Consider the following 57671-nt stretch of genomic DNA (forward strand, 5'->3'; position numbering starts at 1 on the left):
CCTTAAAGCGCTTGAGCCATTTGTAGGCCGTTCGGACGCTGACACCGGCCGCATGCGCTGCTTCTTCCACGCGCAACCCATGAACAAGGATGCGATCCACAAGCAGGGCTCGACCGCGAGGGCTCAAACGGGCATGTTTATGCAGGTTCATCCGGGGCTCCTGGGGGCTGGGTTGGCTTGATAACCCCCATCTTCCAGAGATGCCCCGGATGAACAACCTACTGAGAGATCACAGCTAGCGCGCCATTGCGCTGCCAGCTTCCCCAATCGCCGCATTGCGCGCTCCAGTGTCTCGCTCCAGGCCTGGCCGCAGCTCAGGCGGAGATGATCAGCGTAGTCGCCGCGGCTGGAATACAGATGGCCCGGCGAGGTGCCGATGCCTTCGGCCAACGCGGCTTCGAACAAGGCCTGGCCACTGCCACTCTCGGGCAATTGCAGCCACAGGGAAAGTCCGCCAGCCGGGTCGCCCACCCGCGTGCCCTCAGGCCAGTGCCGCATGACTGCATCGCGCAGGCGTTGGCCATTGTCGGCCAGGGTGCGGCGTAGCTTGCGCAGATGCCGTTCCAGATCGTGTTGCGCCAGATAATCGGCCAGTGCCAATTGCGGCAGGCTGGCGCTGCCGACGGTGGAGAAGTATTTGGCGCGCACCAGTGCGTCGGTCCAGTCGCCGCCGACCAACCAGCCCACACGCAGGCCGGGCGAGAGTGCCTTGGAGAACGAGCCGCAGGTGATCACGTTGGCATGCGTATCGAAGTGCCGTAGCGGGCGCGGTCGATGGCCCGACCAATCCAGTTCGCCGTAGATATCGTCTTCGATCACCACGGTGCCGTGACGTGCGCAGCTGTCCAGTAGCGCGCGTTTGGCAGTGTCGGGCGTGAGGCTGCCATTGGGATTGTTGAAGTTGGGCACCAGCACTGCGGCACGCACCGGCGTGCGTTGCAGCAGCGCATCCAGGCGCGCCACATCGATGCCGTGGCCGGCACGGTTGGGAACTTCCAGCACCTTGAGCCGTAACGCCGCCACCGCCTGCAGGATGCCGTGGTAGGTGGGCGTTTCCACCAGCACCACGTCGCCCGGTGCGGTGAGCGTGCGCAGTGCCAGGCTGATGGCTTCCATCGCGCCGGCGGTGATCACGACTTCTTCTGCAGGCACAGTGGTTGCGCAGTGTGCGTAACGCTGTGCGATCTGCCGGCGCAGTGCGGCGTGGCCTTGTGGCGGTGCGTAGTCCAGTGCGGCGGTGCGTTTGCGGCGCAACTGACGCGAGAGGGCGGCCGCCAACTGTGCAGTCGGCAACAGCGCGGGCGCGGGAGTGGCGGTGTGCAACGGCACCAGGTCGGTACGCGCAACCGTGTCGAGCACGCGCTGCAAGGCCGGATTGTCGACCATGCCGGGTTTGCGTCGGCGCGGTGCGGGTGTTGCGACAGGCAATGCAGCGGCGGTGGTGCGCACGAAGTAACCGGAGCGCGGCCGCGCCTGCACACGTCCTTCGCGTTCCAGCTGCAGGCAGGCCTGCACTGCCGTCGCGGTGCTGATGCCGTGATTGGCGGCCAATTGCCGGATCGAGGGCAGGCGCTCGCCGGCGCGCAAGGTGCCGCCGTCGATCTGCTGTCGCAGCTGCGTGGCCAGTGATTCGTACAGAAGCATGTGCCGGTGCCTTTCATCTGTATTGGTCGTTTTGCAGCGTATCTGAATCTGTCTTGGTCGTGTGGCGCATTGCAGACTGGCCGTGCCCGGTGCATGCGCCGGGTATGTGTCCCCTTCCGTGAGGTTGGTTGTGCTGCTTTCAGTGTTTATCGTCGATGCGTTCACCACGGTGCGCTTCAAGGGCAATCCTGCAGCCGTGGTGCCGTTGCGGGAATGGCTGCCGGAGTCGCTGATGCAGGCGATTGCCAGCGAACACAATCTGTCGGAGACCGCATTTTTCGTGCGCGACGAGCGCGGGGTATTCGACATTCGCTGGTTTTCGCCGCTCAAGGAAGTCGGCTTCTGCGGGCATGCGACCCTGGCCAGCGCGTTGGTGATTGCGATGCATCAGGACGCTGTATTTCCGTTGCGACTGCGTGCGCCGGCCGTCGGTGAGATTGCGGTCGCCCAGGTGGGCGAGCAGACCTTCGAGCTGCGCTTTCCCAACCAGATGCCGGTGTTGCTGCCGGTGGCGCCGCAAACGGTGCTGGCGTCGTTGTCGATCGCGCCACAGGCTGTCTATGCAAACGCGCAGGCGTATATCGCCGTCTACGCCGATGAACGCCAGGTGCGTGAGGTGGTACCCAATCTGAGCCGGATGCTGGCGCTGGCGCCGCGCGATGTAGCAGTCACCGCGCCAGGGACTGGCCACGACTTTGTCTCGCGCTACTTCTGGCCGGCCAATGGCGGTCGCGAAGATCCGGTGACCGGCTCGATCCATGCTGCGCTGGCGCCATTATGGGCGGGCAGGCTGGGAAAGACGCAGCTGACCGCACTGCAGGCATCTGCGCGCAGCGGCGAACTTGCCTGCCGGGTCGAGCCGCAGCATGTGTCTGTGCGCGGCAGCGCCGTGCAGTATCTGCAGGGAACGATTGTGCTATGAGCATCGCCGTGTCTGTTCAAGCGGCATCGGCCGGCACTGCGCGACGTGCGGTCTGGCAATTGCTGGTGGCCGAGGTGTTGATCGGGTCGGTGGGCGTGTTCGTGCACGAGAGCGGGCAGGATCCGGTGACAGCGGTGTTCTATCGCTGCCTGTTCGGTGCGCTGTTTCTCACCGTCTGCGGCCTGATCGGCGGGCAGCTGCGTGGGCTGTGGCGTGAGCGCGTGCTGCTGCGCGACGCGGTCGTCAGCGGCATCTTGCTGGTGCTTAACTGGGTGGCCTTGTTCGCCGGCATGGCGCGCTCGTCGATCGGCGTGGCGACCATGGTCTATCACGTGTTTCCGTTCGTGATGCTGCTGCTGGCGGCGCTGCTGCAGGGCGAGCGCACGCGCCGCGCCGACCTGGGCTGGACGTTGCTGGCGTTCATCGGTGTGGCGTGTTCGGCCAATCCGGCGCGGCTCTGGCAGGCGGCCGATCGCGGCTACCTGCTGGGCATCGCCTTGACCCTGCTGGCGGCGTTGCTCTGCGGTGCATCGCTGTTGATGTCGCGCCGCATCAGCCGTGAGCGGCCGTTGGCGGTGGTGACGGTGCAATGCTGGGTCGGTGCGCTGTTACTGGCCGGGTTTTCCAGCCGCGCCGTGCTGCACCCTGGCCTCCATTGGATCTGGCTGGTGGGGCTGGGCGTGATCCACAGCGGGATCGTGTATGTGCTGTTCTATTCGGCGTACCGGCATCTGCAGGTGGCCACGATCGCCGTGCTGGCGTTCGTCTATCCGCTGGTCACGCTGCTGCTGGACTATCTGCTGTACGGCCGCGCCCTGGTGCCGGTGCAGTGGCTGGGTCTTGCGCTGATCGTGGTGGGCACGCTGGCGGTCCACCTGAAATGGCGCTGGCCGCGCCGTGCGCTGGCGCAAGGGTGAACGCGCCGCCACGCAGGCAGCGTGGCGGCATTGCCTTGATGTCAGTGCGTCAGCGCACGTCGCGCATTTCCCAGTGACCGCCGGCCAGCGCCTGCATGCGCTGCTTGAACAAGTCACCAGGGATGCTGGTGGTGGCCACCAGGTCGACGCGCAGATCCTGCTGTTTGCCGGTGACCGTCGCCGCCGGGTCGGTGATGCCCAGTGCCGGGTCCACCTCGTCCGGGTCGGCCTGCAGCTGGCGCCAGCGATCGAACCAGGCCGGGTCGCGCAAGGCCGCCTGCAGCTGTTCGGCAAATGCGTCGGCGCCATTGGCGGTGAAGCTCACCGACGGTGCACTGCCGCGGGCGAGCTTTGGATCGGGCAGGCTGATCGAGTAGCTGACAGGCATGGGAAGACTCCGTTGAATGACGGCGGCACGTTAGCCAAGACGGGGTGACAACACCGTCGAGGACGTGGATGCCTGCGCGTGTTGCTTCAAGCGGAGAAGGTGTGCGGTTCGGCCGCGAATGCCACTGCCAACGCGCCCTTGCCCACGTTGACCATGCCGGTCAGGCTCATCACGCTTTCGAACAATTCCACGCCATGGGTCTGGCAGGCAGCCTGCAGCGCGGTGTAGCCGGGCAGGGCGTGCAGCTCGGACAGCTCGCCGCCGTACCCCACGCATACCGTGGGCGTCATCAGGCCTTCGCGGATCTTGCGCACGGTAAAGCCGAACAGCTTTTCGGCCGACGGTTCGAAGCCCTTGAGTTTGGCCACCGGCTCGGTGACGCCACGGTAGGCGCGCAGCACCGGCTTGATGTCCAGCGCACTGCCCAGCGCCGCACCGATCAGGCCCACGCTGCGATCGCCCTTGGTGCGGGCACGTGCGCGCAGGTAGTACAGATCGCGTGGAATCATGTAGCCATAGGTGTGTTCGGCCAGCTGTTCCAGGCGGCTGCGGATCGCCGCCACGCCCTGGCCCTGGTCACGCAGGCGTACCGCTTCCACCGCGGTGATGCCTTGCCCGGCGAACAGGTTGAGCGTGTCGATCACGCGCAGCGCGAACGGCGAGCTGTGGCCGGCCGCCTGGCGGATCGGCTTGTAGTCGTTGAGGATCGCGAAGCTCGCCTGCATGGCGTTGTCGAAGATCTGGCTGCGCAGCTTGGAGATGGTCAGGCAGAACACATGGTCGTAGTCGATCACCAGCTGCTGCAGGAACAGGTCGCGGATCTGGTTGACCGAAAACGGCGTGGTCTCGGCCTCGTGCCCGCGCTCGGCGACATGCGCCTGCAGGAAGCTCAGCGTGGCCTCTTCGTCGCGGTGATCGGCCAGCACGGCTTCGCCGATCCTGACGCTGATCGGCAGCACGATGACGTTGTTGCGTTGGATGAAGTCCTGCGGCAGGTCGCACGCACTGTCCACCACGATTCCGATGCGCATCGTCGCCCCCTCCGGCTATTGCGTCGTCTCCAAGTGCGAACGCTATCGCAAAACCGGTCCCGGGCGTAGACCCACGCACTGAATGCCCCGGGCAGGCTGGCCTGCAGCCGCGGACATGGCCCGCCGCCGCTGCCCTGCCGGCGCGGCAGCGCCAGCTTCCGCGCCCGCTGCATCGCAATCCCCCGACCGTCCCGGCCTCCCTCACCGGACAGCACGTTGCATGTGGCTGTGCAGCATTGGTGCACGCGGAAGGGCTGGGCACCTGAGCGGGACATGACGCCCTGCCTGCGCAAGCGGCAGGAACTGAGGACCAGGGCACGCTTCGGGTGACAGGTGGCGCCCGTTATCGCGCTTGGCGCGCTTGCCCTGCCGGAATCGCTATAGCTCCTCTCGCGCAGCCGCTGCTAGGGTCGGTCGCGACCGCTACAGGGCAGGTCTCGGTGGCGCCGTACCGGTGTCGCTGCGCCGAACACAATGGAGAGTCCAATGCACACCACCCCATCCAACTCCCTCGCTCAGACCGGCGCGCAGACGCCCCGCTCCCGGCGGCGCGCATCGCGCTGGTGGAAGGCGGCGCTGGCCATCGGCCTGGTGGCGCTGGCACCGGCGGCCCTGGCGGGGCCGTACAAGATCTTTGGCAACCACTATGCATGGGTCAATAACTTCAACGACCCCAACAACATCATCCAGGGCACCTTCGGAACCGGCAGTACGCCCGAGCTGACGGTCACCTTCAATTTCGCCGACTACAACCTCTACGGCTACCCGGCGATCGTGCGCGGCTGGCACTACGACTGGAATCCGACCAGCGACAAGCTGTTTCCCAAGCAGATTTCCTCGATCAGCTCGCTGCCGTTCAAGTTCAACTACAGCGCTGGTGGCAGCAACCTGGCGGGCGATTTCGCCTACGACATCTTCTTCCGCTGGGATACCACCAAGGGCAATCCGCAGCTGGAAGTGATGATCTGGGGTGACCACAACTCCTGGCCGATCGGCACCGTGACCGCGACCAAGGTGATCACCGCCGGCGGGCGCACCTTCGATCTGTGGGAAGGCTTCAACTCCGGCGCCGGCTACTACGTCTACACCTTCATCCCGACCGGTACCGCAGGCCAGCCCACGCTCAAGACCAGCGGCAGTCTCAATATCGATGCCAAGCCGTTCCTGACCTGGCTGCAGAACAACCGCTCCAAGGACGGCCGCTACAACAACAGCATGTACCTGCACGCGGCTGAGGCAGGTTTCGAAGTGGTGCGCGGCAACGGCTGGGCCAAGGTCAGCGCCACGATGGACGCCAAGTAACACCCAACATGGACGACAGTGCCTGGACCGCCGCGGAGGCGGTCCAGGTCCGCTGGACGCGATGAACAGCAGACTGCGCGTCGATGGTTGGCGCAGGCTGCCGCTGCCGCGGACGTCAGCTGCGTGGAAGCAATGACATGGTCGTGTGTGCGAGGCCTGTAGCACAGGAGCCGCACCTCGGACGAGACCATGGTGACCGGTCTGCATGGATGCGCTATCCGCGCTCCGTGAGTGCGTGGCGTTCGGTGTACGACACGTCGTCGTCGCGCCGGATGAAGCACCCCTCGTTCGCCCACTGCGCGGCGTGTTGCCGGGGACGTGGGCGCATTCCTCTCATGCATGATCGGAGTTCACCCCATGTACCTGCACCACAGCGTTCGTTTGCCTGCCTGTCGCGGCCTGCTGCCGCGCGCCGCTGCCCTGGCCCTGCTGCTGCTCGCAGGCGGCGCCAGCGCCTATACCGGCGAGACCAAGGTCTACGGCACGCACTACGCGTACAACAATAATTTCAACGACGGCAACAACAACATCAAAGCCACTTTCGGCTCCGGCAGTACGCCCAGCCTGACCGTGTCCTACAACCTGCCCAGCGGCCAGTTGTATGGCTACCCGGCCATCTGCCGTGGCTGGCACTACACGATGAATCCGGCCACCGACAGCTACTTCCCGCACCAGGTGTCCAGGATCGGCAGCCTGAGTGGCGCGCTGACCTTTACCACCAAGGGCAGCGGACAGACCGGCGACTTCGCCTACGATCTGTTCTTCCGCAAGGACGCCAGCAAAGGCAACCCGCAACTGGAGGTCATGATCTGGGGCGCCAACAACTCGTATCCGCTGGGCAGCCTGACTGCGTCCAATGCGATCACCTCCGGCGGTGTCACCTACGACCTGTGGGAGGGCAACAACTCAGCCGCGGGCTACTACGTGTATACCTTCATTCCGCATGGCACGGCCGGCAACAGCAATCCGCTTCCGGCCAAGGGCGCCCTCAATGCGGACGTCAAGGCGTTCCTGACCAAGCTGCAGGCCTTGCGTGGCAGCGATGGCCGCTACAGCAGCGACCTGTACCTGCAGGTGGTGGAAGGTGGCTTCGAGGTCACCGGCGGGATGGGCACGGTGTCGTTGAGCGGGTCCATTGCCGCCAAGTGATCCAGCGCGCGCTGCATCGTGCGTCACCGCGGCACATTGCCAGCGAGGTGGTCGAACGACAGGCAAGGCATCGCCGTACGCCGCAGCTGGCCGGCATGATGGCCGAATGCCTGCCTGATTGCGTGCCGCAGTGTTGCTGAATCCATGTCCTCCACCGCCGCGGCTGCGTGCGGTGGAGGACATGCCGGCCGCGCTACAACGCCACCAGCTGAATGCTGTCGAAGACCAGGGCCGGGCTCAGGTAGCCGTTGTCCGGCGATCCCGAGGCAATGCCGATCTCGATGCGGTTGGTGCCCGTCTGCAGTGCGGCGGCCGGAATGTCCACCTCGTACAGCGTGTTGTTGCCGCGCGTGGTGCCACGGGTGATGCCACGCGTCTTCGGCTGCGTGGGCGCGGCAGGCACCGGCCCGTTCCAGCGTGCATTCACGCTGACCTGCGGGCGCGCACCGGCCTGTGCCAGCGGCACGAAGATGCGCAGGCGATAAGCGCGCACCGCGTTGGCTGCCAGGGTGAAGTCGATCCGGGTGGGCGTGTTGATGCCGCGCCACTGCACTGCCGGGAAACTGCCCACATTGCTGGAGCCCACGGTGTAAGTGAGCGGGGTCCAGCGCATGCGCGTGTCGGAAGGATGCGCGCGTGGCAGCAGGTCGGCATGCCGGAATCCGCCCGGCGTGCCGTCGGCAACGCCGATCTGCCATGTCGGCGTGCCCGGCAGTGCCGTCGCCTGCAAGGCAGCTTGTGCGGTGGCATTGGCGAACACTTCGACATCGCGCTGCGCCACCTCCAGCTCGTGTTGATACAGCGTCATGCGATAGCGGCCCGGGCGCACACCGGCAATCTGGTAATTGCCGCTGCCATTGGCGGTGGCCCAGTACTGCGCCTGCGCGTTACGCAGGCCGATCACCGCCGGTTGCCCGGCCAGCACGCCGCTCACCCGCCCGCTGACGCCGCCGCGCCCACTGCTGGCCAGGTAGCCGCTGAGCCCAAGCGTGGCATCGATAAAATCGGTGCTGCGTTGTGCGCTGGACGGCGCACCGCCATCGGTGAACAGCAGGCCATAGACGCCATGCAGGCCGCCGCGGAAGGCCTCGGTCTGGGTATGGTCGGAGTACATGTAGTTGTAGAGCTCATGCGTCACGCGGGTTTTCTGCGTGGCGATGTCCTTGAAGAACGGCCCGCCCGAGCTGTGTTCGCGATTGCCCATCAGCATGAACACCGCAACGTCGGAGCCGCTGACGCCGTGCTCCTGGTCATCCAGCATGCGTCGTGCCGAATAGAACTTGGAGCTGGTGCGTCCATCCGGCAACAGGAACACATCTTCGCCTTCGATCACCGTCCCGACGTTGGAATCGGGTTCCTGCTGCGCAGTGGGCAGCTTGCCGACGCTCAGGCGCGCAATGAAGCGCAGTTCACCCACCGGTAGCAGGGTCGGCGCATAGGTCGCCATGTAGATCGCGCTACGGCCCTTGCGTGCGATGTAGTACTGGATCAGGTCGCCCGCTTTGGCCGACACCACGATCGCTCCACCCACCACGCGTGCCTCCACGCTGGCGCTGCCCAGCCCGGAGGCGATATGCGAGCCCTTGGATTCGGTGGTCTGCAGCTCGTTGTTGCGATAGCGCATCGAGACGATGTCGCCATTGTTGACGTTGACCGAAAACACCAGCTCTGCACCGGTGTCCACCACGATGCGGTCGCTGCTGCGGGTGAACCCGAACGCAGCCATGGCCGGCGTGTTGACGCCGCCGTACAGACATAACGCGCACGCCAGCATGCGCAGGGTGGAGCGGAGCATGTTCTTGTTCCCGTCGAAGGAGAGGCGTGGCGGTGAGGCCGCTGCGCGATGCTAGGCGGGCTGGGCCGGTGCTGCGACTGCCGCAGATGCAGAGCGTGCACCCGGTTCAAACTTCAGTAATGAACCGGCGTGCAGGTCACGCTTGCACTGCGACCCAGGATGGATGCGTTGCCGCACGACGGCGACGGCGACGTCGACACCCCCCGGCTACGCGGGTGCTCAGGACTGACTGGAGGAATACAGCGCATCGCATGCGCTGGCGATGGCGGCCATCCATTGGTCGCGTTTGCCGATCACAAACCGGTAGTCGCCGCCCTTGTGTACCTGCACGGCCAACGATGTCGGCGCGACCGGCAACAGCCCGAACAGCCGTGTCCAGCGTGGTTGCAGCGACACGATCTCGCTGAGCGGGATGGTCAGCGATTGCGTCTGCACATTGAACGCGTGCGGCTGGAACAGCAGCGCGTTGGCGGTCAGGATCAGGCGCCCGCCCACCGCCTCGATCCCGCGCTGCAGATTGGCCGGGGCCTGGCGCAGGACCACGCGTGGGATCGAGCGCAACCCGCTGCCTTCAAACATCATGTCAACGGGCCGCGTCGGTTGCGTCGCAGGAGTGGCGCGGCTGCCAATTCCATGCGCCTTGTGCATTGGCCAGGCGGACTTGCCAGTGCCGGGTTTCGTCGTTCAGGCAGGTTGCGGTGGCCCGCAGCTGCGTGCCGAACCACCGCGGCGCGGTCAGCTCGGCGAGACCGGCGGTGCCGTCCCGGCCGAGCAGCAGGCTGGTGGTGGCGATCAGCGTCTGCTTGTTGAAGTCCAGAACACGCCATTGTTCGCCATCCATGCCGTCGATTTGCGCAACGGCCAGATAGCGGCTGCGGTCCGGCGAGATCACTACCTGGATGCCGCCAGGGAGCCGTCCGCCGGTGCGCGTATCGATCAGCACGCCGGCAAAGCTGTCGCCATCGCGGTGATGGAGCAACACGTACGCATCGCGACGATCGCAATAGCGGTAGTCGGCGCCATCCAGTGGCTCATCGTAGGGTGGGCTGTCTTCGAACACCTGCGTGCCCGCATCGGTTGCCACTTCCAGCCGATGTGGGCCCACGCGCCGCACGCGATCGCCCGCGCCTGCGGCAAGGCCCGCGGCCTCCTGCGCGAGATCTCCCGGCTGAGGGCAGTGCAGCGTCAATGCGGTGCGGGCAGGCGCCGTTGCGGCGGCGATCGGCCCGGCATGCGAGTGTGGCGCCGGCGCGGTCTCGCCACCGCAGGCGCCCAGCGCAAGTATGGTGGCAAAGGCAGAGCAGCGAACGATGGTTGAAGACAGGCGGGGATTCATGGCATTCCAGGAAGCAGGATCAGTCGACCAGCGGCGCTGCAGGTGCTGCATGTCGTCGCTGTCGCAACAGCGTGTCGCAGCCGAAGGCCACAACGCCGCCGATGGCATACATCAGCACATCGTGCAGCGTTGCAGTGTTACCGAGTGCGATATAGGCCGCACTGCCGGGGCGCAGCCCAAGCCGGTCGGCCAGATGGATGGCCTGCAACCCTTCGATCGCGCAGCCGATGCCGACTGCCAGCAGGCAGGCCCACCCTGGCGCAGTGCCACACACGCCGCGCAGACCGCAGTAGACCAGTGCCACGGCGAGCACATCGCCCAGGCTACCGCGCACCCACGTACCGCCGATCCACCCTGCGGCAATCGCCACCTCGATCAGGAACAGCACAACGGCCAGCAGCAGATAGCCCGCACGCGCGCGCAGCGACAGGGCATTCACGGCGTGTTTGCCGGCTGCCGCTGGCGGCCCATGGTGAAGCTGCTGACAAGTGGAATGCGGATGCCGCGCCGCCGGTCGTTGACGGTGACCTGCACCTGCCAGCGGCCGGGCGGGTCGCTCGCCTCCGCACGCACCGCCAGGCTGACCTGGGCCAGATAGACGTGGCGCGGGTCGCCCCCGATGTCCGTCTGCAGGCAGGGCGCATCGACGGTGTCTTGCGCGGCATGGCCGGTAGGGTCGATGACGCGGATGCTGCACACCACATCGGCGCGTCGTTGTGCATCCAGGCCCGGGTTGGAGAGAAAGATCAGCACGAACAAGGTGTCGCCGGTGGCCACATGATCGGCCTGGTTGAAATGCGCAGTGGTGTCGCTGGGCGTGTTCCACTTCTGTTGCCAATCCGCATCCGGGGTTAGTAACAGGCTGGCGCCCATGTCCTGCACGGTCTTGCGGCTGGGCGAGGCTGCAATCGACTCGCCCTGCGCGTTGATCCATCCTGCTTGCGCCACGCTCGACAGCGGCAGCAAGCCCAGGGATGCGGCGATGAGGGATGACACCAGGCGGCGCGGCAAGCGCATCGGCAGTCCTTGCAAGTCATGCCGGCATGGTGTCGGCGATGTTGGATGCGCAGGCCGATGCATGCACGGGACTGCGCTGGCGAAACCACTGCAACACCGCGCAGACCGTAACAGTGAGCGGTGGTCAGTTCGGCGTGGCCGGTGCCAAGCAAGCGCAGTCTATGAGGTGGACATGTCGCTTGAGCGTACCGGCCACCTTGCCAGGCAGCCGCGCAGGCGTCGTTTTGCGCGCGACGTTACTTCAGATACGCACGCGGCAACGGGCCGGCCTGCGGCATGTAGCGGTCGCGCAGCTCGGTCTGGCGCGAGCGCATCGGCATCTCACGCCCGCCCAGCCACACCTGCTCGGCGTAGTGCGCAACGTCCAGCGGGTCGCCTTCCCACAACACCAGGTCGGCCTGCTTACCCACCGCGATGCTGCCGATGCGATCGGCCACGCCGAAGATCTCTGCGGGCACGCGGGTCAGCCCGGCCAGGCCGGATTCCCACGGCAGGCCGTTGGCCACCGCATTGCCGGCCAGCTGGCGCAGCTTGCGTGCGTTGTGCGAGGCATCGCCGCTCTGGCTGAAGCTGACCTCCACTCCGGCCGCGCGCAGGCGCGCGGCGTTCTCCAGCGTGGCACCGATCTGGTCGAAGGTCGCCGGCAGATCCGCCAGGGCATTCACCAGCACCGGCACCCTGGCCCGGGCCAGTTGCGGGGCCAGCTTCCAGGCTTCGGCCCCCCCGGCGATGGCAATGCGCACCTTCTCGCGCTGTGCCCAGCGCAGCAGTTGGCGGATGTCGGCGGCGCGTTCCACCTGCACCACGATGCGGCCTTGGCCGGCCAGGTACCTGGCCAGCACGCTGCGGCCCATCGGGGTCAGCAAGGCATGCGGCGAATCGGCCGGCACGCGTCCGCGTGCTTCGGCCACCAGTTGATCGAGCAGCATCCACTGCGCGGCACGCGAGCTGCCGGTCAGGTCGGAGGCTGCCGCGCCGATGCGGATGAACAAGGCATGCGGCCCGACCGGATCCGGGCTGCCGTCCAGCCGCACGATGCCGCCCTGGCCGGCGATGAAGGCCCCACTGGTGGTCGCCCCCAGTGCCGTGAATCCGATGCCTTCCACGCGCGCCACCGGCACCAGCACCGACTCCGGGTTGTAGGCCAGGGTCACGTCGAATTCCGGGCGCATCGGTTGATCGGCCAGCTTGACGCCGCTGTCCACGGTGCTGTCTTCGCCGGAAACTTCCTCGATGCCGATCTCGGTGATGCCGCCGAACAATGCCGGGGTCAGCGGCCGGCCCCTGGCATCGATCACGCGGCCATCGGCCGGTGCCGCCAGGTTGCTGCCGATGGCGCGGATCACGCCGCCCTGCACCAGCACGTCGGTGTTCTGCAGCGTGCCCTGCGCGGTGGCAGTGTGCACGGTGGCGCCGCGGATCAGCACCTGCTGGGCGGCGGCGGGCAAGGCCAGCGCCGCGAGCAGCAGGGCTGACAGTGCGCGCAGACGCGGGCGATCAATGCGTGTGCGGCTCATCGTGCCACCTCCTGGCCGAGCATGAAGTCCGAGACCGGCTGCAATGCGCGGTTGTGGCGGTCGTAGACCTGCGCACCGTCGATGTACACCTGTTCGGCCAGCGCGTAGGAGCTGAAGGGGTTGCCGTTCCACACCACCACATCGCCCATCTTGCCCGGCTCCAATGCGCCGGTCTGCTGCTCGATGCCGAGTGCCTTGGCGGCATTGCTGGTGAGCCAGCGGATCGCGCGTTCGGGCGGAATCTCCATGCCGCTGCGGCGCGCGTTGGCAATCACCTTGGCCGCTTCCTGGTTGAGCCGCTGGATGCCTTCTTCCGAATCCGAATGCACGATGGCGCAGCTGTTGGCCGGGCGGTCGACCAGCGCGATGTTCTCCTGGATGCCATCGAAGGCTTCCATCTTGAAGCCCCACCAATCGGCCCACAGTGCGCCGCAGACGTTTTCCTGCGCGAGGCGGTCGGCCAGCTTGTAGGCCTCCACGCCATGATGGAACGCGGCGATGTGGAAGCCGAATTCTTTCGAGAGATCCAGCATGGTGGCCATTTCGTCGGCGCGGTAGCAGTGGATGTGCACGCGGATGTCGCCATTGATGGCGCCGGCCAATGTGTCGAGTTTGAGGTCGCGCTTGCCGCCGGCATCGCCGCTGCTGTCGTTGTCGCCGCCGCGACTCCACCAGTGGCGCTTCTTTTCGGTTTTCTTCTTCGGTGCGTTCTTCTGCAGGTATTCGGCCGCATCGATGAAGGCGGCGCGGTAGCCGGCCACATTGCCCATGCGGGTGTCGGGGCCGCCCTTCTCGCCGTAGACGCGCTTGGGATTCTCGCCACAGGCCATCTTCAGGCCCCATGGCGCGCCCGGGAATTTCATGCCCTGGTAGGTGGTGGAGGCGACGTTCTTGAGCGTGACGCCGCGCCCACCGATCAGGTTGGCCGAGCCGGGGAGGATCTGCAGCGAAGTGATGCCGCCAGCCAGCGCGGTGCCGAAGCCGGGGTCCTGCGGCCAGATCGAATGCTCGGCCCAGACGTTGGGGGTGACTGGCGCGGTCATCTCGTTGCCATCGCTGTGCGCGCTGACGCCGGGGCTGGGATACACGCCCAGATGCGAGTGCACGTCGATGATGCCCGGGGTGACCCACTTGCCGGTGCCGTCGATGCGGCGTGCATCGGCCGGCGCCTGGAGTGCGCGGCCCACTGCAGCCACCTTGCCGTCGCGCAGCAGTACGTCGGCATCGTCCAGCCGCTCGCCGGTGCCGGTCAGCACCGTGGCGTGCTGGATCAGCACCGGACCGGACGCAAGCGCGTGGTAGGTGCTGGGGTAGGGGTCTTGCACGAAACGCGATGCCGCAGACGCAGGCCCGCACAGCAGCGCCGCGCCAAGGGCGGCGAACAGGATGGAACGCATGGATTTCCCCGGTGCAACGAAAGCGTAGGCCGCAAACCTAGCCGCCAGCGCGCTACTTGCCAAGTGCTGAAGGTTGCGGTCGCGGCTGCCTCATCACATGCAAGAGCGCATGCTGTGCCGTATTCCTCAGGGGGAGCGTCGATGATTGCCAAAACGGAGCGCAACAAACAGGCCGATGTGGTGCTGGCTTTCTGGGAGCTGGCCGGCTCGGCGCGCTGGTTCACGCATAACGACGCGTTCGATGCCAACTTCCGCCAGCACTTCAGCGAGCAGCATTTCGCTGCCGCACGCGGCGAGTATGCGCACTGGCTGGAACGTGCCGAAGATGCACTGGCGCTGCTGATCCTGCTGGACCAGTTTCCGCGCAATGCATTTCGCGGCAGTGCGCATGCCTACGCGACCGATGGACTGGCGCTGCAATGCGCCCGGCACGCGCTGGCGCGCGGCTTCGACCAACAGATAGCGGCGCAATTGCGGCTGTTCTTCTATCTGCCCTTCGGGCACGCCGAAGATCTACAGGAGCAGGCACGTGCAGTGCAGCTGATCGTCGCCTTGAACGATGCCGACGCCACCGGCGCAGTGCTGGAACACCAGCAGATCATCCAGCGCTTCGGCCGCTTCCCGCATCGCAATGCAGTACTGGGGCGTGTCACCACGGCCGAGGAACAGCAGTTCCTGGACGATGGCGGGTTTGCCGGCTGACGGCCAGCACAGCCGGTTCCGTCAAGAACGCCGACCCCGCACCAGTCAAGACGATGCGCAATGCCGCAACCGGCATCGCGCAGGCCATCGCCGCCGCTCAGCAGCCGCCCGGCAATCCCTCGGAGCGCCAGCGTGCGCCTTCGCCGAGCAGCAGGTAGAACCCGTAACTCTCGTAGCCGCTTTCCGACAGCACGAAGTCCAGCGTGGCATTGCCGTCGATATCGCCGAACTGCAGCAGGTGGGTGCGCTGCGGCAGGTCTTCGCAATCATCGCAGCCGCTGGCCGCGTGGCCGTTGCGGAACTGCCAGCGGCTGCCGTCGTGTTCGAAGATCGCAAACACGACGAGCACGCCGGTGGGATTGTCCGGATTGCCGGTCTTGATCGGATGGTTTGAGGTCAGCACGGCCACGCGCCGCTGCGGTTGCTGCGCATCGGTGACGATCTGCAAGGCCGCCAGATCCTGTGCGCGATCGGCATTGAACGCGGCCATCGCCTGGGCCAGCGCTGCCGGCGTCACGCGCTTGCGCAGCTGCGCAGTCTCGCTTACCTGGCGCAACAGCTCGGCCTGCTCACCGGCGGTGGCCGCACGGCCGGCAAAGCGGCCGCCCGGGTTGAGATCCACCGTGGACAGCAGCGGCGAATCGGACAGCGTGCTGCGGCCCTTGATACGCAGCTTGGCGGTGCCGCCGCACATGCTGTTGTCGTCCACCGTCAGCGCTGCAAGCCGCAGCCTGGCGGTGGCAACGCCGGCGTTGAAGACCTGTAGCGGCTGGCCCAGCAGCGTGGCAGGCAGGGTCGACTCCTTCGCCACGCCGTTGCCGAGCCATACCGGAATGTATTCCAGCGGATCGTCGGATGCCTGGTTGTCATAGGTCTGCACCAGCAACACCGCACGCGTCGGTTCGGCGGCGGGGGCGGCCAGCGGCAAGAGCGCGGCCAGTGAGAGGGCGAGCAGGCGGGTGTGCATTGCAGCGATGTCCTTGTGCTGGTTGATTCATGAAAAAAACGGACGCTCCGAAGAGCGCCCGTTTCGATGTGCCGTGTGCCAGCGGCGAGGTTGGCTGGCTGTTGCCGTGGTCGACGCGCGTGCAGGCCGCGCAGTCACGCTTAGCGGGTGAGGCCCGGGCGACGGCTGCGCCCGCATGGCGGACGCGCTGCCGCGCTCAGTATTTCGCTACGCCGTTGTCCACCGCGTCCGACCACGCGTCGATGCCGCCGGTGACGTTGTAGACGTTGCTGAAGCCCAGCCCGCGGAAGTGCTCGGCCGCCTGCAGGCTGCGCCCGCCGCGGTGGCACAGGAACGCCAGCGGGGTGTCCTTGGGCAGTTGCTCGATCGCCTGGCGCTCGTGCGCATCCAGGGTGCGGAACGGCGCGGTCACCGTGGCCAGTGCACGTTCGTCGGCCGGGCGCACGTCCACCAGGGTCAGGCTGCCGGCCTTGAGGCGGTCGTCGGCATCGCGCACCGACAGCTCCTGCACCGGCTTGGGCGCATTCGGATTGTCGATGGCCAGGCCGCGACCGCGGATGTCGTCGACCCAGTCGATGGTGATGCCGTCGGCGCGGCGGGCGCTGGCCAGGTCGAACTGCACGCGCAGGCCATTGGATTCGGCCGCGATCGCGTTCGGGTTGGTCGGCGCCAGCTGGAAGTTGGGCTGGAAGTTGGCGTCGATGGCCAGCGTCAGCGAGGCATCCGGCGCATCGGCCAACGCACCCTTGAGCATTTCCACCGCCGCCGGGGTGATGGTGATCTTGGGCGGGCTGCGGTCCGGTGCCTGCAGGCCGAGCATGCTGCTCAGCTCGCCGCTGTCGGCCATCTGCACGATGATGTCGCTGCCGCCGACCAGCTCGCCGTCCACGTACAGCTGCGGAATGGTCGGCCAGTCGCCATAGGCCTTGATGCCTTCGCGGATGTCCTGGTCGGCCAGCACGTTGACGTGGGCATAGTCGATGCCCAGACCGTCCAGCACGCCGACCGCCTTGGCCGAAAAACCGCACTGCGGCATGCCGGGCTGGCCTTTCATGAAGAGCACCACGCGGCTGGATTGCAGCAGCGTATCGATACGGGAACGCAGGGCGGGATCGAGGGACATGGCAGCACTTCGGTCGGGTCGTGGAGACCGTCCATTCTACGCCGCATGGCATCATGCGGCATGACCACGCCGGAAACGCTGTATCGCATCCCTTCCCACCCCTACCGCTGGGTGGGCTTGTTCGCCCTCTCGCAGGTCGCGGTGGCGGTGCTGTGGTGGCATCTGGGCTGGGCCTGGGGCCTGCCGGCGCTGCTGGTGTCGCATGCGTTGTTCGTGGTGCCGGTGTTCCTGCCGCGTGCGCGGCTGTATGCGCCGGTCCTGGCGCGGCTGCCGGGACCGGCGCCGCAGGTGTGGCTGACCATCGACGATGGCCCCTCCGACGACACCCCGGCGATCCTGGACCTGCTCGACGCCTACGATGCCCAGGCGACATTCTTCGTGGTCGGTGCACGCGCCGAGCAGCGGCCGGAGCTGGTGCGCGAGATCGTGCGCCGCGGGCACGGCATCGGCAATCACAGCCATACCCATCCGCAGGCCTGGTTCTGGGCACTGGGCCCGCACCGCATGGCGCAGGAGATCGGCCTGGCACAGCGCACCCTGGCTGCCATCACCGGGCAGGCGCCGCGGCTGTACCGCTCGGTGGTCGGCATGACCAACCCCTTCGTCGCCTCGCCGCTGCGCGCGCACGGGCTGACCCGGGTGGCCTGGAGCGCGCGCGGCTTCGACGGCGTGCGTTGCGAGCCGGACGCCACCGTCGCGCGCATCGTGCGCGACCTGCACCCCGGCGCCATCGTGTTGCTGCACGAGGGCGCCGCGCACGGCCACAACCTCACCATCCTGCGCGGCGTGCTGGACGCGATGCAGGCGCGCGGGCTGGCGGGGCGGCGGCCGGATTGAGCTTGGCGCGGGCGGTGTGCGCTGCCAGCGCACGCGGCGCCGTAGCTTGGCGTGCCGGTGCCGGTGCCGGTGCCGGCGGCTGACGCAGTGGGTGCGCCGCGTTGCATCGAGACTGCAGCGATACGCCAGTGCGCACGATCAGGCCGCTGCTGCCGGTAGCGCCCGTGGTCGTCAAGCCGATCATTACGCGCGCTGCGCGCTGCGTGTTGCCCTGGCTGGGCTGGCGCAGCAGCCAGGTGCTGGATCAGGGAGCCAGACGCGGCGATACAACGAACGCAGTGGCGGCAGTGCGTATGGAGGTGTAACGCGGAAGTTTCCATTGCGTCGCATGCGAGTGGTGTTCCGTCAGGTCACACCAGTGCGTGCCGCAGGGTCAGCCGCGCGCGCCTGCGTTCTATTGACAGCAGTTTCAAGCAGATCGAACATGCGCGCCCCAGCCAGCTTCCGGATCGCGCTGTTTCGCGCCGCGCTCCGCGCCAGCCTCCATGGCCGTCGTCGACGGCAGTTCCGATCATGAGGCTGACCCCATGTTTCATCGCAATGTCTCCGCGCGTGCCGCCGTGCGTGCGGATTTCCGTTCGTCGCGCGTCGGTTTGACGCCGTGCGTGCTGGCTGTGGCCTGTGCATGGCCGTGGATGGTTGCCGCGCAGTCGGCCGCGCGCGATCCGGTGGATCTGGATGGCCTGCAGGTACAGGCACATCGCGGTGCCGCCAGCGAAGGGCGCGATTCCTACACTGCCGATATTGCGCGCAGTTCGACCAAGCTGGAGTTGTCGCTGCGCGATACCCCGCAGTCGGTGGTGGTGGTGACGCGCCAGCAGATCGTTGATCGCAACCTGCAATCGCTGCAGGACGTCACCGACACCGTGGCCGGCTTCAATTCGCCGACCTGGGATACCGAGCGCACCTACATCACCGCACGCGGCTTCGAGGTGGACTACTACCGTATCGATGGCATCCCCACCGACTACAGCGGCGATGTGCAGCAAAACATGGCGATCTACGACCGCGTGGAAATCGTCCGCGGCGCCAATGGCCTGACCTCCGGTGCGGGCAGCCCGGCCGCCTCCATCGACCTGTTGCGCAAGCATGCCGACAGCGGGGTGGCCACCGGCCGCGTGGATCTGTCGGCCGGTCGCTGGGATCGCTACCGCGGCACGGCCGATCTGCAGTCGCCATTGAATGCCGCCGGCAACGTGCGCGGCCGCGTGGTGGCCAGCTACGAAGACAAACAGTCCTTCCGCGATTACTACAGCAAGCAATCCACGCTGTTCTACGGCATTGTCGATGCCGATTTCAGCGCGTCCACCAGCGGCTATATCGGCGTCAACAAGCAGCGCAACGATGGGCGCGGCACGACATGGGGCGGAGTGCCGGCATATTTCAGCGATGGCAGTCGCACCGACTTCGCGCGCTCGGATGCGTTCACGCCGCGCTGGGCACGTGGCGTGGCCGATACCACCAACGCGTTCGCCGGGCTGACCCACCGCTTCGACAATGGCGCGCAGCTGCACGTGGAATATTCACACCAGCGTTTTGAAACCGACTGGAAGTCGGTGCTGTTCGGCTATCTGGATTATCCGGACAAGGACACCGGCCTGGGCCTGTCCAGCACCTTCGGCGGCAGCTACCCCACGCTCAGCGCGCAACACAGTCTGGATGCCTATGTCAGCCTGCCGTTGGGGCTGTGGGGCCGCGAGCACGAGATTGTGGCCGGCGCGACCTGGATGAATCGCAACGTGCGCAGCTGGTCCAACGCACCTCTGCAAGCATTGACCGCCGAAAGCGTCTACGCCTGGACCGGCACCATGGCGCAGCCAGCATGGTCGCCGCTGAGCAAGGGCGAAGAGCGGCAGGTGCGCCAGGTGGCCGCCTACGCGGCCGGGCGCTTCCAGCTGAGCGATGCGTTGAAGGCGATCGTCGGCGCGCGCGTCACCGACTGGAAGAGCACCGATGAGTTGCTGCCGGCCAATTCCTATGCGCGCCGAGGCCGCACCACGCCGTATGCCGGCCTGATCTTCGATGTGGACGACCATCATTCGCTGTATGCCAGTTACACCGGCATCTTCAAGCCGCAGAACAATCGCGACCGCGGCGGGCGCTATCTGGATCCGCTGGAAGGCACTAGCTACGAGATCGGCGCCAAGGGTGCGTACTTCGGTGGCCAGCTCAACGCCGCACTGGCGCTGTTCCGTATCGAACAGGACAACCTGGCCGTCAACGACCCGGGGCAGCTGGTGCCGGGCACCACCACCCAGGCCTATCTGGCTGCCAAGGGCACGGTCAGCCAGGGCGTGGAGTTTCAGCTCGATGGACAGCTGTCCGAGCAATGGCGCATCGCGCTCGGGTTTGCCCAGTTCGATGCCAACGACGCCAGCGGCGTGGACGTCAATCCGACCAGCCCACGCCGCGAAGCCACGTTGTTCACCAGCTGGCAGACCGGACCGTGGCGACTGGGCGGCGGGCTGAGCTGGCAGTCGGCCATCCACGAGCTGATGGCGGGGCCGCAAGGCACGACGCAGCGGCTGACCCAGGGCAGCGTGGTGCTGGCCAATGCGATGGCGCGCTACGACATCACCCAGGCATGGTCGGCGCAGCTCAATGTGCGCAATCTGTTCGATCGGCGTTACTACGCCAACATCGTCTACCAGAGCCAGCTGATCTACGGAGACCCGCGCGATGTGGAGCTGACGCTATCCTGGAAGTTCTAAGAGCGCTCACAAACCGCAGCGAGCGATCGTCAGGCAGGTGCGCACGGCGCGGAGGAACCGGCGTGTCCGAGCGGTACATGCCGATTCCTCCGCGCCGGCCGTGCCCGCCTGGCGGCCACGCAGTAGGAGTGTGAGCTGCTTTAGGGGGAGCACGGCGCGCGTCCGGTGCGCAGGTCAGCAATGGGGACGGTGCATGCAGCCACCGGGTCTGCTTGCACTGGTTGTGCCAAGACCGCCGTGCTCAGCGCGGTTCGGCCACGATCAGCCAGTTGTTGAACGGCGTATTGCCGTACAGCGGCGCAAACGTGGCGCGCAGGCCTGCGGCATCCATCTGGGCCTGCAGGCTGTCGCGGGTGGGGTAGCTGCGCGGCATGCGTTGCATCCAGCCGCTCAGGTGCGCCAGCACGTCGGTGACGCGGCTGGTGCGGCCGCGCCGGCTGTCGTCGCCCAGGGCGCTGCGGATCACCAGCTTGGCACCGGGGGTCAGCATCTGCGCCACGCTGCGCAGCAGGCCGGCCTGCATGTCCGACTGCAGGTACTGCAGCACATCCAGGATGGTCACGCTGCCCTGGTGCTGCGGCCATGCCAGGCTCAGGTCGACCACCTCGAATCTGGTATTGCCCAGCGCCGAACGCTGCGCGATGTGGTGCGCGCGGCGGATCTTGGAGGCGTCCACATCCACGCCGTAGTACGCCAGCGCCTGGCCATCGGCGCGCAGGGCATGGGCCAGCAGGCCCAGCCCGCAGCCCAGGTCCAGCACTGGCGCGGTAGTGCTGCGCAGCTGTGCCAGCACGCCCGGATACAGCGGGTCGGTGCGCAGCTTGGCCTGGGTGTAGTAGTAGTCGTACCGGTTGCCCAGCGGATGCGGGGGCAGGAAGGCGCGTGCAATGGCCAGCGCCTGTGCGCGGCTCATCGGTTGGGTAGCGGGGCTGTGCAATGTCGTTCCTTGGCAATCAGGCGTGTTGCGCGGGTAGCTTAGGGCCTGGCGGCGCGATTGGGGTAGGCCGGGTGTGGCGTTTCTGCGACCTGCCTGGACAGGCCAGAACGTGCTGGCGGCTGTGCTGGAGGTCATCGGCAACGCAGGTCCCCGCGACGTACGAGAGCGGAAGATCTGCCGCCAGATGATCCTGCTGCCTCTCTTATGCGAGCGCCGATAGCGGCTGCCGGCGCCGGGCCACTGGCTAGAGCGGCAGAGGGCCGATCGGGTCCACCGAGCCGATCGCGCCCAGTGCATCGCGCGCTGCGGGCAAGGCCACGGCGGCCCAGCGCGCATACATCGCGGCCGAGGGGTGCAGGCCATCCTCGACCAGCATCTCCACCGCATCGCCGCCGTCGCGGCTGGTGGGTGTGATATCGATGAAGCGGATTGCGCGCTCGGCACAGCGCTCCGCCGCCACAGCGTTGAATGCGTCGATCTGCGCCGCAATCAGGCCGGCGTCGCGGCCTTGCGCGCGTGCGAACGGCGTCAGCCCCCAATCGGGAATGGACAGCACCAGCACGCGTGCGGCATGGCCGCCGGCAAGCTCGATCGCGCGCTGCAGCAGCGCATCGAACTCGTTGCGGTAGTCGTCCAGTGAGCGCTCGCGGTACTGGTTGTTGACACCGATCAGCAGGCTCACCAGATCGAACGGACCCTGCGGCGCGGCCGCGTCGATCCCGGCCTGCAATTCGTCGGTGGTCCAACCGGTGGTGGCGATGATCTGTGGTGCTTGCACCGCCCAACCATGCGCACGCAGGCCATCGGCCAGCTGCGCCGGCCAACCCTGCGCAGCGGCGACGCCTTCGCCAATCGTGTACGAATCGCCCAGCGCCAGATAGCGCCGCGGCATGCCCAGCGCGGCCATCAGGCCACGCTGCGCGGTTTCAGCGGCACCACCTTGGTCACCGCCTCGGCGCGGCGTGCCAAGGCGCGGTCGATACGTGCGAACACATCGCGCATGACGCTGGCTTCCGGCATCAGGGTCACGCGGAAGTGATGGCGGTACGGCACGTTGAAGCTGGAGCCGGGCACCACCAGCACGCCTTCTTCGTTCATCAGGTCCAGCGCGAACGCGTGATCGTCGAAATTGCGTGCGGCCGCACCGACCACCGCCGGGAAGGCGTACAGCGCCCCGGCCGGTGCCACCAGCTGCAGATGCGCGCTGGCCGCACAGGCCTCGATCACCGCACGGCGGGTTTCGTACAGGCGGCCACCGGGCGCGCACAGCGCCGAAATGGTGTCCGGCCCGTTGACCGCCGCATCGATGGCGTACTGGCCCGGTACGTTGGCGCACAGGCGCAAGGCGCCGAGCAGGTCCATCGCGTTGCGCAGGTCGTTGATGCGCGATTGCTCGCCGGACAGCAGCGCCCAGCCCACCCGCCAGCCGCAGGCGCGGTGCACCTTGCTCAGGCCGCTGAAGGTGATGCACGGATGCGCACCGGCCAGCGGCGCTACCGGCACGAATTCCGCGCCGTCGTAGAGCACCTGGTCGTAGATCTCGTCGACCATCAGCAGCAGGTTGTGCTTGGTGGCAATCGCCACGATGCGCTCCAGCAGCTCGCGCGAATAGCTGGCGCCGCTGGGGTTGTTCGGGTTGATCAGCACGATGGCACGGGTGCGCGAGGACACCAGCGTCTCGATCTCCACCGGATCCGGCTGGAAGCCGTTCTCCGGGGCGCAGCGGTAATACACCGGGCGGCCGTCGTTGAGGATGGTGGCCGCCGACCACAGCGGGTAGTCGGGCGAGGGCACCAGCACTTCGTCGCCGGGATTGAGCAGGGCGCGCAGCGACAGGTCGATCAACTCGCTGACGCCGTTACCCAGGAAGATCCGATCCGGGTGCGCATCCGGGTGCTGGCGGCGCGAATACGCGGTGGCGATGGCTTCGCGCGCTTCCGGCAGGCCCTGTTGATGGGTGTAGGGATCGGTGCGGCCCATGTCATCGGCGATCGCGCGCTGCAGATGCTCCGGCGCACGGAACCCGAATGCACCCGGGTTACCGATATTGAGCTTGATCAGCTTGCGGCCCTGCGCCTCCAGCTCCCGCGCTCGTCGCGCCAGCTCGCCCCGGATCTCGTAGCGGACTTCGGACAGACGCTCGCGGATGGCGAGCGGCTTTTGCGGGGCAGTGGACATACGGCGGGCCGGTGGTAGGCGTGAGGCTTGGCATGGTAGCGGAAATATGACAGGCGGACATGCTTGCATCGGCAACGATGTCAAGAGGCGCCGCTGCGGCTCCCTATTAGTAGGTATGGCCATTGGGGAATGGCATGAGCGGACATCAATGCGTGCATCTCAGCCTGGGAGACGCCTGATCGAAAAAATAGATCGTCAGCGAGGGGTTGGCTGATTGACAGCTTCTTAACATCTCCAGATTCTATTCCATCACTTGAGCCCGGCTTGGGCTCTACAGCAAGGAACGCGTATGTCAGGGGGAAGTGCGTCGCTCTCGTTAGTCGAGGGCGGCTCGTCGGTGCAAGACCGACCGGATCTGGGGCTGCAGGGGTTGGTCCTGCTGGCGCAATTTCATGGCGTTGCCGCAGACGCGGTGCAACTAGCGCATGGGTTCGGACGAGGCGGCGAGCCGTTCGACGAAACCACGCTGCTGCTGGCAGCCAAGCAATTGGGGCTGAAAGCCAAGGTCGTCGCCCAACCGGCAGCGCGGATCGGCATGGCGGCGTTACCGGCCCTGGCCCTGGTGCCGGATGGCGACGCGTTTATCGTCGCAAAGGTGGGGGCGGACCAGATCCTGATCCACGATCTGGTCGAAAAGCGGCCACGCTCCATCTCTCCCGCCGAGTTCGAAGCACGTTACCAGGGGCGGTTGCTACAGGTGGCCTCGCGAGCTTCGGTGCTGGGCGACCTGGCCAAGTTCGACTTCAGCTGGTTCATTCCTGCGGTGGTGAAGTACCGCAAGTTGATGCTCGAGGTCTTTATCGTCTCGTTCTTCATCCAGCTGTTCGCGCTGATCACGCCACTGTTCTATCAAGTGGTGATGGACAAGGTGCTGGTGCACAACGGCCTGACCACCCTGGACGTCATCGCGATTGGTCTGGTCTCGATGGCGGTGTTCGACGTGCTGCTGTCCGGACTGCGTACCTACGTCTTTGCCCACACCACCAGCAAGATCGACGTGGAGCTGGGTGCGCGGCTTTTCCGGCATGTGTTGTCGCTGCCGCTGGCGTATTTCGAATCGCGGCGGGTGGGCGACACCATCGCGCGCGTCCGCGAGCTGGAGAACATCCGCAACTTCCTGACCGGACAGGCGCTGACCTCGGTGCTGGACCTGTTCTTTACGGTGGTCTTTCTGTCGGTGATGTTCTGGTACAGCGGCTGGCTGACCTTGATCGTAGTGCTGTCGTTGCCGCTGTACGCCACCATCTCTGGCCTGATCACCCCGGTGCTGCGTCAGCGTTTGAACGACAAGTTCGCGCGTGGCGCAGACAACCAATCCTTCCTGGTGGAGACGGTCAGCGGTATCGGCACGGTCAAGGCGATGGCGGTGGATCCGCGCGTGACCCGTACCTGGGACAACCAACTGGCCGGCTATGTCAGCGCCGGTTTCAACGTCACCCGTATCGCCACGCTTGGCCAGCAGAGCGTGCAACTGGTGCAGAAGCTCACCGCCGTGGCGGTGCTGTTCTGGGGCGCAAAGCTGGTGATGGAAGGCAAGCTGTCGATTGGCCAGTTGATCGCCTTCAACATGTTGTCCGGCCAGGTCACCGCGCCGATCATTCGCTTGGCTCAATTGTGGCAGGACTTCCAGCAGGTCGGCATTTCGGTCGAGCGGCTGGGCGACATCCTCAATACCCGTACCGAGGTGCCGGGCAGCCGCCTGGCACTGCCGCCGATCCGTGGGCAGGTGACGTTCGAGCGAGTCACGTTCCGCTACCGGCCGGATGCGCCCGAGGTGCTCAACGGGATCGAGCTGGACATTCGCCCAGGCGAAATCATCGGCATCGTCGGCCGTTCCGGCTCCGGCAAGAGCACGCTGACCAAGCTGGTGCAGCGGCTCTACACGCCCGAGCGCGGGCGTGTGCTGATCGACGGCCAGGACCTGGCGCTGGCCGATCCGGCCTGGTTGCGTCGTCAGCTGGGTGTGGTGCTGCAGGAGAATTTCCTGTTCAACCGCAGCGTGCGCGAAAACATCGCGTTGACCGATCCCGGCATGCCGCTGGAGCGGGTGATCCATGCGGCCAAGCTGGCAGGTGCCCACGACTTCATTCTGGAACTGCCGGAAGGCTACGACACCAAGGTTGGCGAGCACGGCACCGGTTTGTCCGGTGGGCAGCGCCAGCGCATTGCGATCGCGCGCGCACTGATCGGCGATCCGCGCATTCTGATTCTCGACGAAGCCACCAGCGCCCTGGATTACGAATCGGAACACGCAGTGATGCGCAATATGCGCGCGATCTGCAAGGGACGCACCGTGCTGATCATCGCCCATCGCCTGTCCACCGTGCGGCAGGCCAATCGCATCGTCGTGGTGGAGAAGGGACGCATCGTCGAGAGCGGCTCGCATGCCGAGCTGGTCGACCGGCCGGAAGGCCAGTACGCGCATCTATACAGACTGCAACAGGGGACACCATGAAGCACCTGCTCCAGGGATGGCGCGATTTCTTTCTCCGCTATTTCAAGATCTTCAAATCGGCCTGGGCGGTGCGCCGCCAGCTCGATCCGCCCGCGCGCAGCGCCGACGAGCGCGCGTTCCTGCCCGCGCATCTCGAACTGACCGAAACGCCTGTCTCGCCCACCGCGCGCTGGACGATGCGCATCATCATCGGCTTCTTCTGTGTCGCGCTGCTGTGGGCGTGCCTGGGCAAGCTCGATATCGTCGCCGTGGCACCAGGCAAGACCGTGGTCGACTCGCGGACCAAGGTGGTGCAGACCGCAGAAACCGCGGTGGTGCGCAGGATCCTGGTGCGCGACGGACAGGCGGTGAAGAAAGGCCAGTTGCTGGTCGAACTCGATGCCACCGCCACCGGCGCCGAGTTCGCCCAGGCCGGCGACGCGCTGGTCAATGCTCGTCTGGCCGCGCTACGGCAGGCAGCGTTGGCAACCGCCATTGCCACCGGACTGCCGCCGCAGCTGGATCCCGCTCCGGATCTCCCCGCCGAGCGCGTGGCCAACGAGCAGCAATTGGTCAGCAGCCAGTTCGACGCATTCCAGGCGCGCCGGCATAACCTGCAAGCCAGCATCGCCCAACGCCAGGCCGAGTTGCAGACCACCCAGGACGCAATCGAACCGCTGGCCGAATCCGCACGCATTTCGAAAGTGCGCGCAGAAGACTACGGCCGCCTGGTCGAAGGCAAGTACGTCGGCCGCCATGACTACCTGTTGCGCGAACAGGAACGCATTGCCGCAGAAAGCCAGCTCGCCACCCAGCGCAACCGCCTGCAGGAAATCCGCTCGGCGATCAGCGCGGCGCAGGAAGAGCTGCGCGTGCTGGTCACCGACACACGCCAGCAGGCACTGGATGCCTTGCGCCAGGCAAGCGAGCAGGCCGGCCAGCTGACCCAGGACGTCGCCAAGACCGGCCAGCGCGACAAGCTGATGGCCCTGCACGCCCCTGTAGACGGCACCATCCAGCAGCTGGCCGTCCACACCGTAGGCGGTGTGGTCACGCCTGCACAGCCGTTACTCGTCGTAGTGCCGGCCGAAGAAGCACTGGAGGTCGAAGTCACTGTTCTGAACAAGGACATCGGCTTCATGCGCCCGGGCCAGCCGGTCACCGTCAAGGTCGACAGCTTCCCCTACACCCGCTACGGCTATCTGACCGGCACGGTCGCCAGCGTCTCCCATGATGCCGCGCAGGACGAAAAGCTGGGTTTGGTGTTCCCGGCACGTATCAAATTGAACGGCAGCACGCTGGAGATCGATGGGGTCAAGGTGCGGATGAGCGCCGGGATGAGCCTGAGTGCGGAAGTGAAAACGGGCAAGCGGCGGGTGATTGATTATTTGTTGAGTCCCTTACGTATGCATGGCTCGGAATCCTTTAGAGAGAGATGAAATTATGAAATTGCTGATGCTCGTCGGTTTGGCCTTAGTCATGACGTGTATGTCTGGCTGCAAGCAAAAGATGAAATGGGAGGAGCAGGTCTGGTTGGAGGAGGGCCGCTTTGTGGAGGTGGAGCGTCAGGCAGAAGGGACGATTGATTTCCCAAATTCTTCGTCAATTGTCACCCGGCATCAAGAATTTAGATATGACCCGTTGCAGGTGCTCTGGAAGGCAGAAGGTGTGACGCAGGTGGAATCTTTTTACATCGTTGGTCGCGATGCCTATCTGATTACAATGGCTAGCAAAAGCCAAGATGAATTTTGCATGGGGCGCCGTAAAGGCGATCTTTTGCTGAATGTCTTGCGTTGGCGTAACGGTAGAGTGCAGGAGATCGACCAGCGCGAAGCCCCCCTTGAACGGATGCGGATGAATCTTTCCGGAAATGCGCACTGGATCCTTCGTAAGGATGGCTGGGCGGGGGGGGGGCGCAACACTTGTCATGGAAAGAAGTTGCGAGAGTTACCGGGCAATGGGACGACCAGCCGCCAAGTTCAGTATTGGATTTTTATGCCGGAACACCAAATTTATCTTGTAGTTAAGGAGGGCGGAGTGATTTGGCCAGGCTGCTGTAACCAATGAAGTGCATTCACGCAATGCAGCGGGCATTGCGTGAATGCACTTCGCTGGACCGGTCTGAGTGCTGGTTAATTTCAAAAAGAAGTAATCAACGAGGTGCGACGCGATGAAGATGTGTAGGTGGGCGATGGTTGCTGGGCTGATGTCTGCCGCCTTGTTGAGCGGTTGCAGCAACAAAGACACGATGCGCTGGAAGGAGCAGGTGTGGCTCAGCGATGGGCGGCGCATCGATGTAGATCGATATTCAGTAGCTCTGAAGAGTGGCTTTCCCAACTCGACCGATGGGCCACCTATTTATCAGGAAATTAACTATGCGCCTTTAGGAGTTCACTGGTCTGCCAAAAGCGGGGTGAAGGGAGTTCCGGAAATGCTTTCCTTCGATATCGTGGATGGTGACGCCTACTTGGTCGTTGTTGATGAAGACCTCGAAGAATTCTGTGTTGGCAAGCCGAAAGGAACTTATTTGATGAGTGTCTATCGTTGGCGCAATCGGGAAATGCAGGAGGTAAATCAGCATGAAGCACCTATCGCTCGCATGGGTATCAATCTGTCGGGAACCGGGAATTGGGGCTTTCGTCATGCCGATAGACCTGTGACCTATCTGTCCTGGGATGATATCTCCTATGTAACGGGACAAAGAAGTGCCGGGCCGCCGATGCGAATTTCTGAGTTCTACAGTGATCGTAAATACGCGATCTGCAAATAAAATACAAATTTAATTAAAAGGAGTAAATGGCCATGGATTTTAGCAAACTTCAGTTTGATTACTCGCAGCTGGCCGCGAATGTTTATGGAGCAAAGTCCAGTGTGAGGTCGGGACTGAATACTGTTCAGCTCCCCGAAGGATGGAACCAGATCGACGAGAAAATCTCGCAGAGCGGATTCATGGCTAGGGCCTATCGCAATGCGGCCACGGGCGAGGTGGTGGTCGCTTATGCAGGGACAACGCTAGAAGAAGGTCAAGCGCTCGATGACTGGATCACGGGAAATGTACCAGCAGGCGTAGGCGGGTTCTCGCAACAGGTCTTCGAGGCCATAGAGTTCTACTTGAATGTACTGCGCTTGCCAGGCGTGGACCAAGCGAAGACTAGTTTCACCGGTCATTCGCTAGGCGGCGGGCTCGCTTCGTTGATGGCGGTCTATTTCGATAAAAAAGCGACTGTCTTCGATCAAGCGCCTTTCGAGAAGTCGGCGGCAACCTCTGCATACGACCTGTATCTGGAACCATTGAAGTACGCAGGCTATACCCTTCCTCAGGAATTTGAAGACTACGATTTGCTCCATTACAACGAGCGTAAATCGAACGTGCAGCAGATTGTGGTGGCGGGCGAGGTACTCAGCTATGGCACTGAAAATTTGTTCAAGATCAATGATGGAAATCCGCTTGTGCTCGATCCGGAAGCGGAAGATATCTTTGGCTGGGGCGGAAGCGTAGGGGCTGACTTCGCCAAGGCGGTCGACCTGCACTCGATGACATTACTTGCGGGGTTCATGAATTCGGAAATATTCTTTGAAATCTCGAAGAATTTCAAAGAGTTGCTGCCAAGAATATTTCGAGGTGCATATCAAGATGTTGTTCCGACAAATCGTATTACTAGTACTTTGCTTGAATTGCTGGTCCAGCGCCAGATCGTAGGAGAGGGTTCGCTCGACACGCTCGCGGCTGACGTGGCGAAAATCGTGGGCACCGACCTGCGCGGTGCGGATGGTTCGTTCGTCCTGCATGGAGACGGCTACGGAAAAGAAATTAATCTAGCCGCGAGCCTAGTAGATGTGGTGCTAGCCGGAATTTATCAGCAAGCAAACGGAAGATCGCCCCAGGACGGATTCTCTGGTCGCATGAGCGAAGTCCTGACTCGAGCCGATGGCCATATCACATTCGACGCTGACGCGCTTGGCAGGCAGGCACAGCGAGGCGTCGACTCACTCAGCCAATATGTCTCTGCAAGAACACAAAACCTTGCCCTCGATACGAATCTTCTGGAACGTGCACGCTGGGGCGTTCAGGATGGCGCCGCCATGCGCTACGTCGGTTCCGATTTCGACGTTCGCTCGGACGTTGTGGTGGCACTGCACGGCAACAACACCATCACCGTTGGCGGCGGCGACGATCTGGTCCTGGGCGGCAACGGCGACGACGATATCAGTGGTGGATCGGGCGATGATCTCCTGTACGGTGGCGCTGGATTCGACACATACCGCTTTCTTACCAATGAATCCCTTCTAGTCAGTGCAGACCGCATCTACGACAGCGGCGGCGATGGCGCTGTGTATGTCGACAACGTAGCAGTGACGGCAGGTGTCCGCCTGACGGAGACGACGTGGGCCGATTCCACCGGTAACTTGCGATTGACCATGATTGCGGATCCGGTCCATAGATTAATTGTCACCAATCTGCTTAGCGGCGACACGATCCATGTCGAGCGGTGGCAGAACGGCCAATTAGGAATTTCTCTCGGCGGAGAGATAAGTGTTCTGCCACCAGTGGGCATGAAGTGGGATGGCGATTTGACGCCAGAAGGTGCCAACATCAATGGCGTCTTTCAAGGGAATGAAGAGGCAGAGGCGTTCTATACGGGTTTCGGCGAAGATGTCATCGACGCTGCCGGCGGTATCGACGTCATCAACGGCGGATCTGGCAGCGACGTCATCAATGGTGGCGATGGCAACGATTTCATCGTAGAAGTGGCCAGGACGGCGCGTAATCTGGACCGGTGGATCGGTGCTCCGCCCACCGACAGGGTGCTGGCCAGTGGCGTGGGTTTCATGGTCGGTCTGCGCAGCGGTAATGCGGAAGATGCGCGCACCTACTACGAAGACGTCTTTTTGGGGTTGGTTGGCACCATCCGGAACGGTGGGCCGTCGTTCTATCCCGATCCGGAACTATTCGCCGATGGTGGCGACGTAATCGACGGCGGTGGCGGTTCGGATCTGATCATGAGCGGCGAGGGCAACGATATTGTCGATGGCGGCATCGGCAACGACGTGATCTCCGGCGGACATGACAGCGATATTCTGATGGGCAACGACGGCGACGACCTGATCTTCGGGGACCGGATCAACGGAGTCCTTGCAGGCGAAGAGGTTGCCAATCTGTCGTCTGCAGCGCGTGCCGACGGCGACGACATCATCGATGGTGGTGCCGGCAACGACGAGTTGCGGGGCGATGGCGGTAACGACCAGATCTGGGGTGGCCAGGGCGATGATGTCATTCTCGGAGACACTGTCGGAATGGAGGCGTCGCGCCAGGGTAACGACAGCTTGCATGGCGGTGAGGGCCAGGATCAAATCTGGGGCGGCGGCGGCAATGACACGATCTCTGGCGATGCGGGCAACGACACCATCTTCGGTGACTTCGTGGTCGGCCAGTTGGATCCCCAATTCCATGGCGCCGATCGCATTAGCGGCGGTGTCGGCATGGACTGGATCAATGGACAAGGCGGCGACGATGTTATCGACGGTGGCGATGATGCCGACACGTTGCTGGGGGGCGCTGGTGCAGACGTCATCAACGGCGGCACAGGCTACGACCTGATTGTCGGCGACGATTTCGATGCCCCGGAAAACGAGCAGGGCAACGATACGATCAATGGCGGTCTTGGGGACGACACGATTCTCGGCATGGGCGGCAACGATCAGTTGGTCGGCGGCGAAGGCAATGACAGCCTCTACGGTGACGATCAGGTTGGCAATTTCGCCGGCAACGACAAGCTCTCCGGCAACACAGGCGACGACTACCTCGACGGTGGCCGGGGCGACGATCAACTCGACGGTGGCACCGGCAACGATACCCTCATCGGTGCAGAAGGAAACGACACCTACCTCATCAAGGCCGGTGACGGTCACGATGTAGTGAGCGGCTTGGGCGATCAGTCGGCGGGTAGCGACACCATCGCGCTAAGCGGCTTGTCGAGGAATGAGGCGACGTTCCGGCGCAGCGGGAGTGCGCTGGTGATGACATTCGGCACAGACCAATCGGTTCGCCTGGACGGTTTTCTTGCGCGCGACAGTGGCGGGCATCGGATCGTCTTTGGTGACGGCTCCGCGATGGATCGGGCTGAGGCTTTGAGCCTACTTGGTGGCGGTACTGCGGGCGATGATGATTTGCAAGGTAGCGATCAGGACGATGAACTTTACGGCCAGGGTGGTAACGACAAGTTGTACGGCCAAGAAGGTAATGATTCGCTCAATGGCGGAATCGGCAACGATCTTGTATTCGGTGGGGGCGGAAACGATCTGCTCGAAGGCGGCGACGGCGATGATCTTCTCGACGGCGGAACCGGCGACGACCGCCTGTCCGGCGGGGCAGGCTCCGATGTTTTTCGCTACGGCATCGGCTACGGGAACGACAGCATAGCCTTTGATCCTGCTGCTGATATTCGACAAGTACAGCTTCTCGATATCGTAAATCCAGCTGATATGTACTACGCGCTCAAAAATGGCGCGCTGGTAATGACTATTATCGAGACTGGTCAGAGCATCACCATTGAGGGTTATGCCGGTGTCAATGGACCAACCGCGCGGATCGTCCTAGCCGATGGGGCTGAGCTTTTGCCTGAGCTGTTGTGGAGCGGTGCTAACGAAATCGAAGGAAGTTCGGGAGACGATCAGCTTTACGGCTACGACGGCGAGGACTATATCTATGGCTTCGGCGGCGACGACCGTATCTGGGGTGGAAATGACAGAGATTATCTGGTCGGTGGCTGGGGTAAGGACACAATCTACGGTGGCAGCGGTAACGATATGTTGCAGGGAGATTCCCACTACCCCTATTGGTGGATGAATGGTGGGGAAGACGATTATCTGGATGGTGGTGAGGGTGACGACAACATCTACGGTAATGACGGGAATGACACTCTGCTGGGTGGTGCAGGCAATGACTCTATTAGCGGGCAAGATGGTGCTGATGTCCTGAATGGTGGCGCCGGTAACGATGCGCTTTACGGAAACGCGGGTTCAGATCTCTATGAGTTTGGCCGCGGTGGCGGTCGTGACATCATCCGGGAGTTCGGTTGGATGGGAGAGAGTGGGCCGCAGTTTGGCGATATCGACACGCTTAGGTTCGATGCCAGTGTGCTGAAGGAAGAAATCGTTGTGTATCGAGACGATCGCTTCAGCAGCACGTTGCAGTTTGTGATCGAAGGCACCGACGATTCGATCGCCGTGCTGGATTTCTTTGATTACTTGACTTACAACACGCGCGATTCGATCGAGCAGGTCGTGTTCACCGACGGCACCACCTGGGATCTGGAGGAGATTTTATATCAGGCCATGCGCGGCTCTCATCGCAACGACAACCTGATGGGTTTGTACGCCAAGGATGATTTCATCAATGCCGGAGCAGGCAATGACCGGGTGATGGCGCTCGAGCATGACGACACTATCCAGGGTGGGAAAGGCAACGACAGCATAGAAGCGGGTGAGGGTGACGATGTCCTGCTAGGTGGCAGTGGTTCAGACATTCTCTCTGGCGATGCTGGCAACGACATTTACCGTTTCGGCCTGGGCTCTGACTTGGATGTCATCACCAATGGCTCAATCGTACTCACCGATCATGATGTGATTGAGCTTGGTGAAGGCATTACTACCGAGAACATCCGCCTCGCACGCTCCGGCGATGCATTGGTGATTGACATCGACGGCCATGCCGACCGGCTGATCGTCCTGGGGCACTTCATCACCGACGAACACTGGAGCCGTGGTGGCCCTATTGATGCTTTACATTTCGCCGATGGCACCATTTGGGTTCAAGAGGACATCCTGGCAAAGCTTGTTGCACCTCTCGAAGCTATCGCGGTCAACATCGATGGTGTGCCCTATGCCGATCTTCAGGATGCTGGCGGCTACGTCATCGGCATCCAGAATACGTTGGGCGAGGTCCACCGTGAAACGGCGGGAGCCACTTGGTTCGATATCGGGCCAGGGGAGGCGCGCCTGTTTGGCGGTGCTTCCGGGGATACCTACGTGTTCGGCAAGGGCTATGGGAGCCAGGCGATACACGATGCCGGTGGAACGGACCGGGTCCTGTTCAATGCTGACTTGTCACCAAGCGACGTGACCCTTTACAAGCTCGGCAACGATATGGAAGTGCATGTGGAGGGTCAGTCGCCGCTCACCATCGTTGGATTCTTTAGCGAAGGCGGCATGGCGGCGATCGAATCGATGGTCTTCGCCAACGGAACTGTCTGGGATTCCGCATGGCTGCATACCAATGCCGTGAACCCGGACGTAACCTTGAACGGAACTGCGGGCAGCGACATCCTGCTTGGAAGCGTCGGCAATGATCAGCTATTTGGGCTGGAGGCTAATGATCAATTAGAAGGCGACAGCGGTGACGACCTGCTCGACGGCGGCACCGGTGCGGATGTGATGCGTGGCGGCAAGGGTAGCGACACCTACGTGGTGGATGATGCGAGCGATTCGATTTTCGATAATGGGTATGCCAGTGATTCCTGGACGAGAGAAATCAATACGGTACGTAGCAGTATCGATTACACGCTGGGCGTAAACTTGCAGCGGTTGATTCTTGATGGAACTGCCGATCTCAACGGGACTGGCAACGGAGAATCCAACACCCTGCAGGGCAATGCTGGCGCCAATGTTCTGACCGCCGCGGCTGTGGATGATTACTCCTCCTGGGCCGATTGGATCGATGGCGGTGCGGGAAATGACATTCTGATCGGTGCCTGGGGTAACGACACCCTTATTGGTGGGGCCGGTAACGACCGCATGGAAGGCGGTGGTGGCGATGATCTCTACTATGTCGACAGTCTTGGTGATGTCATCGTCGAAGCCGAGGACGAGGCTCCTTCATTCCCCATGGCAATGGCGATGCAGTTGTCGAGCGACGCGACGAATTCATCTGTCGGGGATTCAGGAGCCCCTGGCATTCCCGCAATGGGCGAACATCCTTATCGCAATGGTGACACGGTGGCCGCCAGCATCGACTTTACTTTGACTGAGGAGCTGGAGTCGCTGATTTTGGTCGGTACAGCCGTAAACGGTACCGGGAATGAGTTCAGCAATTGGCTAAGCGGGAACGCGCAAGACAACGTGCTGAGCGGCCTAGGTGAGTATGACACCATCTATGGCGGTGCCGGGCGCGATGTCTTGTACGGTGGCGATGGTGGGGATGAGCTGGATGGCGAAGATGGCAACGACACGTTGGTTGGTGGCGATGGCGATGACTTCTACATCTATACCGCTGGGCAAGGTCACGACACCATCGTGAATGTCGATGTCTACGGCGAAGATATGTTGCGTGTGAGCGGAGCCGCATTCGATCAATTCAGGTTCGATCGTATTGGCGATGACATGGTCGCAACGTTGAGTGATCAATCCGGTAGTTTGACGTTCAAGGATTGGTACACGGAGAGTGCCAACCGTGTCGACCGGCTGTACGACCGGAATTGGATGGAACTCACCTCCGATCAAGTAGACAGCTTGGTCGGTGGGGCGGAGTTGAGTCAACTGATTGGTGCGATGGCACAGGGCGAAGCGGGACAGGAGGTCTATGCGCAATCCTGGAGCGAACGCAGCAATCAGCCACATCTCATGATCGCTGCGGTCTGACGGTCTTTATTGCTGAATCCTTTCCCCGCAAAGGCCGTCATCGGTTTTGCGGGGTTTGGGCTGCAAACTACGTGGTGTTGCGCGCTGGTGGATGCCGCAAATAGCAGTGGGCGTAGAATCGCCCCATGAGCAACGCACTCCCCGATTACCCCACCCTCCAGTCCATTGGCTGGCCCTGGCCTGGCCCTGCCGAGGATCCTGCCTGGCAGGCGCTCTTTGCCGCGCATCCGCAGGCGTTGCCGGCGCGGGTGGTGGAGCAGCACCGCACCGGCTATGTGGTGGCCGATACGCCGGAGGCCGGTCTCAAGGCCGAGTCGCTGCCGGAGTGGCAGCGGCCGCGGTTTCCCAGCCATGAGCGGGCGTCGGTGGGCGATTGGGTGCTGATGGAGGGCAAGCGCATCGTGGCCTTGCTGCCACGGCGCACCTCGATCAAGCGCGGTGCGGCTGGCGAGCATTACCACCAGCAGGTGATCGCGGCCAACATCGATACGGTGTTCATCGTGTGCGGGCTGGATGCGGACTTCAATCCGCGCCGCATCGAACGCTATCTGCTGCTGGTCGGCGGCGGCGGTGCCGAGCCGGTGGTGGTGCTGACCAAGGCCGACCAGACCGAATACGCCGAGGACGCATTGGCGGTGCTGGAGGAACTGGAAGCGCAGAACATCCCGCTGCGCGCGGTCAACGCCAAGGATCCGGACAGCGTGGCGGCGCTGCGGCCATGGCTGGGCGATGGCCGTACCGCAGTGCTGGTGGGCTCGTCCGGTGCCGGCAAGTCGACGCTGACCAATACCCTGCTCGGGTCGCAGAAGATGAAGACCAATGCGGTGCGCGAGAACGATTCGCGCGGCCGGCATACCACCACCCACCGCGCCTTGATTCCGTTGCCGTCCGGTGCCTGCCTGATCGACACGCCCGGCATGCGCGAGCTCAAACCGACTGGCGAAGAGGATCTGGCTGAAGGCGGCTTCTCGGATGTGGAGGCGTTGGCGGCGCAGTGCCGCTTCAACGATTGCGCACATATCGCCGAGCCCGGCTGTGCGGTGCAGGCGGCGATCGAGGCCGGCGAGCTGGATCCGGAGCGGGTGGCCAATTACATGAAGCTGCGCGTGGAAGTGACCGCTGCGGCCGAAAAGCTCGCGACCCGCGTCGCCCAGAACGCCCGTGGCAAGGGCTCGGGCAAGCGGCCGGCCAGCGTCGATCGTCCCGGACGGCGCTGATGCCAGCGCGCAAGGGGCCGCCGGACATCGTCCACCACGCGGCGCTGGATGCGCGCCTGGTCAAGGCCGTGCGCGGTGTGCGCCTGCTCGCCCTGGCGAGCTGGCCGCGTGCATTGCAGGAGCCGTTTCTGCAGGGTGTGGCGCGCGGGCAGCCTGAGCTGCCGCAGGTGGAGTATCCGGTTCTGGATTTCGGCGATACCCGGCGCGAGCTGGCGGCGATCGCCAAGGATGCCGATCCGCATCACCCGTTGGGCGCCTACCTGATCGACTCGACACATAGTTGGGGCCTGGCTGCCGGCCTGCTGGAATCGCTGGGCACCCCGGCAGTGAGCGATTACTCGGCGCAATTGTTCGGCGTGCCCGACGACCCGATGCCGGGCAACGGTCCGACCACGCGCGAGGCGGCGCGGCATTTCATCCAGATCGCGCAGGAACTGGACCGCGAACTGCTGGCGCCGGAAGAGCAGGTGCCAGTGTCGGCAACCGCCCTGCGCATGCAGCTGCAAAACGATCTGGATGCCTTCTTCGAAGGACGCGTCATCACTGTCACGCTGGATCCGGATCTGCTCGCCAAGGCGGCGGCCGGCGCGCACCGCATCCGCTTGCGCAGCGGCGCGACTTTCAGCGATTACGACCGTGCGCAGCTGTTCCATCACGAAGCCCTGGTGCATTCGCTCACCGCACTCAACGGGCGCGCGCAGGTGCATCTGCCCAGCCTGGGTATTTCCTCGCCGCGCACCACGGCGACACAGGAAGGGCTGGCCACGTTCGCCGAGCAGATCACCGGCAGCATCGATATCGAACGCATGAAGCGAATCAGCCTGCGCATCGAGGCGATTGCGATGGCGCGCGCGGGCGCCGACTTCATCGAGGTGTTCCGCTATTTCACCGGCAGCGGGCAGAGCGCCACCGAAAGCTTTTCGTCGGCGCAACGCGTGTTCCGCGGCGTGCCCACTGCAGGCGGCGGCGCGTTCACCAAGGACACCGTGTATCTGCGCGGCCTGGTCGCCGTGCATACCTTTTTCCGGCATGCCTTGCAGCGCGACCAACTGCAGCTGTGCCGTTATCTGTTCGCCGGCAAGATGGCGTTGGGCGATGTGGCGCGGTTTGCGCCCTTGTTCGACAGCGGGGTGTTGGTTGCGCCGCGCTGGCTGCCGCCGTGGGTGAGCCGGGTCAGCGGGCTGGCCGGCATGCTGGCGTTTTCGTTGTTCGCCAATCGCATCCGTATGGATCAATTGCAGCCACCGGCAATAAATGTCTGAGATGACACACTGCGTTTGATGAGTGCATGTACGCGATCACATGGTGATCGCGTCGGTGAACCTGCGCAGGCACGCCCGTGCGGTTTACACGAGGCTGCAACGAGCCGGACTGCACACTGCACGCCTCGCCCGATTCGGGGCATAACACGAGGCAATGCGATGAAAATCTTGATGGTGCTCACGTCTCACGACCAGCTGGGCGATACCGGCAAGAAGACCGGCTTCTGGCTGGAAGAATTCGCCGCGCCGTACTACGTCTTCAAGGATGCCGGCGCCGACATCACCGTGGTCTCGCCCAAGGGCGGCCAGCCGCCGCTGGACCCCAAGAGCGACGAGCCCGATGCGCAGACCGAGGCCACCAAGCGCTTCAAGCAGGATGCCGAAGCGCAGAAGGTGCTGGCCACCACGCATCGCCTTGCCGATGTCAAAGCAGCGGATTTCGATGCGCTGTTCTACCCGGGCGGTCATGGCCCGCTGTGGGACCTGGCCGAAGACAAGCAGTCGATCGCGCTGATCGAAGCCTTCGCCGCAGCCGACAAGCCGCACGGCCTGGTCTGCCATGCGCCAGGCGCACTGCGTCATGTCAAGGGAAGCGATGGCAAGCCGCTGGTCAACGGCCGGCGCGTGACCGGCTTCACCAATGGCGAGGAAGAGGCGGTCGGTCTGACCAAGATCGTGCCGTTCCTGGTCGAAAACGTGCTTACCGAACTCGGTGGGAAGTACGAGAAGAAGGCCGACTGGGCGGTGCATGTGATCGCCGACGGCACCCTGGTGACCGGCCAGAACCCGGCCTCGTCGGAAAAGACCGCTGAGACCTTGCTCGAGCTCGCGAAGCGCTGATCCCGGTTGTCGTCCGATTTTTCTGCTGAAGTCTTGCGACAGCGACAGCGACAGCGACAGCAGCAGAAACATTGGAAGCAGCGACGATCCATCGATCGTTGCTGCTTAGAGTCGCTTACGAAACGTAGCGAGCAGTCGTCAGGTGGGCGTCGGCGGCACGGAGGAACCGCTGTGTACGCGTGGTATGTGTACGCGTGGTACATGCCGCACCGGGCACCGGCCGCGCCCGCCTGGCGGCGAGCGCAGTCGTCTTGTTAGTTGCTCTTAGGTTGTCGCTTTGCATCTCAATAACCGTAAGGTGCCTGCCCCTCATCGCGTACCGAAAGCGGTGACGCCAGGTCGATGGGAAGGCCCAGTACCCCGGGCGAAAGCGATAAAAATCCAGGTGCAAGAGGTGCAAGCCCCTCTCCCGTCGGAGAGGGGTTGGGGGTAAGGGCGCGGCTTACTCAAGGCGCTGCAGATCACCGCGCAGCGCATCCCCGCGGGCATGCTCAAACACCGCGCTTCAACCAACGAACGCCGTAAGCCGGGAGCACAAGCACTGCGCGATCGCTCGGCGCTGCGGCATCCACACCATCGTCAGTCGCCAACACCGTCCATCCATCACCGCCAATCGCTGCAAGCGTCAACTCACGTGGCTGCTCGCCGAAGTTATGCACGGCCAGGAAGCTGTCGCCACGCGTCAACGCAAAGAGCTGCGGGTCGCCCAGCGCAATGCTGCCAAGCGCCTGATCGGCGGCCAGTGCGGGAATTGCCGCACGCTGCTGGATCAATGCGCGTAGTCGGCGATACACCTTCCCGGCCAGGCAATTTGCATCGTTGCGCTGCGTGGCGATCTGCCAGTCCATCGCCGGGCGATGCAGCCAGCGGCCTTCATGCTGACGGTGCGCATCCATCCGGTAACCGATGTCGTTGGGCAATGCGAGTTCGTCGCCCATGTAGATCAGCGGCACGCCCGGCATCGCCAGCGCGATGGCATAGAGCAGCACCAGTCGATCCACTGCAATGCGCAACGCCGCTGCATCGCCGGTCTCCTGTGCGGCCTGGATGCCGGTCAGCGCCGCGGCCATGCCGTTGGTGCCGTGCACGCCGTCGCCGCTGCTCTGGAAGCTGTCGCCGCGCGCGTAGCTGCCAGGCACCTCATTGGCATAGAAGCGCGCGACGTCACGCAGTGCGAAGGGTGGCTGCGCGGCATTGCCTGCCGCTTCGTGCTGCAACACGTTCCAGCCGATGTCGTCGTGACAACGCACATAACTCAGCCATGCGCAGTTGGCCGGCAACGGCGGGCTGTGTGCAATCACCTGATGCAGAATATCGCCGCGTTGCAGCGCCAAGGCCGACCAGCCGGCCGCCATCAGCGTGCTGTGGTAAGCCAGATGGCATTCGTGGCCCTGGTCTGCGCCGCTGCCGAAGTAGGGAGGCAGTTCGGCCATCGGCACGATGGCTTCGGCCTTCATCGCCACCGAAGGCGCCACGATATCGGCCACCGCACGCAGCGCCACCAGGATGGTGTGGGCCTCGGGCTGGTTCATGCAGTTGGTGCCGGGTCGCTTCCACAGGTAGGCAGTGGAATCCAGTCGGAAGGCTTCCACGCCCAGGTTGGCCAGCTGCAGGAGGGCCAGCGCCATCTCGCCGAACACCGCCGGGTTGCTCCAGTTCAGATCCCACTGATAGGGGTAGAACGTGGTCCACATCCACTGCGCGGTGTCCTCCACCCAGGTGAAATTGCCCGGTGCGGTATGCGGAAAGACCTGCACCAGCGTGGCGTCGTACTGGTCGGGAAGCTGGCGGTCGGCAAAGTGATGGTAGTAGTCGAGGTAACGCGTGTCGCCGGCGCGTGCGGCGCGGGCCCAGGCATGGTCGTCGGCAGTGTGGTTGAGGACGAAGTCCGCACACAGGCTGATGCCGGCCTCGCGCAGCCGTGTGGTGAGCGCGACCAGATCGTCGTTGCTGCCGAGGCTGGGTTCGACCTGGCCGTAGTCGCTGACCGCGAAGCCACCATCGTTGTCGCCGGCGCGTGCGCGCAGGAACGGCAGCAGGTGCAGGTAGCGCACGCCCAGCTCCTGCAGGTAAGGCACGCGTTCGGCCACACCCTGCAGTGTGCCGGCAAAGCGGTCCACGTAGGCGCTGTAGCCCAGCATGTGCTGCTCGCCGAACCAGCCAGGTTTGCGCGTTGCATCCAGCTGCTGCAGCGCCTGCGGACGCTGCTGGGCACTGCTGCCAAGCGCAGCCAGCCAGTGTGTGAGCCATTGCGCGTAGTCGCCGCGCTCGCCATACAGCGTGTGCAGCGCCGCCAGCAGGCGCGGTGCGTGGCGATCGAAGCGCGCCAGCAGCGCGCCTGCCTGCGATGCATCCAGCGGCGCGGCAAATGCCGCGCGCCATGGGGTGAGATCGTTGGGGGAGGTACTCATTGGCAGCGGCCGGGCAGCGCCCGGCACGGGGTCCTTAGAAGTCGTAACGCAGGCTGATGCTGGTGGTGCGGCCGGCAATCGAGCGCGCGCGGATGATGCCGTTGGCCGGAATCGTGGCTTCTTCGGCTTCGGTCAGACCAAAGGTGTTGAACAGGTTGTTGACGTTGAGCGCAACGGTGAGCGCATCGGTCACGCGGTAGTCGCCGAACAGGTTGACCTGGGTGTAGCCGGGCATCTTCAGCTGGTTGGAATCCTGCGTATAGGCGTCGGTGGTGCCGATCAGGTTCACGCCGAACTGGTAGCCGTCGCCGCGATAGCTCGGCGTCAGCTGCCACACCACATCGGCCTGACGACGCGGCACATTGCCGGTATTTTCCGGAGTGATCTGGTCCCTGGAAATCTCCGCGTCGGTCCAGGTCAGGCCGCCGTTGACGGTAAAGCCCTCGTAGCGATAGCTGGCTTCCAACTCCACGCCGTGGGCTTCGTAGCTGCGGTTGAAGAAGCGCTGGCTGGTGACTTCGAAGTTCTGCTCCTGGGTGCGTGCGGAAAACGCGGTGGCGAACAGGCTCAGCCCGTCGCGACGCCACTTCAGGCCGGCTTCGGCCTGGCGTACCACGTTGACGCCCTCGTCGGACGACACCGAGCCATCGTCGCGCACCACGCCGAACAACAGGCGATCTGCGTTGGCGCGTGCGCCGCGGCTGATGCGCGCGAAGGCGCCCAGGTCATCGTTGATCAGGTAATTGGTTCCCAACGAGTACGACAGATAGTTCCAGTCGTAGTCCACCGGGCGTGCGTTGGCGGTGTCGACCGTGGCTACGCGTTGCTCCACCGGCTGGATGACGCCGTCGCCGTTGACGTCCAGGTTCTGCGCGATCGCGGTGCCGTTGTAGCTGCCACGCGCATCGCCCATGTCGTAACGCAGGCTGCCGTCGATGCTGAACTTGCCGCTGTCGAAGGTCAGTGCGACGTACGGCGCGTTGACGTCGTAGCGCACGTCGTAGCTGCGGGTGATGCAGCAATCGCCCCAGAACGGCGTGCCATACGCGTACAAACCGTTCTGCGAGCGCGACACGCCGGCGGCGTCGACCACGTTGAGCAGGCGCGAGTCGCGGCCCAGGCTCTGCACGTAGGAGTTCCAGGTCCAGTCCATGTCGATGGTCTGGCGTGAGGTGTAATAGCCCATGCGCAGGTTGAGGGTGCGGCCGTCGCCACCGAACTCGCGCGAAACGCTGAGGTCGTTGGTGACGTTGCCCAGGTCGTTGATGGCGACATTGAACAGATGGGTGCGGATCGCGGTGCCGGTGTAGGCCTGGCCGGCATTCGGGCCGTCGGCCTGCACCAGCTGCGCACCGGCGCCGCCGATGGACGATGCCAGCGAGGCGGCATCGGTGACTTCGGCCGGGAACGGGCTGACGAAGCGGCCGCTGTTGTCGGCGATGCGGAATTTCTCGCTCAGGTTCCAGCCACTGCCCAGGTCGAACCAGGCTTCGGCGCCGATGGTGCGCGAGATCGGGTGCATGCCGTCGCCCAGGTCGGTGCGGCGCGGCCGGTTGTTGCCATCCAGGCCGACATCGGTGCGGAAATTGCGGCTGTACAAGGTGTCGTTACCGGGATCGAAACCGGGAAAGCCGCCCAGGTCTGGGGAGCCGTCGCGGCCGCGCACGGAGGTGGGCACCGGCAGATAGCCGGCGGCGCGGTCGTTGAGGTATTTGCCGTATAGGCGCACGTAGCCGTTGTCGAACAGACGGGTGAGGTTGGCCTTGAGCTGGCCGCCCTTGTCGGTGGTGTAGCCGGCATCGCGCACGCCATCGCCCTGGCGGAAGAAGCCACCGATGTTGAACTGCCACTGCTCGGCGAATGGCGCGCCGTAATTGAAGTCGATGCGGGTGTTGTCGTAGTCCAGACCGCGGCTGACACCGACGCTGCCACCTTCGGTGTCGCCAGTCTTGCTGATGAAGTTGATGATGCCGCCGGGCGCGTTGCTGGTGAACGTCGAGGCCGAGCCGCCGCGAATCGCCTCAATGCGATCCAAGGTGAAATCCGAACGCAGGAAGATATCGGCGTTGCCGAAGGCGATGTCGCCGAACTCCATCACCGGCAGGCCGTCTTCCTGCAGCTGCAGGAACTTGGCGCCGCCGGATGCGACGGGGAGGCCGCGCACGGCGATATTGGCATTGCCTTCGCCGCCGCTGGATTCGGAGCGGATGCCGGGAATGTTGCGGAAGATCTCGGCGGTGCTGCGCGGCGCCGACTGCTCGATGGCCTCGGCGCCCACGGTGCTGACCGAGACACTGGATTTCAACTTGGTGGTGGCGGTGGAGGTGCCGGTGACGAACACCGAGTCCAGATTGACCGCAGCGCTGTCGGCAGCCGGCGGTGTGGCGGGCGCGGCTGCTGGCGTGTCCTGTGCCAGCGCGGCGGGCGCGCACAGGCAGGAAACGACCGCGCAGGCCAGGGCATGCAGGCGCAGGGTGTGCAAGGTGGACATCGCGATTCTCTCTCTCACAGGTGGTGGTATGCCGACGCCTGCATCGTCCCCTCCCAGGGGCCGGCCGTGTGGCCTGCAGTGCGAGCGCAGTAATACGCCGCACTACAATCGATTGCAATCCTGCAGTGCAGCATTGTCATGCGAAATATTGAGTCCCTAACGAGATCGACGGATCTGCTGCAGCGCAGCGTTACAATCGATTGCAAAGACGGCAGGGTACAGTGCGCTGCGGCCACTGGGTGCCGCACCGATGCCCAGGGCCCTGCATGTCGTCGACCGCGTCTCCGTTCTCCTTCGCGCGCATCCTGGCACTCAATGCCGGCTTCTTCGGCGTGCAGTACAGCTTCGGGCTGCAGCAAAGCAACATGAGCCCGATCTACAACTATCTGGGTGCCGATCACGCCAGCCTGCCGTACCTGTGGCTGGCAGGGCCGATCACCGGGCTGGTGCTGCAGCCGTTCGTGGGTGCGTGGAGCGACGGCTCGGTGACCCGCTGGGGCCGGCGCATGCCGTACATGGTGCTGGGCGCGCTGGTGTGCAGCCTGTGCCTGCTGGCGATGCCGTTCAGTACCGCGCTGTGGATGGCGGTGTGCCTGCTGTGGGTGCTGGATGCGGCCAACAATGTGGCGATGGAGCCTTACCGTGCGCTGGTCAGCGATGTGCTCGCGCCACCGCAGCGGCCACTCGGGTATCTCACCCAAAGCGCGTTCACCGGGCTGGCGCAAACGCTGGCGTATCTCACCCCGCCCGTGCTGGTGTGGATGGGCATGAACCAGGACGCCGCCAATGCGCACCATATTCCGTACGTCACCATCGCCGCGTTCGTGATCGGCGCGGGATTTTCCGCCGCCTCCATCCTGCTCACTGCGCGCAGCGTGCGCGAGCCTGCAATCGCGCCGGCCGAGATCGCGCGCATGCGCCAGCGCGGCGCCGGGCTGGGTGCGGTGGTGCGCGAGATCGGCGGCGCGTTGCGCGACATGCCACCGACCATGCGCCAGCTGGCGCCGGTGATGCTGTTCCAGTGGTATGGAATTTTCTGCTACTGGCAGTACATCGTGCTGTCGTTGTCGACCACCTTGTTCGGCACCACCGACGCCACCTCGCACGGCTTCCGCGAGGCCGGTCTGGTCAATGGGCAGATCGGTGGGTTCTACAACTTCATCGCGTTTCTGGCGGCCTTTGCGATGGTGCCGGTGGTCCGCCGCTTCGGCCCCAAGTACACGCATGCCGCGTGCCTGCTGGCTGCGGGCATCGGCATGTGGGTGTTGCCGGGTATCGAGAACCGCTGGTTGCTGCTGTTGCCGATGATCGGCATTGGCCTGGCCTGGGCCAGCATGATGGGCAACCCCTACCTGATGCTGGCCGACAGCATTCCACCCGAACGCACCGGCGTGTACATGGGCTTGTTCAACCTGTTTATCGTGCTGCCGATGCTGATCCAGATCGTCACCCTGCCGCTGTATTACGACCGGCTATTGCACGGCGACCCACGCAACGTGATCCAACTGGCTGGTGCGCTGATGCTGGCCGCGGCGGTGGCGATGCTGTGCGTGCGGGTTCGCAGGTCGAAAGTGATATTGGAAGATTCGTAGGAATTCCTGGCTGACATCGCCGGCTGCCGAAGATGCGAGACGTGCCTGCCTGGTTACCTGGGTTGCCGAGTACGGTGGACCGACTGACCGTCCGCCCTCATCCGCCCTTCGGGCACCTTCTCCCGCAGGCGGGAGAAGGAAGTAGGCTGCTGGCCGGTATCTCCGAATCCGCAATCCCAAATCCCAAACCCCAAACCCCGAATCCCGAATCCCGAATCCCGAACCCCGAACCCCGATTCCCGATTCCCGATTCCCGATTCCCGATTCCCGACTCCCGACTCCCGACTCCCGACTCCCGAACCCCGAACCCCGAACCCCGATTCCCGACTCCCGACTCCCGATTCCCGATTCCCGATTCCCGATTCCCGATTCCCCGCCTCACGCCGACTCGCGCACCACCAGCTTCACCGGCATTTCAACCGATTCCACTGTGTCGCCCGCGATCAGCGCCAACAGCCTGTCCACCAGCAGGCGTGCGGCCAGGTGGAGATCCTGCCGCACCGTGGTCAGCGGCGGCTGGCTGTAGGCGGCCAGTGGGATATCGTCGAAACCCACCAGCGAGATGTCCTGCGGCACACGGTGTCCGGCCTCGACCAGGGCGCGGATCGCGCCCACGGCAATCACGTCGGAAGCAGCGAACAGGCCATCCGGCGGGTCGGTCTTCTTGAGCATCGCGCGGGTCAGGCGGTAGGCATCTTCGCTGACGAAATGGCTGCGCGCATGCAGCCGGGTGTCGAACTCCAGCCCGTGCTGTTCGAGCGCATGACGGTAGCCGGCAAAGCGCGGCGCCACCTCCGGTAGCTGGTCATCGCCGAGGAAGGCGATGCGCTGGCGGCCGCTGGCGATCAGGTGTTCGGTGGCGAGCGCGCCGCCCTGGAAATTGTCGCTGCCCACGCTGATGTACGCCTGCCCATCGATGCGGCTGCCCCACACCGCCATCGGCAGGCCATCGCGTGCAGCCTGGTCCAGCGCGGCGTGTTCGGAACTTTGCCCCAGCACGATCACGCCATCGGAGCGGCTGCCGCGTGCGAGCTGTTCCACCCAACCGTCCTGGTGCCGGTCCAGCTTGGACAGCAGCATGCTGTAGCCGCGCCCGGTGAGTTCTTCGGCCAGCAGCGCCAGCATGGTCATCAGGAACGGGTCGGACAGCGGTTGGTCCAGTGCATGCATCATCGGCACCGCCACGCTCACCGTGTTGGAGCGTTTGGCGCGCAGGCTGCGTGCGACCGGATCGACCTGGTAGCCGGCATCGGCGGCGATCTGCTTGATGTAGGCGCGGGTACGCTCGGCCACCACCGGGCTGCCGGCCAGGGCGCGCGACACGGTGGATTCGGACACGCCCGCCATGCGGGCAATGTCGGCCATCTGCGGGCGCGCATTGGGCGGGGTGCGTTCTGAGGGTTTGGCCATGGCAGCGCACTGCGGAAAAGCCAGAGTGTAATCAGTTCGCATTGCAGGCGGGTCGTTCGCGCAGTGGCGGCCGCTTGCGCGCGCGGGCAGGGCGCACATGCGCACCGATCTCCTAGCCACGTGGGCGCTGCTGCAGATCGAGCGCCGGACGTACAGGGCAGGCGGGCAGCGGGACATGCAGCCGTGCGCGGTGAGAGCGTGGTATGCGTGCAGCGCGACGGGCGGCGATTGCGCGCCCGCTCAACCCATGTAGAGGCCGCCGTTGACCGCGTAGTCGGCACCGGTGACGTACGCGGCATCGTCAGACGCCAGCCAGGCACACAGGCCGGCCACTTCCGAGGGCTTGCCCAGGCGGCGCACCGGCACCGAGGTGGCCAGGCGGTCGAGCACGTCCGGCGGAAAACTGCTGATCGAGGCGCTGGCGATATAGCCGGGCGAAATGGTGTTGACGGTGACCCCGCGCGAGGCGACTTCCTGCGCCAGCGCACGGCTGAAGCCATGCATCGCGGCCTTGGCGGTGGCGAAATTGATCTGCCCGATCTGGCCCTTGTGCGCGCTGACCGAACCGATGTTGACGATGCGTCCCCAGCCGCGCGAGGTCATGCCATCGACCACCTGCTTGGTGATGTTGAACAACGAATGCAGGTTGCTGGCGATCACCGCATTCCAGTCGTCGCGGCTCATCTGCCGGAACAAGGTGTCGCGGCTACCACCGGCGTTGTTGACCAGCACATCGATCTCGCCGACTTCGGCCTTGACCTTGGCAAACGCGGCGACAGTGGAATCCCAGTCGGCGGCATTGCCTTCGGAGGCGACGAAATCGAAGCCCTGCTCGCGCTGCTCACGCAACCAAGCCGACTTGCGCGGCGAATTGGGGCCACAACCGGCCACCACGGTATGCCCGCTGCGTGCCAGCTTCTGGCAAATCGCGGTACCGACACTGCCCATGCCGCTGGTGACGTATGCGATGCGGAGAGTCATTGGTGAACTCCTTCGGAGTTTGGGAATCGGGAATGGGGAATGGGGAATGGGGAATCGGGAATGGGGAATCGGGAATGGGGAATCGGCAGAGCAGGAGCCGCTTTTGCGGTTTCTATCTTTCTACATGGAAGTCAAGAATCGAGACGACTGCACGGCGCAGCTCTTACGATTCCCGATTCCCGATTCCCCATTCCCCATTCCCGGCGGTCAGCGCGCCAACGGGAAGAGACCAAACACCAGCCCGCCGCCCAGCATCAACAGCGAGATCAGCACCGCCCACTTCAGCGTGAAGCGTTGATGGTCGGCAAAGTCGACCTTGGCCAGGCCGACCAGCAGATAGGTCGAGGGCACCAGGGGGCTGAGCAGATGCACCGGCTGGCCGGCCAGCGAAGCGCGGGCCATTTCCACCGGGGTGATGCCGTAGTGGCCGGCGGCTTCGGACAGGATCGGCAACACGCCGAAGTAGAACGCGTCGTTGGACATGAAGAAGGTGAACGGCATGCTGACGATTGCGGTGATCACCGCCAGATACGGACCCCAGCTGTCCGGAATCACTGCCAGAAAACTGCGCGACATCGCTTCGACCATGCCGGTATTGGACAGGATGCCGGTGAAGATGCCGGCCGCGAAGATCAGCGACACCACCGACAGCACGTTGCCGGCGTGGTTGACCAGCCGGCGGCGCTGTTCGGCCAGATTGGGATAGTTGATCATCAAGGCCAGCGCGAAGCCGATCATGAACAGCACCGGCATCGGCAGCACGCCGATCACCAGCGCGGCCATCAGCGCCAGGGTCAGGATCAGATTGACCCACAGCAGCTTGGGGCGCTTCATGTCCTCGGTGTCTTCCACGCGCGGCAGCGCGTCGTTGTCCTCGGGAATGCTGGTGTCCAGCCAGTTGCCGTCGGCCGGCAGGCGCACCACGCCCAGGCGGCGGCGCTCGCGCATGCCCAGATACCATGCCAGCGCGATGATGCCGGCAATGGCCAGCAGCATCGCCGGCACCAGCGGTACGAACACATCGGCCGGGTCTACATGCAGGGCGGTGGCCGCACGCGCCGTGGGGCCGCCCCAGGGGGTCAGATTCATCACACCGCTGGCCAAGATGGTCACGCAGGTCAGGTTGAGCGCGTTCATGCCCAGGCGTTGGTACAACGGCAGCATCGCCGACACGGTGATCATGTAGGTGGTAGAGCCGTCGCCATCGAGCGAGATCAGCATCGCCAGGATCGCCGTGCCCATCACGATCTTCAGCGGGTCGCCCTTGACCAGGCGCAGGATGCGCCCGACCAGCGGGTCGAACAGCCCGGCATCGATCATCACCCCGAAGTAGAGGATGGCGAACATCAGCATCACGCCGGTGGGCGCGATCTTCTTGATGCCGTCGAGCATCATCTCGTTGATGCCGGTGCCGAAGCCGCCCAGCAGCGCGAACACGATCGGCACCGTGATCAGAGCCACCAGCGGCGACAGCCGCTTGCTCATGATCAGGTACATGAAGGTGATCACCATTCCGAAACCGAGCGCGGTCAGCATGCGGGCGAATCCTTTGGGGCGTGCAGCAGGGGGAAGGTGAAACACAGCGCAGCGCCGGGGGCGCGGCGATGGCCAGACGGATGTGCAGGTGCGCAGGGAAGTGCGCGTGCGTCTGCGTGTTGAAGACGCATCGCCTCGCCGCAGGGGCGGCGCCATGGCCGCAGGGCCATGCGGCATGCAGCCGTTATGTTGACCATGGGCGCGACAGTGCGATGCATCAGAAGTCGTACTGGAAGCGGCCGGTCACCGCCAGCGTGTGATCGACCACCGCATTCATCGTGCGGTCGCGGTTGCGGCTGTCGATGACATTGAGCATCACACGCAGATTCGGCTTGAAATACCAGTTGCCGCCCAGCGTCCACGACTGCGTGCTGGCATCGATGAAGTTGGGCTGTCCATCCAGATGTTGGTCGCCACGCATGTAGTCGTAGCGCAGCGCCAGTTCGAACGCGCCGCTGGGCCGACTGGGCGTGGCGATACGGCTGAAACGACCGGTCTTGCGATCGTAGCCACGCGATTCGCCGGTGACGAACCAGCTGACCAGACCATAGCTGGCCAGCACCTTGGCATGCTGGCTGCCATCGTCGAGCAGGCCGCCGCTGAATTCGCTCTGCCACGACCACGGGCCCAGCACTTCGGCATATTCCAGCGACCACTTGTCGAAATCGGTATCGCGGCCATCGGCAAACCGCGCCAGGGTGATGCGGCTGTTGTTGGCTAGATCGTTTTCCGGGCGCGGGCGGATCAGCAGCGGCGCCGTGCCGGCGCTGCCGGGGTGCGCGTAGCGCTCGTGCGCCAGGGAGACACCCAGATGGCGCAGGCGCGCCTCGCCCATTTCCGGTGCGAAGGTCAGGCGCGTGCCCAGTGCGCCGCCCTTGGTGGCCGAATTGTCGATGCTTTCCAAGCTGTAGAGCGCCGTGGACCAGGTCGCATCCGGGCGATTGGCCTGCCAGGAGATCGCCTTGCGGTAGATCGGCGCCAGCGTGGTGGCCGCGTAGCCGCGTTCCAGGAACGGCCCGTAGTTGGAGCCGGTGCGGTCGTCCAGCGAGAAGTATTGCTTGAACTGCCCCACGGTCAGCGTGCCGGCCGCGAACTTCTTGGCGATATAGACATCGCGTGCCAGGATGCCGCGGCTGCCGGGTTCGTACTGCAGGCCGGCGAATTCCGCTTCGGCCTTGTAGTTGAAGCCGTAGAACTTGCCCGCCACATCCAGCCAGGCGCGCCGGAACTGGGTGTCGTTGCGCTCGGGTGCACCGCGTTCATCGTTGTCGAACACGGTGAAGTCCCAGTGGATCCGCCCACCCACTTCGGCAGTGACCGGGCCTTCGTCATCGGCCGCATGTGCCGCCGGTGCCAGGCAGAGTGCAGCGCAGGCAGTGAAGGCACGCAGGCGCAAGGTGTCGTTGCTCACAGACCCTCCCAGGTACTTGTGTGAATCACGTTCAGCGATGCACCGCACAAACCGCCGCGGCGCGTTGGCAGCAGCCTAGTCCCGGGAAGCTGTCATGGACCTGTCGTTGGCGCGGGAATGGGGAATCGGGAATGGGGAATCGCAAGGGCGTTAAGAGCTTTTGTCCGCGAGGGCTGTTACCTTCCGGCCGCGACCCATCGCCGTTCCGATTCCCCATTCCCGATTCCCAATTCATGCGCCTGCTGCTAGTCGAAGACAATGCCGACCTCGCCGATGCCATCGTGCGGCGGATGCGTCGTAGCGGGCATGCGGTGGATTGGCAGGCCGACGGGTTGGCGGCGGCCAGCGTGCTGCGCTATCAGAGCTTCGATCTGGTGGTGCTGGATATCGGCCTGCCCAAGCTCGACGGATTGCGCGTGCTGGCCGGGATGCGCGAGCGTGGCGATACCACGCCGGTCCTGATGCTCACCGCGCGCGACGGTATCGAAGACCGCGTGCAGGCGCTGGATGTGGGTGCGGACGACTACCTGGGCAAGCCGTTCGATTTTCGCGAGTTCGAGGCGCGCTGTCGCGTGCTGCTGCGGCGCAACCGCGGGCAGGCCAGCGAAGTGGTACAGATCGGCGGATTCGTGTTCGACAACGCTGCGCATACGGTGATGCTCGATGGCGCGCCGATCGAATTGCCCAACCGCGAATACCGTCTGCTGGAAATCCTGATCGGACGGCTGGGCCAGGTAGTGGGCAAGGACGAGATCGGAAACGGGCTGTTCGGTTTCGACGACGATGTCGGGCCCAATGCGATCGAGCTGTATGTCGGCCGCCTGCGGCGCAAGCTGGCGGCCGCGCCGCTCCGCATCGTCACCGTGCGTGGCGCCGGCTACAAGCTCGAAGAAGCCGATCCGCATGCGCCGGTGGAGCCGGCCAGCGATGGCTGAGCCGCTGACGGTGGCGCCGTCGATCCGGCGCACCTTGCTGCTGTACCTGGGCAGCCTGTCGCTGCTGGGCGCGGTGGTGCTGTTCTTTGCCGCGCGCGATTACGGCGAGCGTGCGGCCAATCGTTCCTATGACCACCTGCTGGTGTCGTCGGCGCTTTCCATCATCGACAGCGTGGCATTGGTCGGCGGCGACTGGCAGGTGGATCTGCCGTATGCCTCGCTGGACCTGCTCGGCATGGCACCGGAAGACCGCGTGTTCTATCGCGTGTTCGATGCGCAGGGCCGCACCATCACCGGCGAGGACAGCTTGCCGCTGCCGGCGCAGGCCCCCAGCGATGAGCGGCCGGTGCTGTTCGATGCGCAGTACAGCGGCGAGCCGGTGCGCTTTGCGGTGGTGATGCATCGGGTGGCCTCGGCCTCCGAGCAGGGCGAGGTGCGCGTGCAGGTCGGCCAGACCCGGCGTGCACGCGATGCAGTGGCGCGCGATGTGGTGCTCAATGCCTTGATCGCGATCGGGGTGTTGTCGCTGCTGGCGCTGGGCCTGGTGTGGCTGGGCGTGTACCGCGCGTTGCGGCCGTTGCAGCGCATCGAGCGCGATCTGTCGCGGCGCGAGCCGTCCGACCTCAAGCCCCTGAGCGTGCCGGCGCCGCAGGAAATGCAGCTGATGGTGACCGCACTCAATCGCTTCATGGCGCGGCTGTCGTCCAGCAACGAGACCTTGCGTGCGTTCATGGCCGAAGCCGCGCACCAGATGCGGACGCCGCTGGCCGCCTTGCGTGCGCAGGCGCAGCTGGCCATGGACGACGACGACCCGCGCGAGATGCAGCGCAGCCTGGTCGCGATCGAGCGCAACGCCAGCCACATGAGCCGCTTGCTCAACCAGTTGCTCAGCGATGCCAGTGTGATCCATCGCGCCAACCTGCAGCGCTTCGCCACCGTGGATCTGGCCGAGGTGCTGCACCAGGCGCTGCACGAGGCCTTGCCGCGCAGCGAGGGCGCACCGCGCGTGCAATTGGCCATCGACCCGCAACCGGCGCTGCTGCGCGGCGATGCGCTGCTGCTGCGCGAAGCGCTCAAGAACCTGATCGACAACGCCTGCAAGTACGGCGGCGGCGCGCCGCTGCAGGTGGCACTGACCAGCGACGGACATCAACACGTGCTCACCATCGCCGACCACGGCCCCGGCATCCCGGCCGCCGAAGCCGAGCGCGTGTTCGAGCGATTCGTGCGCGGTCCGGACGCGCCTGCCGGCGGCGCCGGGCTGGGGCTGGCCATCGTCAAGCGCGTGGTGCAGGCGCATGGCGGCCGTATCGATCTGGCCAACCGGATCGGCGGCGGCCTGATCGCCTCGCTGCATTTTCCTGGAGGAACCGCATGATGCGCGCGGCCTGGTTACTGGTGTTGTTGCTGCTGCAAGGTGTTGCCACTGCGGCGCCGGGCGAAGTGCGGCGGTTTCCGGCACGCGGTGCCGCACAGGCGCAGCTGCGCGTGCAAGGCTCCACCGACCTGGAAGTGTTTGCGGCGGTGATCCAGGACTACCAGCGCCTGCATCCCACCACCGAAGTGGTCTACGAGGACGTGATTGCCTGGGACATCTACGATCACTACCTGCACCCGGGCAGAAACGCGATCCAGGCGGACATGCTGATCAGTGCCAGCATGGATCTGCAGACCAAGCTGGTGAACGATGGCCACGCATTGGCGCACCGTTCTGCGCAGACCGAGGCGTTGCCGGCCTGGGCGCAATGGCGGCACGAGGTGTTCGGCATCAGCTACGAGCCGGTGGCCATCGTCTACAACACGCGCAAGCTCGATCCCGCGCGGGTGCCGCGCACACGGCGCCAGTTGCTGGCACTGCTGCGCGCACCGGATGCGCCATTGCGCGGCAAGGTGGGCACCTACGATGTGGAGCGCAGTGGCGTGGGCTATCTGTTCGCCACCCAGGACGGGCAGGTGGGCAGCATCGCCGGCGCGCTGCTGGCCGCGTTGGGGGCAAACCAGGTCAGGCTGGAAGAGCGTACCGGGACCTTGCTCGATCGCGTCAGCCGCGGCGAGTTGTTGCTGGCCTACAACGTGCTCGGGTCCTACGCGCAGACGCGCATCGATGCCGGCGCGCCGCTGGGGATCGTGCAGCCGCAGGACTACACGCTGGTGGCACTGCGCACCGCGGTGATTCCCAAGACCGCACCGCATGCGCCCGAGGCGCGCAGGTTCCTGGACTACCTGCTGTCGCCGCGCGGCCAGCAGGTGCTGTCGCGCGAAGCGCGGTTGATGCCGATCCTGCCGGCGGCCGGCGGTCGCGGCGGGTCGGCGCACCCCCCGTTCCGGCCGATCCCGCTCGGCCCTGGCCTGCTGGTGTATCTGGACAAACTCAAGCGACGCCAGTTTCTGGATGCCTGGCGCGCGAGCACGCAGCCGCCGCGTTAGGGCAACGGCATTGGTCGCGTCCATGTGCCAGACTTGGCGCATGGCCGATCTCACCATTCTCGTCGCCGACGATCACCCGCTGTTCCGTGCCGCCGTGATCCACGTGCTGCAGCAGACCCTGCCGCAGGCGCAGGTGGTGGAAGCCTCCAGCGCCACCACGCTGAGCGCGATGCTGCGCTCGCACCCGCAGGCCGAGCTGGTGCTGCTGGATCTGGCCATGCCCGGTGCGCGCGGCTTCTCGGCGTTGCTGCATGTGCGCGGCGAGCATCCGGACATCCCGGTGGTGGTGATCTCGTCCAACGATCACCCGCGGGTGATCCGGCGCGCGCAGCAGTTTGGTGCGGCCGGCTTCATTCCCAAGTCCACGCCTGCCGAAACGATCGGCACCGCCGTGGCCAGCGTGCTGGAGGGCGGCACCTGGTTTCCGCCGATGACGGCCGAACGCTCCGAAGCCGACGCGCAGCTGGCCGCCAAGCTTGCCCAGCTCACCCCGCAGCAGTTCCGCGTGCTGCTGAGCCTGGCCGACGGCTTGCTCAACAAGCAGATTGCCCATGAGCTGGGGCTGGCCGAAAACACCGTCAAGGTGCATGTCACCGCCATCCTGAAAAAGCTGGATTGCTACAGCCGCACGCAGGCGGCGGTGCTGGTCAAGGCGCTGGAGCCGGAAGGCGAGGGTTAGCAGCGGCAGTGTCCTGGTTGTTGCAGCGGTGATGGCGCCGGTTACTGATGGGGCAAAGGTCAACGACGGTATCGCCCATGTACTGCTGCAAGCTCCTCGCGCCCGGGCAACTGCCGCCCTGCAGGGCGACAGCCACGTGATGCTTGCTCCCACTGCATGCCACGCAAAATTACTGCGTCACGGCGCGTAGCCGTTGCATGCCCATGATGCGGAACACGCGCTCGGTCTGCGCCTCGACCACGGCATTGACCGCTTCGGCACCGTAGTCGGCGAAGTCGACGGTGGTGCGCAGGGGTTTGGCACCCTTGGGCAGCGCAAGCACGCGCGCGATCTCGTCGGCCACTGCCTGCACCGGCGCCGGTTGCCCATCGCGAAACAGCCGGCGCAGGCCAGGCTCGTAGTTGTCCACCTCCGGCTGCACGGCGGCGTAGGCCTGTTCCATCGGCTCGGCCGGGCGCACCGCAGTCTGAAAGTGCGAGGTGCCATCCATGAAGGTGCCGGGCATGACGATCACGGTCTCGATGCCCAGCGGCTGCACTTCGTAGGCGGTGGTTTCGGCAACGGCGTCCAGCGCATATTTGCCGGCCACGTACGGCATCATGAAGGGCGCCACGATGCGGGTGATGGTGCTGCCGACGTACAGCAACACGCCATCGCCCTGGCGGCGCAGGTGCGGCAGCGCGGCGCGGTTGAGCCGGTGCGCACCTATCGCATTGGTATTGAAGCTGTCGGCCAGCTGCTCCGGGGTGAAGCCCTCGGCGGTGCCGATGAACAGATGCGCGGCGTTGTGGATCACCGCATCCAGGCGGCCGTGCGCGGCTACCACGCCATCGACTGCGTCCTGGCAGGATTGGGTCTGGTGGATATCCAGATCGACCACCTGTACATAGCCGCCGTGGTCGCTGGCGTAAGCCTCCAGCGCCTGCCGGCGGGCCGTGCTGCGGCCATGCGGATCGCGCACGCCCGCATAGACCGCATAGCCGGCGCGGATCAGCGTTTGCGCAGTGAGCAGGCCCATGCCCGAGCCGGCGCCTGAAATCACGACAGTTTTCATGGTGTCTCCTTGAGAGGGTGCGATGGTGTCGGTGCAGCATTGCCGCTGTTTTCCGCAGGCGAAGGCAGCACGGCTGCGCCGCGCCTGCGCCATGCGCGGTGCAACGTGGGGGAGGTCACAAGGCGGTGCGGCGGACTGCGGCGATGCGGTGGCGTGTCAGTCCGCCCGTTCGCGATGGAAGATCATGCCGCCGTGGTGCAGTTCGTCGGGGCCGACGAAACGGCCATCGGCCGTGAATCCGGTGTCATCCCAATAGCGGATGGTGGTGCCGGCGATTTCGTAACGGCCCTGATAGGCGCTTTGACGTGCATCGCGCGCTTCGTCATAGCGGCCGTTGGCCAGCAAGGCCTGGCGGATCCTGCCGTCGCCGGTGACCCACATGCCGAGGTAGGGGTGTGTTTGCATGGGCGTGTGCTCCGGCAGGGACGAGGATGTCGGGGGTGCGGGGTGGGCCGCGCTGGCCATGGCGGCGGCATGGCAGGCCACCGCCGCACCGGCGCCAAGCGCCATGGCCACGGCGATGCCCATACGCGTATCGGTCATCGGCGTGTCCTGCGTTTGAGTTGGGTGGGGGTGCGCTGCAACACGGCGTCGTAGGCGGCAAGATCCAGGAACGCATCCACCTCCACCGCCTTGCCGCCCTGCATGCGCAGAATCCACACGTAGCGGTTGCGGTAGCTGCCACCGTCCGGCAGGCCGGCGACGCCTTCCCATTGCACGATGACGTGCTCGCCGTCGGCCCACAGCCGTCGCTGCACCGGGCGCAGCGGCGAGGACAGGCGCTCGGTCAGGGGGCGCACGGCCTGGTCGACCAGTGCGTCGCGGCCGTGCAGGGTGCCCGCGCTCGGACCGGAGCCGTGGATGGTCCAGGCCACGTCCGGGGCCAGCAGTTCCTCGAACAGGTTGCCGTCACCGGCTTCCCAGCGTGCAAAGGCCGCATCGACGATGCGCTTGTTGCACGGCTGCAGCGCCTGGTCGACGCAGTTGTCGGCGGCGGCCGCCGGGGCGATGGTCCCCGGGGCCGCGATGCACGCAGCGGCGATCAACAGTGACGCTGCGAAGGTGGACGATCTGCTCATGCGCTCACTCCGGTCTCAGCTGCGCAGCTGCAAGGCATGCGTGCCGTAGATCAGCTGCTGCGCCATCGGCCGGCCAATGAAGCGTTCGGGGAAGATCGGCGCCAGCGCACTGGCCTGATCCAGGCGGGCCAGCTGCGCGTCGCTGAACACGATATCCAGCGCACCGAAGTTGTCTTCGGCCTGCTGCAGCGTGCGCGCGCCCACCAACGGCGAGACCACCGCAGGATGTTGCAAGGTCCAGGCCAGCGCCACCTGCGAGCGCGAGGCGCCCAGTTCCTCGGCGATGCTGCCGACCACATCGGCGATGTCCAGCGAACGTGCGTTGAGATGCCCGGTGGAGGCAATCACGCCCTTGCGGCTGGTGGAGACATCCGCGGCATTGTCGTCGGACAGATCATCGCGGCTG

At 64.7% G+C, this 57671-nt stretch carries 46 protein-coding genes and 2 other RNA genes (1 of these 48 running past the window's edge); 20 read left to right on the forward strand and 28 right to left on the reverse strand.

Going from position 1 to position 57671, the window contains the following annotated elements; all coding sequences use genetic code 11:
- On the reverse strand, window positions 1–151 hold a 151-nt coding region (locus A7D17_RS23360), incomplete at its 3' end, for a leucine zipper domain-containing protein (RefSeq protein WP_153041914.1).
- Window positions 148–1644, reverse strand: a complete 1497-nt coding sequence (locus A7D17_RS18155; RefSeq protein ID WP_239692248.1) for an aminotransferase-like domain-containing protein — start codon at window positions 1642–1644, stop codon at window positions 148–150. The genes A7D17_RS23360 and A7D17_RS18155, both read right to left, overlap by 4 nt.
- Window positions 1645–1774: 130 nt before the next feature.
- On the opposite strand from A7D17_RS18155, the gene A7D17_RS18160 reads away from it, so the two are divergent.
- Together A7D17_RS18160 and A7D17_RS18165 are read left to right on the forward strand one after the other, a co-directional pair.
- Window positions 1775–2566 (forward strand): PhzF family phenazine biosynthesis protein, encoded by a 792-nt coding sequence (locus A7D17_RS18160; RefSeq protein WP_064510380.1) that lies wholly within the window; start codon window positions 1775–1777, stop codon window positions 2564–2566.
- Complete coding sequence (locus tag A7D17_RS18165; protein ID WP_064510381.1) at window positions 2563–3483, forward strand: DMT family transporter; 921 nt, start codon at window positions 2563–2565, stop codon at window positions 3481–3483. The genes A7D17_RS18160 and A7D17_RS18165 overlap by 4 nt, the downstream gene beginning before the upstream one ends.
- Before the next feature lie 49 nt (window positions 3484–3532).
- Here A7D17_RS18165 and A7D17_RS18170 read toward each other — a convergent pair whose 3' ends face one another.
- Window positions 3533–3871 carry a hypothetical protein gene (locus A7D17_RS18170; RefSeq protein ID WP_064510382.1) on the reverse strand — a complete coding sequence of 113 codons (339 nt, stop codon included), beginning with the start codon at window positions 3869–3871 and terminating at the stop codon, window positions 3533–3535.
- A gap of 86 nt (window positions 3872–3957) precedes the next feature.
- Window positions 3958–4902 (reverse strand): DegV family protein, encoded by a 945-nt coding sequence (locus A7D17_RS18175; RefSeq protein WP_029221180.1) that lies wholly within the window; start codon window positions 4900–4902, stop codon window positions 3958–3960.
- 486 nt (window positions 4903–5388) lie between these two features.
- Between A7D17_RS18175 and A7D17_RS18180 the strand changes: the two genes are divergently transcribed.
- On the forward strand, window positions 5389–6204 hold the full coding sequence (locus A7D17_RS18180) for a GH12 family glycosyl hydrolase domain-containing protein (protein ID WP_064510383.1): 816 nt from the start codon (window positions 5389–5391) through the stop codon (window positions 6202–6204).
- Between the two features lie 357 nt (window positions 6205–6561).
- The gene (locus A7D17_RS18185; RefSeq protein ID WP_082862142.1) at window positions 6562–7353 is read left to right on the forward strand and encodes a GH12 family glycosyl hydrolase domain-containing protein; all 792 of its coding nucleotides are present in this window, start codon (window positions 6562–6564) and stop codon (window positions 7351–7353) included.
- A 193-nt stretch (window positions 7354–7546) separates the two neighbouring features.
- On the opposite strand, the gene A7D17_RS18190 is transcribed toward A7D17_RS18185, so the two are convergent.
- The 7 genes from A7D17_RS18190 to A7D17_RS18220 form a co-directional block, all read right to left on the reverse strand.
- The gene (locus A7D17_RS18190; RefSeq protein WP_064510384.1) at window positions 7547–9148 is read right to left on the reverse strand and encodes a rhamnogalacturonan lyase B N-terminal domain-containing protein; all 1602 of its coding nucleotides are present in this window, start codon (window positions 9146–9148) and stop codon (window positions 7547–7549) included.
- 219 nt (window positions 9149–9367) lie between these two features.
- Window positions 9368–9709: a hypothetical protein gene (locus A7D17_RS18195; protein ID WP_095522630.1), complete on the reverse strand. Its 342-nt coding sequence runs from the start codon at window positions 9707–9709 to the stop codon at window positions 9368–9370.
- 22 nt (window positions 9710–9731) lie between these two features.
- Window positions 9732–10535, reverse strand: a complete 804-nt coding sequence (locus tag A7D17_RS18200) for a hypothetical protein (protein WP_239692249.1) — start codon at window positions 10533–10535, stop codon at window positions 9732–9734.
- Window positions 10504–10923, reverse strand: a complete 420-nt coding sequence (locus tag A7D17_RS18205; protein ID WP_064510385.1) for a ribosomal maturation YjgA family protein — start codon at window positions 10921–10923, stop codon at window positions 10504–10506. The genes A7D17_RS18200 and A7D17_RS18205 overlap by 32 nt, the downstream gene beginning before the upstream one ends.
- On the reverse strand, window positions 10920–11501 hold the full coding sequence (locus tag A7D17_RS18210; protein WP_064510386.1) for a hypothetical protein: 582 nt from the start codon (window positions 11499–11501) through the stop codon (window positions 10920–10922). Before A7D17_RS18210 ends, A7D17_RS18205 begins: the two co-directional genes overlap by 4 nt.
- Before the next feature lie 236 nt (window positions 11502–11737).
- On the reverse strand, window positions 11738–13018 hold the full coding sequence (locus tag A7D17_RS18215; RefSeq protein WP_064510387.1) for an amidohydrolase family protein: 1281 nt from the start codon (window positions 13016–13018) through the stop codon (window positions 11738–11740).
- Entirely contained in the window at window positions 13015–14415 is a 1401-nt protein-coding gene (locus tag A7D17_RS18220) for an amidohydrolase (protein WP_064510388.1), read from the reverse strand. The genes A7D17_RS18215 and A7D17_RS18220 overlap by 4 nt, the downstream gene beginning before the upstream one ends.
- 141 nt (window positions 14416–14556) lie before the next feature.
- Between A7D17_RS18220 and A7D17_RS18225 the strand changes: the two genes are divergently transcribed.
- On the forward strand, window positions 14557–15117 hold the full coding sequence (locus A7D17_RS18225; protein WP_064510389.1) for a DUF924 family protein: 561 nt from the start codon (window positions 14557–14559) through the stop codon (window positions 15115–15117).
- Window positions 15118–15214: 97 nt separating this feature from the next.
- Here the strand turns inward: A7D17_RS18225 and A7D17_RS18230 are convergent, their stop codons facing one another.
- Complete coding sequence (locus tag A7D17_RS18230) at window positions 15215–16084, reverse strand: hypothetical protein (protein ID WP_064510390.1); 870 nt, start codon at window positions 16082–16084, stop codon at window positions 15215–15217.
- Between the two features lie 196 nt (window positions 16085–16280).
- A complete protein-coding gene (gene grxD / locus A7D17_RS18235; RefSeq protein ID WP_064510391.1) occupies window positions 16281–17207 on the reverse strand; it encodes a Grx4 family monothiol glutaredoxin in 927 nt (308 codons plus the stop codon).
- A gap of 45 nt (window positions 17208–17252) precedes the next feature.
- Here grxD and A7D17_RS18240 point away from each other — a divergent pair, with 45 nt between their 5' ends.
- Together A7D17_RS18240 and A7D17_RS18245 are read left to right on the forward strand one after the other, a co-directional pair.
- Entirely contained in the window at window positions 17253–18044 is a 792-nt protein-coding gene (locus A7D17_RS18240; protein WP_193395363.1) for a polysaccharide deacetylase family protein, read from the forward strand.
- Window positions 18045–18571: 527 nt separating this feature from the next.
- Window positions 18572–20755, forward strand: coding sequence for a TonB-dependent siderophore receptor (locus A7D17_RS18245; RefSeq protein ID WP_064510556.1), 2184 nt, complete (start codon window positions 18572–18574; stop codon window positions 20753–20755).
- Window positions 20756–20758: 3 nt separating this feature from the next.
- Here A7D17_RS18245 and A7D17_RS18250 read toward each other — a convergent pair.
- The 4 genes from A7D17_RS18250 to A7D17_RS18265 all read right to left on the reverse strand — a co-directional run bounded on the left by A7D17_RS18250 (window position 20759) and on the right by A7D17_RS18265 (window position 23870).
- A non-coding RNA gene (locus A7D17_RS18250) (sX9 sRNA) lies at window positions 20759–20834 on the reverse strand.
- Between the two features lie 162 nt (window positions 20835–20996).
- On the reverse strand, window positions 20997–21668 hold the full coding sequence (locus A7D17_RS18255) for a methyltransferase domain-containing protein (RefSeq protein ID WP_064510393.1): 672 nt from the start codon (window positions 21666–21668) through the stop codon (window positions 20997–20999).
- A gap of 268 nt (window positions 21669–21936) precedes the next feature.
- On the reverse strand, window positions 21937–22599 hold the full coding sequence (locus tag A7D17_RS18260; RefSeq protein ID WP_064510394.1) for an SGNH/GDSL hydrolase family protein: 663 nt from the start codon (window positions 22597–22599) through the stop codon (window positions 21937–21939).
- A complete protein-coding gene (locus A7D17_RS18265) occupies window positions 22599–23870 on the reverse strand; it encodes a pyridoxal phosphate-dependent aminotransferase (RefSeq protein WP_064510395.1) in 1272 nt (423 codons plus the stop codon). The genes A7D17_RS18260 and A7D17_RS18265 overlap by 1 nt, the downstream gene beginning before the upstream one ends.
- 289 nt (window positions 23871–24159) lie before the next feature.
- Here A7D17_RS18265 and A7D17_RS18270 point away from each other — a divergent pair, with 289 nt between their 5' ends.
- The 8 genes from A7D17_RS18270 to A7D17_RS18315 all read left to right on the forward strand — a co-directional run bounded on the left by A7D17_RS18270 (window position 24160) and on the right by A7D17_RS18315 (window position 39259).
- Window positions 24160–26325: a type I secretion system permease/ATPase gene (locus A7D17_RS18270; protein WP_064510396.1), complete on the forward strand. Its 2166-nt coding sequence runs from the start codon at window positions 24160–24162 to the stop codon at window positions 26323–26325.
- Complete coding sequence (locus tag A7D17_RS18275; protein WP_064510397.1) at window positions 26322–27743, forward strand: HlyD family type I secretion periplasmic adaptor subunit; 1422 nt, start codon at window positions 26322–26324, stop codon at window positions 27741–27743. The genes A7D17_RS18270 and A7D17_RS18275 overlap by 4 nt, the downstream gene beginning before the upstream one ends.
- A gap of 4 nt (window positions 27744–27747) precedes the next feature.
- Complete coding sequence (locus A7D17_RS18280) at window positions 27748–28371, forward strand: hypothetical protein (RefSeq protein ID WP_239692250.1); 624 nt, start codon at window positions 27748–27750, stop codon at window positions 28369–28371.
- A 139-nt stretch (window positions 28372–28510) separates the two neighbouring features.
- A complete protein-coding gene (locus A7D17_RS23365; RefSeq protein ID WP_239692251.1) occupies window positions 28511–29074 on the forward strand; it encodes a hypothetical protein in 564 nt (187 codons plus the stop codon).
- 32 nt (window positions 29075–29106) lie between these two features.
- Complete coding sequence (locus A7D17_RS18300; protein WP_239692252.1) at window positions 29107–35940, forward strand: calcium-binding protein; 6834 nt, start codon at window positions 29107–29109, stop codon at window positions 35938–35940.
- Window positions 35941–36065: 125 nt separating this feature from the next.
- Window positions 36066–37157 carry a ribosome small subunit-dependent GTPase A gene (gene rsgA / locus A7D17_RS18305; protein WP_064510401.1) on the forward strand — a complete coding sequence of 364 codons (1092 nt, stop codon included), beginning with the start codon at window positions 36066–36068 and terminating at the stop codon, window positions 37155–37157.
- On the forward strand, window positions 37157–38419 hold the full coding sequence (locus tag A7D17_RS18310) for a flavohemoglobin expression-modulating QEGLA motif protein (protein WP_064510402.1): 1263 nt from the start codon (window positions 37157–37159) through the stop codon (window positions 38417–38419). Before rsgA ends, A7D17_RS18310 begins: the two co-directional genes overlap by 1 nt.
- A 159-nt stretch (window positions 38420–38578) precedes the next feature.
- Window positions 38579–39259: a type 1 glutamine amidotransferase domain-containing protein gene (locus A7D17_RS18315; protein ID WP_064510403.1), complete on the forward strand. Its 681-nt coding sequence runs from the start codon at window positions 38579–38581 to the stop codon at window positions 39257–39259.
- Between the two features lie 112 nt (window positions 39260–39371).
- On the opposite strand, the gene A7D17_RS18320 is transcribed toward A7D17_RS18315, so the two are convergent.
- From A7D17_RS18320 to A7D17_RS18330, 3 genes are all read right to left on the reverse strand, one after another.
- A non-coding RNA gene (locus A7D17_RS18320) (sX9 sRNA) lies at window positions 39372–39462 on the reverse strand.
- 288 nt (window positions 39463–39750) lie between these two features.
- Window positions 39751–41670: an alpha-amylase family protein gene (locus A7D17_RS18325; RefSeq protein ID WP_064510404.1), complete on the reverse strand. Its 1920-nt coding sequence runs from the start codon at window positions 41668–41670 to the stop codon at window positions 39751–39753.
- A gap of 34 nt (window positions 41671–41704) precedes the next feature.
- Window positions 41705–44161 (reverse strand): TonB-dependent receptor, encoded by a 2457-nt coding sequence (locus A7D17_RS18330; RefSeq protein ID WP_064510405.1) that lies wholly within the window; start codon window positions 44159–44161, stop codon window positions 41705–41707.
- A gap of 266 nt (window positions 44162–44427) precedes the next feature.
- On the opposite strand from A7D17_RS18330, the gene A7D17_RS18335 reads away from it, so the two are divergent.
- Window positions 44428–45753 (forward strand): MFS transporter, encoded by a 1326-nt coding sequence (locus A7D17_RS18335; protein ID WP_064510406.1) that lies wholly within the window; start codon window positions 44428–44430, stop codon window positions 45751–45753.
- A 378-nt stretch (window positions 45754–46131) separates the two neighbouring features.
- Here A7D17_RS18335 and A7D17_RS18340 read toward each other — a convergent pair whose 3' ends face one another.
- From A7D17_RS18340 to A7D17_RS18355, 4 genes are all read right to left on the reverse strand, one after another.
- Complete coding sequence (locus A7D17_RS18340) at window positions 46132–47163, reverse strand: LacI family DNA-binding transcriptional regulator (RefSeq protein WP_064510407.1); 1032 nt, start codon at window positions 47161–47163, stop codon at window positions 46132–46134.
- A gap of 240 nt (window positions 47164–47403) precedes the next feature.
- On the reverse strand, window positions 47404–48144 hold the full coding sequence (phbB, locus tag A7D17_RS18345; RefSeq protein ID WP_064510408.1) for an acetoacetyl-CoA reductase: 741 nt from the start codon (window positions 48142–48144) through the stop codon (window positions 47404–47406).
- A 207-nt stretch (window positions 48145–48351) separates the two neighbouring features.
- Window positions 48352–49680 carry a CitMHS family transporter gene (locus A7D17_RS18350; protein ID WP_064510409.1) on the reverse strand — a complete coding sequence of 443 codons (1329 nt, stop codon included), beginning with the start codon at window positions 49678–49680 and terminating at the stop codon, window positions 48352–48354.
- 217 nt (window positions 49681–49897) lie between these two features.
- Window positions 49898–51091: an OprO/OprP family phosphate-selective porin gene (locus A7D17_RS18355; RefSeq protein ID WP_064510410.1), complete on the reverse strand. Its 1194-nt coding sequence runs from the start codon at window positions 51089–51091 to the stop codon at window positions 49898–49900.
- A 233-nt stretch (window positions 51092–51324) separates the two neighbouring features.
- Here A7D17_RS18355 and A7D17_RS18360 point away from each other — a divergent pair, with 233 nt between their 5' ends.
- The 4 genes from A7D17_RS18360 to A7D17_RS18375 are packed head-to-tail and all read left to right on the forward strand — an operon-like array spanning window position 51325 to window position 55132.
- Window positions 51325–52026, forward strand: a complete 702-nt coding sequence (locus A7D17_RS18360; RefSeq protein ID WP_064510411.1) for a response regulator transcription factor — start codon at window positions 51325–51327, stop codon at window positions 52024–52026.
- Entirely contained in the window at window positions 52019–53404 is a 1386-nt protein-coding gene (locus A7D17_RS18365; protein ID WP_064510412.1) for a sensor histidine kinase, read from the forward strand. Before A7D17_RS18360 ends, A7D17_RS18365 begins: the two co-directional genes overlap by 8 nt.
- Window positions 53404–54453, forward strand: a complete 1050-nt coding sequence (locus tag A7D17_RS18370; RefSeq protein WP_064510557.1) for an ABC transporter substrate-binding protein — start codon at window positions 53404–53406, stop codon at window positions 54451–54453. The genes A7D17_RS18365 and A7D17_RS18370 overlap by 1 nt, the downstream gene beginning before the upstream one ends.
- Before the next feature lie 40 nt (window positions 54454–54493).
- On the forward strand, window positions 54494–55132 hold the full coding sequence (locus tag A7D17_RS18375) for a response regulator transcription factor (RefSeq protein ID WP_064510413.1): 639 nt from the start codon (window positions 54494–54496) through the stop codon (window positions 55130–55132).
- Window positions 55133–55301: 169 nt separating this feature from the next.
- Here A7D17_RS18375 and A7D17_RS18380 read toward each other — a convergent pair whose 3' ends face one another.
- From A7D17_RS18380 to A7D17_RS18395, 4 genes are all read right to left on the reverse strand, one after another.
- Entirely contained in the window at window positions 55302–56186 is an 885-nt protein-coding gene (locus A7D17_RS18380) for an SDR family oxidoreductase (protein ID WP_064510414.1), read from the reverse strand.
- 156 nt (window positions 56187–56342) lie between these two features.
- Complete coding sequence (locus A7D17_RS18385; RefSeq protein WP_064510558.1) at window positions 56343–56714, reverse strand: Atu4866 domain-containing protein; 372 nt, start codon at window positions 56712–56714, stop codon at window positions 56343–56345.
- A gap of 11 nt (window positions 56715–56725) precedes the next feature.
- Window positions 56726–57265: a nuclear transport factor 2 family protein gene (locus tag A7D17_RS18390; RefSeq protein WP_064510415.1), complete on the reverse strand. Its 540-nt coding sequence runs from the start codon at window positions 57263–57265 to the stop codon at window positions 56726–56728.
- Window positions 57266–57280: 15 nt separating this feature from the next.
- On the reverse strand, window positions 57281–57671 hold the 3' portion of the coding sequence (locus A7D17_RS18395; protein WP_064510416.1) for an aldo/keto reductase. Its footprint extends 680 nt past the window's final position; only the last 391 of its 1071 coding nucleotides appear in the window; its start codon lies off the right edge, out of view; it ends in the stop codon at window positions 57281–57283.

Origin of the sequence: Xanthomonas floridensis (genome assembly GCF_001642575.1) — a bacterium.
In the GTDB taxonomy this organism is placed as follows: Bacteria; Pseudomonadota; Gammaproteobacteria; order Xanthomonadales; family Xanthomonadaceae; genus Xanthomonas; species Xanthomonas floridensis.

Bases quoted from the DNA above. Each gene is read 5' to 3' on its own strand.
- A7D17_RS18155 (WP_239692248.1), bottom strand. From the start codon at position 1,644: ATGCTTCTGTACGAATCACTGGCCACGCAGCTGCGACAGCAGATCGAC.
- A7D17_RS18165 (WP_064510381.1), top strand. From the start codon at position 2,563: ATGAGCATCGCCGTGTCTGTTCAAGCGGCATCGGCCGGCACTGCGCGA.
- A7D17_RS18170 (WP_064510382.1), bottom strand. From the start codon at position 3,871: ATGCCTGTCAGCTACTCGATCAGCCTGCCCGATCCAAAGCTCGCCCGC.
- A7D17_RS18175 (WP_029221180.1), bottom strand. From the start codon at position 4,902: ATGCGCATCGGAATCGTGGTGGACAGTGCGTGCGACCTGCCGCAGGAC.
- A7D17_RS18180 (WP_064510383.1), top strand. From the start codon at position 5,389: ATGCACACCACCCCATCCAACTCCCTCGCTCAGACCGGCGCGCAGACG.
- A7D17_RS18185 (WP_082862142.1), top strand. From the start codon at position 6,562: ATGTACCTGCACCACAGCGTTCGTTTGCCTGCCTGTCGCGGCCTGCTG.
- A7D17_RS18190 (WP_064510384.1), bottom strand. From the start codon at position 9,148: ATGCTCCGCTCCACCCTGCGCATGCTGGCGTGCGCGTTATGTCTGTAC.
- A7D17_RS18200 (WP_239692249.1), bottom strand. From the start codon at position 10,535: ATGCAGCACCTGCAGCGCCGCTGGTCGACTGATCCTGCTTCCTGGAAT.
- A7D17_RS18210 (WP_064510386.1), bottom strand. From the start codon at position 11,501: ATGCGCTTGCCGCGCCGCCTGGTGTCATCCCTCATCGCCGCATCCCTG.
- A7D17_RS18215 (WP_064510387.1), bottom strand. From the start codon at position 13,018: ATGAGCCGCACACGCATTGATCGCCCGCGTCTGCGCGCACTGTCAGCC.
- A7D17_RS18220 (WP_064510388.1), bottom strand. From the start codon at position 14,415: ATGCGTTCCATCCTGTTCGCCGCCCTTGGCGCGGCGCTGCTGTGCGGG.
- A7D17_RS18225 (WP_064510389.1), top strand. From the start codon at position 14,557: ATGATTGCCAAAACGGAGCGCAACAAACAGGCCGATGTGGTGCTGGCT.
- A7D17_RS18230 (WP_064510390.1), bottom strand. From the start codon at position 16,084: ATGCACACCCGCCTGCTCGCCCTCTCACTGGCCGCGCTCTTGCCGCTG.
- grxD (WP_064510391.1), bottom strand. From the start codon at position 17,207: ATGTCCCTCGATCCCGCCCTGCGTTCCCGTATCGATACGCTGCTGCAA.
- A7D17_RS18240 (WP_193395363.1), top strand. From the start codon at position 17,253: ATGGCATCATGCGGCATGACCACGCCGGAAACGCTGTATCGCATCCCT.
- A7D17_RS18245 (WP_064510556.1), top strand. From the start codon at position 18,572: ATGTTTCATCGCAATGTCTCCGCGCGTGCCGCCGTGCGTGCGGATTTC.
- A7D17_RS18255 (WP_064510393.1), bottom strand. From the start codon at position 21,668: ATGAGCCGCGCACAGGCGCTGGCCATTGCACGCGCCTTCCTGCCCCCG.
- A7D17_RS18260 (WP_064510394.1), bottom strand. From the start codon at position 22,599: ATGGCCGCGCTGGGCATGCCGCGGCGCTATCTGGCGCTGGGCGATTCG.
- A7D17_RS18265 (WP_064510395.1), bottom strand. From the start codon at position 23,870: ATGTCCACTGCCCCGCAAAAGCCGCTCGCCATCCGCGAGCGTCTGTCC.
- A7D17_RS18270 (WP_064510396.1), top strand. From the start codon at position 24,160: ATGTCAGGGGGAAGTGCGTCGCTCTCGTTAGTCGAGGGCGGCTCGTCG.
- A7D17_RS18275 (WP_064510397.1), top strand. From the start codon at position 26,322: ATGAAGCACCTGCTCCAGGGATGGCGCGATTTCTTTCTCCGCTATTTC.
- A7D17_RS18280 (WP_239692250.1), top strand. From the start codon at position 27,748: ATGAAATTGCTGATGCTCGTCGGTTTGGCCTTAGTCATGACGTGTATG.
- A7D17_RS23365 (WP_239692251.1), top strand. From the start codon at position 28,511: ATGTCTGCCGCCTTGTTGAGCGGTTGCAGCAACAAAGACACGATGCGC.
- A7D17_RS18300 (WP_239692252.1), top strand. From the start codon at position 29,107: ATGGATTTTAGCAAACTTCAGTTTGATTACTCGCAGCTGGCCGCGAAT.
- rsgA (WP_064510401.1), top strand. From the start codon at position 36,066: ATGAGCAACGCACTCCCCGATTACCCCACCCTCCAGTCCATTGGCTGG.
- A7D17_RS18310 (WP_064510402.1), top strand. From the start codon at position 37,157: ATGCCAGCGCGCAAGGGGCCGCCGGACATCGTCCACCACGCGGCGCTG.
- A7D17_RS18315 (WP_064510403.1), top strand. From the start codon at position 38,579: ATGAAAATCTTGATGGTGCTCACGTCTCACGACCAGCTGGGCGATACC.
- A7D17_RS18325 (WP_064510404.1), bottom strand. From the start codon at position 41,670: ATGAGTACCTCCCCCAACGATCTCACCCCATGGCGCGCGGCATTTGCC.
- A7D17_RS18330 (WP_064510405.1), bottom strand. From the start codon at position 44,161: ATGTCCACCTTGCACACCCTGCGCCTGCATGCCCTGGCCTGCGCGGTC.
- A7D17_RS18335 (WP_064510406.1), top strand. From the start codon at position 44,428: ATGTCGTCGACCGCGTCTCCGTTCTCCTTCGCGCGCATCCTGGCACTC.
- A7D17_RS18340 (WP_064510407.1), bottom strand. From the start codon at position 47,163: ATGGCCAAACCCTCAGAACGCACCCCGCCCAATGCGCGCCCGCAGATG.
- phbB (WP_064510408.1), bottom strand. From the start codon at position 48,144: ATGACTCTCCGCATCGCATACGTCACCAGCGGCATGGGCAGTGTCGGT.
- A7D17_RS18350 (WP_064510409.1), bottom strand. From the start codon at position 49,680: ATGCTGACCGCGCTCGGTTTCGGAATGGTGATCACCTTCATGTACCTG.
- A7D17_RS18360 (WP_064510411.1), top strand. From the start codon at position 51,325: ATGCGCCTGCTGCTAGTCGAAGACAATGCCGACCTCGCCGATGCCATC.
- A7D17_RS18365 (WP_064510412.1), top strand. From the start codon at position 52,019: ATGGCTGAGCCGCTGACGGTGGCGCCGTCGATCCGGCGCACCTTGCTG.
- A7D17_RS18370 (WP_064510557.1), top strand. From the start codon at position 53,404: ATGCGCGCGGCCTGGTTACTGGTGTTGTTGCTGCTGCAAGGTGTTGCC.
- A7D17_RS18375 (WP_064510413.1), top strand. From the start codon at position 54,494: ATGGCCGATCTCACCATTCTCGTCGCCGACGATCACCCGCTGTTCCGT.
- A7D17_RS18380 (WP_064510414.1), bottom strand. From the start codon at position 56,186: ATGAAAACTGTCGTGATTTCAGGCGCCGGCTCGGGCATGGGCCTGCTC.
- A7D17_RS18385 (WP_064510558.1), bottom strand. From the start codon at position 56,714: ATGGGCATCGCCGTGGCCATGGCGCTTGGCGCCGGTGCGGCGGTGGCC.
- A7D17_RS18390 (WP_064510415.1), bottom strand. From the start codon at position 57,265: ATGAGCAGATCGTCCACCTTCGCAGCGTCACTGTTGATCGCCGCTGCG.